The organism is Hafnia alvei, from assembly GCF_964063325.1.
Classification (GTDB): Bacteria; Pseudomonadota; Gammaproteobacteria; order Enterobacterales; family Enterobacteriaceae; genus Hafnia; species Hafnia alvei_B.
The window spans coordinates 1-55,707 of record NZ_OZ061317.1; the positions used below are offsets into that span (position 1 = coordinate 1).

At 48.4% G+C, this 55,707-nt stretch carries 64 protein-coding genes and 2 pseudogenes (1 of these 66 only partly in view); 57 read left to right on the top strand and 9 right to left on the bottom strand.

What is annotated here, in order from left to right; translation table 11 throughout:
- Positions 1-367: hypothetical protein (locus AB3Y96_RS23010; RefSeq protein WP_367300404.1), on the top strand; the 367-nt coding region annotated here is incomplete at its 5' end.
- An 836-nt stretch (positions 368-1,203) separates the two neighbouring features.
- Positions 1,204-1,758 (top strand): NADPH-dependent FMN reductase, encoded by a 555-nt coding sequence (locus AB3Y96_RS23015; RefSeq protein ID WP_367300405.1) that lies wholly within the window; start codon positions 1,204-1,206, stop codon positions 1,756-1,758.
- Positions 1,759-1,846: 88 nt separating this feature from the next.
- On the opposite strand, the gene AB3Y96_RS23020 is transcribed toward AB3Y96_RS23015, so the two are convergent.
- The 5 genes from AB3Y96_RS23020 to AB3Y96_RS23040 all read right to left on the bottom strand — a co-directional run bounded on the left by AB3Y96_RS23020 (position 1,847) and on the right by AB3Y96_RS23040 (position 4,289).
- A complete protein-coding gene (locus AB3Y96_RS23020; RefSeq protein ID WP_166713696.1) occupies positions 1,847-2,185 on the bottom strand; it encodes a hypothetical protein in 339 nt (112 codons plus the stop codon).
- A gap of 35 nt (positions 2,186-2,220) precedes the next feature.
- On the bottom strand, positions 2,221-3,003 hold the full coding sequence (locus AB3Y96_RS23025) for a site-specific integrase (protein WP_367300406.1): 783 nt from the start codon (positions 3,001-3,003) through the stop codon (positions 2,221-2,223).
- A complete protein-coding gene (locus AB3Y96_RS23030; protein WP_367300407.1) occupies positions 3,000-3,431 on the bottom strand; it encodes a hypothetical protein in 432 nt (143 codons plus the stop codon). The genes AB3Y96_RS23025 and AB3Y96_RS23030 overlap by 4 nt, the downstream gene beginning before the upstream one ends.
- 60 nt (positions 3,432-3,491) lie before the next feature.
- On the bottom strand, positions 3,492-3,860 hold the full coding sequence (locus tag AB3Y96_RS23035) for a hypothetical protein (protein WP_367300408.1): 369 nt from the start codon (positions 3,858-3,860) through the stop codon (positions 3,492-3,494).
- Between the two features lie 63 nt (positions 3,861-3,923).
- Positions 3,924-4,289: a hypothetical protein gene (locus AB3Y96_RS23040; RefSeq protein WP_367300409.1), complete on the bottom strand. Its 366-nt coding sequence runs from the start codon at positions 4,287-4,289 to the stop codon at positions 3,924-3,926.
- Positions 4,290-4,756: 467 nt separating this feature from the next.
- Here AB3Y96_RS23040 and AB3Y96_RS23045 point away from each other — a divergent pair, with 467 nt between their 5' ends.
- From AB3Y96_RS23045 to AB3Y96_RS23065, 5 genes and pseudogenes are all read left to right on the top strand, one after another.
- Positions 4,757-5,368 carry a DNA-binding protein gene (locus AB3Y96_RS23045; RefSeq protein ID WP_367300410.1) on the top strand — a complete coding sequence of 204 codons (612 nt, stop codon included), beginning with the start codon at positions 4,757-4,759 and terminating at the stop codon, positions 5,366-5,368.
- Complete coding sequence (locus AB3Y96_RS23050; RefSeq protein ID WP_367300411.1) at positions 5,365-5,985, top strand: hypothetical protein; 621 nt, start codon at positions 5,365-5,367, stop codon at positions 5,983-5,985. Before AB3Y96_RS23045 ends, AB3Y96_RS23050 begins: the two co-directional genes overlap by 4 nt.
- Positions 5,982-6,167, top strand: a pseudogene (locus AB3Y96_RS23055) (hypothetical protein); the annotation flags it as partial. The gene AB3Y96_RS23050 and the pseudogene AB3Y96_RS23055, both read left to right, overlap by 4 nt.
- 21 nt (positions 6,168-6,188) lie before the next feature.
- Positions 6,189-6,770: a DUF2971 domain-containing protein gene (locus AB3Y96_RS23060; RefSeq protein ID WP_367300432.1), complete on the top strand. Its 582-nt coding sequence runs from the start codon at positions 6,189-6,191 to the stop codon at positions 6,768-6,770.
- A 34-nt stretch (positions 6,771-6,804) separates the two neighbouring features.
- Complete coding sequence (locus AB3Y96_RS23065) at positions 6,805-7,545, top strand: abortive infection family protein (protein WP_367300412.1); 741 nt, start codon at positions 6,805-6,807, stop codon at positions 7,543-7,545.
- A 140-nt stretch (positions 7,546-7,685) separates the two neighbouring features.
- On the opposite strand, the gene AB3Y96_RS23070 is transcribed toward AB3Y96_RS23065, so the two are convergent.
- Entirely contained in the window at positions 7,686-8,270 is a 585-nt protein-coding gene (locus AB3Y96_RS23070; RefSeq protein ID WP_367300413.1) for a hypothetical protein, read from the bottom strand.
- Positions 8,271-8,561: 291 nt separating this feature from the next.
- Here AB3Y96_RS23070 and AB3Y96_RS23075 point away from each other — a divergent pair, with 291 nt between their 5' ends.
- The 4 genes from AB3Y96_RS23075 (at position 8,562) to AB3Y96_RS23090 (ending at position 11,806) form a co-directional block, all read left to right on the top strand.
- A complete protein-coding gene (locus AB3Y96_RS23075; protein WP_115349476.1) occupies positions 8,562-8,831 on the top strand; it encodes a hypothetical protein in 270 nt (89 codons plus the stop codon).
- On the top strand, positions 8,819-9,412 hold the full coding sequence (locus tag AB3Y96_RS23080; protein WP_279079652.1) for a hypothetical protein: 594 nt from the start codon (positions 8,819-8,821) through the stop codon (positions 9,410-9,412). The genes AB3Y96_RS23075 and AB3Y96_RS23080 overlap by 13 nt, the downstream gene beginning before the upstream one ends.
- Positions 9,413-9,701: 289 nt before the next feature.
- On the top strand, positions 9,702-10,394 hold the full coding sequence (locus tag AB3Y96_RS23085; RefSeq protein ID WP_115349478.1) for a hypothetical protein: 693 nt from the start codon (positions 9,702-9,704) through the stop codon (positions 10,392-10,394).
- A gap of 482 nt (positions 10,395-10,876) precedes the next feature.
- On the top strand, positions 10,877-11,806 hold the full coding sequence (locus AB3Y96_RS23090; RefSeq protein WP_367300414.1) for a replication initiation protein: 930 nt from the start codon (positions 10,877-10,879) through the stop codon (positions 11,804-11,806).
- A gap of 254 nt (positions 11,807-12,060) precedes the next feature.
- On the opposite strand, the gene tdcA is transcribed toward AB3Y96_RS23090, so the two are convergent.
- Complete coding sequence (gene tdcA / locus AB3Y96_RS23095; protein ID WP_115349480.1) at positions 12,061-12,987, bottom strand: transcriptional regulator TdcA; 927 nt, start codon at positions 12,985-12,987, stop codon at positions 12,061-12,063.
- A gap of 287 nt (positions 12,988-13,274) precedes the next feature.
- Here tdcA and AB3Y96_RS23100 point away from each other — a divergent pair, with 287 nt between their 5' ends.
- The 5 genes and pseudogenes from AB3Y96_RS23100 (at position 13,275) to AB3Y96_RS23120 (ending at position 16,726) form a co-directional block, all read left to right on the top strand.
- A complete protein-coding gene (locus AB3Y96_RS23100) occupies positions 13,275-14,090 on the top strand; it encodes a DUF3100 domain-containing protein (RefSeq protein WP_166713708.1) in 816 nt (271 codons plus the stop codon).
- Positions 14,091-14,110: 20 nt separating this feature from the next.
- Positions 14,111-14,569 (top strand): hypothetical protein, encoded by a 459-nt coding sequence (locus AB3Y96_RS23105; RefSeq protein ID WP_166713709.1) that lies wholly within the window; start codon positions 14,111-14,113, stop codon positions 14,567-14,569.
- A gap of 9 nt (positions 14,570-14,578) precedes the next feature.
- Entirely contained in the window at positions 14,579-15,724 is a 1,146-nt protein-coding gene (locus AB3Y96_RS23110; protein WP_367300415.1) for a M20 family metallopeptidase, read from the top strand.
- Positions 15,725-15,874: 150 nt separating this feature from the next.
- A pseudogene (locus AB3Y96_RS23115) lies at positions 15,875-16,034 on the top strand (helix-turn-helix domain-containing protein); the annotation flags it as partial.
- Between the two features lie 83 nt (positions 16,035-16,117).
- Complete coding sequence (locus AB3Y96_RS23120; RefSeq protein ID WP_367300416.1) at positions 16,118-16,726, top strand: hypothetical protein; 609 nt, start codon at positions 16,118-16,120, stop codon at positions 16,724-16,726.
- An 83-nt stretch (positions 16,727-16,809) separates the two neighbouring features.
- Here AB3Y96_RS23120 and AB3Y96_RS23125 read toward each other — a convergent pair whose 3' ends face one another.
- On the bottom strand, positions 16,810-17,145 hold the full coding sequence (locus tag AB3Y96_RS23125; RefSeq protein ID WP_115349485.1) for a hypothetical protein: 336 nt from the start codon (positions 17,143-17,145) through the stop codon (positions 16,810-16,812).
- 323 nt (positions 17,146-17,468) lie between these two features.
- Here AB3Y96_RS23125 and AB3Y96_RS23130 point away from each other — a divergent pair, with 323 nt between their 5' ends.
- Positions 17,469-17,654: a hypothetical protein gene (locus AB3Y96_RS23130; protein WP_115349486.1), complete on the top strand. Its 186-nt coding sequence runs from the start codon at positions 17,469-17,471 to the stop codon at positions 17,652-17,654.
- A 1,019-nt stretch (positions 17,655-18,673) separates the two neighbouring features.
- Here the strand turns inward: AB3Y96_RS23130 and repA are convergent.
- Positions 18,674-19,603 (bottom strand): plasmid replication initiator RepA, encoded by a 930-nt coding sequence (gene repA, locus AB3Y96_RS23135; RefSeq protein ID WP_309544524.1) that lies wholly within the window; start codon positions 19,601-19,603, stop codon positions 18,674-18,676.
- Positions 19,604-20,550: 947 nt separating this feature from the next.
- On the opposite strand from repA, the gene AB3Y96_RS23140 reads away from it, so the two are divergent.
- From AB3Y96_RS23140 to AB3Y96_RS23335, 40 genes are all read left to right on the top strand, one after another.
- Positions 20,551-21,087 carry a transcription termination factor NusG gene (locus AB3Y96_RS23140; RefSeq protein WP_064575649.1) on the top strand — a complete coding sequence of 179 codons (537 nt, stop codon included), beginning with the start codon at positions 20,551-20,553 and terminating at the stop codon, positions 21,085-21,087.
- Positions 21,088-21,292: 205 nt separating this feature from the next.
- On the top strand, positions 21,293-21,949 hold the full coding sequence (locus AB3Y96_RS23145) for a hypothetical protein (RefSeq protein ID WP_227741815.1): 657 nt from the start codon (positions 21,293-21,295) through the stop codon (positions 21,947-21,949).
- A gap of 58 nt (positions 21,950-22,007) precedes the next feature.
- A complete protein-coding gene (locus AB3Y96_RS23150; RefSeq protein ID WP_064575643.1) occupies positions 22,008-22,211 on the top strand; it encodes a TraR/DksA C4-type zinc finger protein in 204 nt (67 codons plus the stop codon).
- A gap of 13 nt (positions 22,212-22,224) precedes the next feature.
- On the top strand, positions 22,225-22,419 hold the full coding sequence (locus AB3Y96_RS23155) for a hypothetical protein (RefSeq protein ID WP_064575638.1): 195 nt from the start codon (positions 22,225-22,227) through the stop codon (positions 22,417-22,419).
- A 185-nt stretch (positions 22,420-22,604) separates the two neighbouring features.
- Complete coding sequence (locus AB3Y96_RS23160) at positions 22,605-22,916, top strand: hypothetical protein (protein ID WP_115349488.1); 312 nt, start codon at positions 22,605-22,607, stop codon at positions 22,914-22,916.
- 123 nt (positions 22,917-23,039) lie between these two features.
- On the top strand, positions 23,040-24,029 hold the full coding sequence (locus AB3Y96_RS23165; protein ID WP_181881133.1) for a TcpQ domain-containing protein: 990 nt from the start codon (positions 23,040-23,042) through the stop codon (positions 24,027-24,029).
- The gene (gene pilM / locus AB3Y96_RS23170; protein ID WP_115349490.1) at positions 24,029-24,460 is read left to right on the top strand and encodes a type IV pilus biogenesis protein PilM; all 432 of its coding nucleotides are present in this window, start codon (positions 24,029-24,031) and stop codon (positions 24,458-24,460) included. Before AB3Y96_RS23165 ends, pilM begins: the two co-directional genes overlap by 1 nt.
- Positions 24,461-24,474: 14 nt before the next feature.
- Positions 24,475-26,100, top strand: a complete 1,626-nt coding sequence (locus AB3Y96_RS23175; RefSeq protein WP_115349491.1) for a PilN family type IVB pilus formation outer membrane protein — start codon at positions 24,475-24,477, stop codon at positions 26,098-26,100.
- A 4-nt stretch (positions 26,101-26,104) separates the two neighbouring features.
- Positions 26,105-27,385, top strand: a complete 1,281-nt coding sequence (pilO2, locus tag AB3Y96_RS23180; RefSeq protein ID WP_115349492.1) for a type 4b pilus protein PilO2 — start codon at positions 26,105-26,107, stop codon at positions 27,383-27,385.
- Positions 27,372-27,887: a type IV pilus biogenesis protein PilP gene (gene pilP / locus AB3Y96_RS23185; protein ID WP_064575626.1), complete on the top strand. Its 516-nt coding sequence runs from the start codon at positions 27,372-27,374 to the stop codon at positions 27,885-27,887. Before pilO2 ends, pilP begins: the two co-directional genes overlap by 14 nt.
- A gap of 2 nt (positions 27,888-27,889) precedes the next feature.
- On the top strand, positions 27,890-28,075 hold the full coding sequence (locus AB3Y96_RS23190; protein ID WP_115349493.1) for a hypothetical protein: 186 nt from the start codon (positions 27,890-27,892) through the stop codon (positions 28,073-28,075).
- Positions 28,072-29,571 carry a GspE/PulE family protein gene (locus AB3Y96_RS23195; RefSeq protein ID WP_115349494.1) on the top strand — a complete coding sequence of 500 codons (1,500 nt, stop codon included), beginning with the start codon at positions 28,072-28,074 and terminating at the stop codon, positions 29,569-29,571. The genes AB3Y96_RS23190 and AB3Y96_RS23195 overlap by 4 nt, the downstream gene beginning before the upstream one ends.
- Positions 29,564-30,679: a type II secretion system F family protein gene (locus AB3Y96_RS23200; protein WP_367300417.1), complete on the top strand. Its 1,116-nt coding sequence runs from the start codon at positions 29,564-29,566 to the stop codon at positions 30,677-30,679. Before AB3Y96_RS23195 ends, AB3Y96_RS23200 begins: the two co-directional genes overlap by 8 nt.
- A gap of 29 nt (positions 30,680-30,708) precedes the next feature.
- Complete coding sequence (locus AB3Y96_RS23205; RefSeq protein ID WP_046449666.1) at positions 30,709-31,305, top strand: type 4 pilus major pilin; 597 nt, start codon at positions 30,709-30,711, stop codon at positions 31,303-31,305.
- A 15-nt stretch (positions 31,306-31,320) separates the two neighbouring features.
- Positions 31,321-31,794 carry a lytic transglycosylase domain-containing protein gene (locus tag AB3Y96_RS23210; protein ID WP_064575620.1) on the top strand — a complete coding sequence of 158 codons (474 nt, stop codon included), beginning with the start codon at positions 31,321-31,323 and terminating at the stop codon, positions 31,792-31,794.
- On the top strand, positions 31,791-32,402 hold the full coding sequence (locus AB3Y96_RS23215; RefSeq protein WP_082919487.1) for a prepilin peptidase: 612 nt from the start codon (positions 31,791-31,793) through the stop codon (positions 32,400-32,402). Before AB3Y96_RS23210 ends, AB3Y96_RS23215 begins: the two co-directional genes overlap by 4 nt.
- The gene (locus AB3Y96_RS23220; RefSeq protein ID WP_064575616.1) at positions 32,399-32,782 is read left to right on the top strand and encodes a hypothetical protein; all 384 of its coding nucleotides are present in this window, start codon (positions 32,399-32,401) and stop codon (positions 32,780-32,782) included. The genes AB3Y96_RS23215 and AB3Y96_RS23220 overlap by 4 nt, the downstream gene beginning before the upstream one ends.
- A complete protein-coding gene (gene pilV / locus AB3Y96_RS23225) occupies positions 32,779-34,149 on the top strand; it encodes a shufflon system plasmid conjugative transfer pilus tip adhesin PilV (protein ID WP_064575614.1) in 1,371 nt (456 codons plus the stop codon). The genes AB3Y96_RS23220 and pilV overlap by 4 nt, the downstream gene beginning before the upstream one ends.
- A 30-nt stretch (positions 34,150-34,179) precedes the next feature.
- Positions 34,180-34,629 carry a DotD/TraH family lipoprotein gene (locus AB3Y96_RS23230; protein ID WP_064575613.1) on the top strand — a complete coding sequence of 150 codons (450 nt, stop codon included), beginning with the start codon at positions 34,180-34,182 and terminating at the stop codon, positions 34,627-34,629.
- On the top strand, positions 34,626-35,450 hold the full coding sequence (locus tag AB3Y96_RS23235; RefSeq protein WP_367300418.1) for a type IV secretory system conjugative DNA transfer family protein: 825 nt from the start codon (positions 34,626-34,628) through the stop codon (positions 35,448-35,450). The genes AB3Y96_RS23230 and AB3Y96_RS23235 overlap by 4 nt, the downstream gene beginning before the upstream one ends.
- Positions 35,414-36,616, top strand: coding sequence for a plasmid transfer ATPase TraJ (traJ, locus tag AB3Y96_RS23240; RefSeq protein WP_367300419.1), 1,203 nt, complete (start codon positions 35,414-35,416; stop codon positions 36,614-36,616). Before AB3Y96_RS23235 ends, traJ begins: the two co-directional genes overlap by 37 nt.
- The gene (gene icmT, locus AB3Y96_RS23245; RefSeq protein WP_064575607.1) at positions 36,606-36,872 is read left to right on the top strand and encodes an IcmT/TraK family protein; all 267 of its coding nucleotides are present in this window, start codon (positions 36,606-36,608) and stop codon (positions 36,870-36,872) included. Before traJ ends, icmT begins: the two co-directional genes overlap by 11 nt.
- 11 nt (positions 36,873-36,883) lie before the next feature.
- Complete coding sequence (locus AB3Y96_RS23250) at positions 36,884-40,306, top strand: DUF5710 domain-containing protein (protein WP_367300420.1); 3,423 nt, start codon at positions 36,884-36,886, stop codon at positions 40,304-40,306.
- 12 nt (positions 40,307-40,318) lie between these two features.
- On the top strand, positions 40,319-40,783 hold the full coding sequence (locus AB3Y96_RS23255; RefSeq protein WP_185923163.1) for a hypothetical protein: 465 nt from the start codon (positions 40,319-40,321) through the stop codon (positions 40,781-40,783).
- 63 nt (positions 40,784-40,846) lie between these two features.
- The gene (locus AB3Y96_RS23260) at positions 40,847-41,524 is read left to right on the top strand and encodes a DotI/IcmL/TraM family protein (protein WP_115349499.1); all 678 of its coding nucleotides are present in this window, start codon (positions 40,847-40,849) and stop codon (positions 41,522-41,524) included.
- Positions 41,521-42,558: a DotH/IcmK family type IV secretion protein gene (locus AB3Y96_RS23265; protein ID WP_166713677.1), complete on the top strand. Its 1,038-nt coding sequence runs from the start codon at positions 41,521-41,523 to the stop codon at positions 42,556-42,558. Before AB3Y96_RS23260 ends, AB3Y96_RS23265 begins: the two co-directional genes overlap by 4 nt.
- Positions 42,558-43,760 (top strand): conjugal transfer protein TraO, encoded by a 1,203-nt coding sequence (gene traO / locus AB3Y96_RS23270; protein ID WP_367300421.1) that lies wholly within the window; start codon positions 42,558-42,560, stop codon positions 43,758-43,760. Before AB3Y96_RS23265 ends, traO begins: the two co-directional genes overlap by 1 nt.
- Positions 43,757-44,512, top strand: coding sequence for a hypothetical protein (locus tag AB3Y96_RS23275; RefSeq protein WP_064575594.1), 756 nt, complete (start codon positions 43,757-43,759; stop codon positions 44,510-44,512). Before traO ends, AB3Y96_RS23275 begins: the two co-directional genes overlap by 4 nt.
- 9 nt (positions 44,513-44,521) lie before the next feature.
- Entirely contained in the window at positions 44,522-45,052 is a 531-nt protein-coding gene (traQ, locus tag AB3Y96_RS23280) for a conjugal transfer protein TraQ (RefSeq protein ID WP_046449679.1), read from the top strand.
- Between the two features lie 15 nt (positions 45,053-45,067).
- Positions 45,068-45,466: a DUF6750 family protein gene (locus AB3Y96_RS23285; RefSeq protein ID WP_046449680.1), complete on the top strand. Its 399-nt coding sequence runs from the start codon at positions 45,068-45,070 to the stop codon at positions 45,464-45,466.
- Between the two features lie 55 nt (positions 45,467-45,521).
- The gene (locus AB3Y96_RS23290) at positions 45,522-45,980 is read left to right on the top strand and encodes a hypothetical protein (RefSeq protein WP_367300422.1); all 459 of its coding nucleotides are present in this window, start codon (positions 45,522-45,524) and stop codon (positions 45,978-45,980) included.
- A 47-nt stretch (positions 45,981-46,027) separates the two neighbouring features.
- The gene (locus tag AB3Y96_RS23295; protein WP_367300423.1) at positions 46,028-46,423 is read left to right on the top strand and encodes a hypothetical protein; all 396 of its coding nucleotides are present in this window, start codon (positions 46,028-46,030) and stop codon (positions 46,421-46,423) included.
- A gap of 36 nt (positions 46,424-46,459) precedes the next feature.
- On the top strand, positions 46,460-47,068 hold the full coding sequence (locus AB3Y96_RS23300) for a hypothetical protein (protein ID WP_367300424.1): 609 nt from the start codon (positions 46,460-46,462) through the stop codon (positions 47,066-47,068).
- On the top strand, positions 47,065-50,127 hold the full coding sequence (locus AB3Y96_RS23305) for a hypothetical protein (protein ID WP_064575591.1): 3,063 nt from the start codon (positions 47,065-47,067) through the stop codon (positions 50,125-50,127). The genes AB3Y96_RS23300 and AB3Y96_RS23305 overlap by 4 nt, the downstream gene beginning before the upstream one ends.
- 17 nt (positions 50,128-50,144) lie before the next feature.
- Positions 50,145-51,365, top strand: a complete 1,221-nt coding sequence (gene traW / locus AB3Y96_RS23310; protein WP_279078223.1) for a conjugal transfer protein TraW — start codon at positions 50,145-50,147, stop codon at positions 51,363-51,365.
- Entirely contained in the window at positions 51,362-51,880 is a 519-nt protein-coding gene (traX, locus tag AB3Y96_RS23315) for a conjugal transfer protein TraX (protein WP_064575580.1), read from the top strand. Before traW ends, traX begins: the two co-directional genes overlap by 4 nt.
- Positions 51,881-51,930: 50 nt before the next feature.
- Positions 51,931-54,063, top strand: coding sequence for a DotA/TraY family protein (locus AB3Y96_RS23320; RefSeq protein WP_367300425.1), 2,133 nt, complete (start codon positions 51,931-51,933; stop codon positions 54,061-54,063).
- Positions 54,064-54,073: 10 nt separating this feature from the next.
- Positions 54,074-54,631, top strand: a complete 558-nt coding sequence (locus tag AB3Y96_RS23325) for a hypothetical protein (protein WP_130954496.1) — start codon at positions 54,074-54,076, stop codon at positions 54,629-54,631.
- A gap of 279 nt (positions 54,632-54,910) precedes the next feature.
- A complete protein-coding gene (dqlB, locus tag AB3Y96_RS23330; protein ID WP_021542841.1) occupies positions 54,911-55,006 on the top strand; it encodes a DinQ-like type I toxin DqlB in 96 nt (31 codons plus the stop codon).
- A 143-nt stretch (positions 55,007-55,149) separates the two neighbouring features.
- Positions 55,150-55,707, top strand: the start of a protein-coding gene (locus tag AB3Y96_RS23335; protein ID WP_336195549.1) for a conjugal transfer protein TrbA. The gene runs 759 nt beyond the window's last position; only the first 558 of its 1,317 coding nucleotides appear in the window; the start codon lies at positions 55,150-55,152; the stop codon falls past the right edge of the window.

Here is a 55,707-nt window from a genome sequence, read left to right on the forward strand (position 1 = left end):
TGTGGAAGTTTCTGTGATTTCCAACGGCATCCCGCCCAAAGCGAGCTATATGCTGGATGCATCAGCCGATATTAATCGGAAGAGGAAAAACGAAGGGCTTGACAGTCTCCAAGCAGCACTAGAAATGTACGCGATGGACGGTGGATGGGTCGATGGTGAATGGTTTCAATTACGAAATGGCTACACATTAAATCAAACTGGCTACGCATTTCTAGAGCGTCCAATAGAGCGGACAGGCTCGAGGGGGAATTATCCGCACGCCTGGGCTGAACCTACATTCACATTGATCACACAAGGGAGTATGTCAGAAAACTGTTGGTGGTCGAAAATCAGTAACGATACTGGAGTGTTTTGGAAAGGAAATTGACCTGACCACAATGCCGGCGGCAGAACTGGAGAGGGGGTTATTAAGTATAAGCAAAAATAACCCCCTTGCTTTATCCACCAACTGTCGATGATGTAATGATGTAATGATGTAATGATGTAATGATGTAATGATGTAATGATGTAATTAAATCATGATTTAATGAAATAATGAAACAATGAAAGCATCACACATCACCTGTATGTCTATTCATAGGATATGACGCTAGAGTCGCCTTGGGCGCGTAGTTTTACTAAACATCGTAACGGAAGCTTGTAGCGCGGCCTTTTGTGTTTGCACTCGAGCTTCAGGAAGTGGTTGAGCCCGTACCGTTCCGGGTCCTTCGGGGTACCTGACCTTAGCCTCATATTTGTCGCCAGAGAATCGCCGAAATGAAAACTCACTCGTAGGCCGTAGACTTCCGTCCGGCATAATTTCCAGTAAAGTGCGATCAGAATTAGTAACAACATGGCGTCGGGGGGGAAGTATAGGTTCCCACGATTTACGTATTGGTGTTGTCTCTTTTAACCAAAGTTCTGCGGGTTGAAAAATAGCTCGAAAGCTCGTTGTGATTTTATCGAAGAGTTCCTCTTCATCAATACCAATAATAAGTCGCTCATTGAGACTCATCTTAATGGCCTTCCTAGCTTATCTATAGTTAGTTTTTTACGAATTTACGTGTTCAGAACGTTTCAAAAAAGTGTAACAGTTAAATATTCTGGTAATGGCTCTCCTCCAACCATGATGTGGCAACTTATCTGAAACTTTGTCGGTGTTAAAACCTAATATCAATAACATGATATGGGCACAAATCTTCCCATTTCATCCTAGGTGTAGTTATGCGTATTCAAATAGTGATAGGTAGCGTTCGACTCGGACGTGTTGGCCCACAAATAGCAAAGTGGGTTAATGATGTTGTAAGCAGTAGATATCCTTGTGAACTTGTCGATTTAAAGGACTGGAAACTTCCAATGGACGATGAGCCAAACCTACCTGCAGAGGGAGGCTACATCAGTGCGCATACACTTTCTTGGAGTAAGAAGATTTCAGAAGCTGATGCCTATATATTTGTTTTTCCGCAATATAACTGGGGTTACCCAGCAGCCTTAAAAAATGCAATCGACCACTTATACAAGGAATGGAACAACAAACCAGTGGCGATGGTCAGCTATGCAAATAGAGGGGGAGGGAAAGCAGCACTTCAATTGCGGCAAGTCTTACAGGGACTGCACATGAATGTTACAGAGACGAATGTTGAGATTAAACTTTCCGAAGTGGATTTGTCAAAGACGACTGCGGATGAAGTTTACCCAGTTTCACTGAGTCGCTATGAAGGCATCCTGAACGAAGCCCTAAGTCAGATAGCTGAACTCAAAAGCGCCGCTCAAATTTAGAGTGTCTCGATGAGTTAATTGGTGCATTGCTAACGCAAATGGGGCGGTATGCTAATGAATGATAGGCAAACCGCCTTGGCGGCTAAGTTTACTTATCTTTTTTTTTGAAAAGCCAAATACTGGCAAGGCTACCAAGAATTGCGCCAAATAATTTTCCCATAATGATCATTTCCGTAGGGGATAATCCATCATCTCTCCGGTAATGATTATAGTCAGCGGGTATTGTGCCATCAAAGGCTTGAAAAATTTGTGGGGCACAAACGAGGCCGAACAGCAAGATAGCACCTGCTATCATGTAGTTACGGTGGCTAAACCTCCCCGTTTCATTTAACCAGAAATAACAGCCCACACTAAAAACAATAAAGCCAAACGCAAAGCCGGCAAATAAAGTTCGAATGTCGAGAATAGCGTATCCTACTGCTTCCATAGCTTTTCCTATAGTTCGATGAACGAAATGTGATATTAGCCGTTCCCTTTCAGCATGGCTACCGCATCGGCCTCTGGCATCTGAAACTGTACTCGGTGCCTCGCAGCGACATCGAGCGCAAACACCTTGGTATAGACCTCGGTCGAACTGACCGACTTATGCCCCATCAGGCTCTGCAGCACCTTCAGCGGAATGCCGGCGTAGAGCATATGCATCGCATAAGAATGCCGGAACGTATGCGGCGTTACAGGCACAGAGAACCTCACCCCATCGGCCGCGGCGGCGTCAACGGCCTCATTGATCCACGTCCTTACGGTTCGGTCAGTCACACTCCATATCCGCGCCTTTTCCATTCTTCCGGTGCGTTTATTGCGTCGTTCTTGGGGAATTTTTAATGTCGCAATCATCATCTGCAACTGCGAGACATACTGTGTATCAGAGAGAGGGACCAAACGATGTGAAGCAATGCCTGTGGGGGTACGGCCCGATGTTCTAGCCGCTTTTTCTTCTCGCTGCTTTAACGTGGCCAACTGAACAAACGGGTAGGGCGGCACCAGCGAAAAATCGCCCCGCGTCAACGCTAGCGCTTCATTAATACGCGCGCCGGTATTCCACAGCGTGGCCAACAACATCTTACGATGCAAATCGGGCACATAATGAAGCAGGGCGCTCACTTCTGGTGCCAGCAAGTATTTAGGCAGTTCGTCCTGCACAATGGCCATCTGCCGTAATGCCAGAGCTGCGGGGTAATCGATGGCCACGGGTAACAGCTTTTTGTCTGGGGCATAAGGCTGTCCGGGAAGAGAAGGGTAATTCATGATACCTCGGGTGTTTCACAACGTACTGTTGATAACGTCTGGCGCTGCTGGGAGTAAAAAGAGTGGAGCTCATCCAGCATAATCAGCGCGCGGCGACCACTTTTACGAGGAAACATTCTCCGCATCTCAGGGGTAAGTTGATTACGTTCCCACCCGTAAGGAAAAATAATGCTGTAGTCACTTCTCTCAGGGAGAATATCAGGGCCTGCGACGATGCGAGCGACTTCCTGATTCAGACGCTCTCCGCGCCAGCCATAAGCAGCCAGACGCTTGCGGATACGCCCAATAGGAAAACGCTTATCAGAGTGACGGGGGAAAGTCAGCGTCCCGTCTTCGCCTCGAGTAATACCCAGCATATCCAGAGACTGCTCGATCACCACTGTTCGTGTGGGGAAATATTCACGCATAGTTTTCATCATATTTTCCATTACAGACCCCTTGTCAGTTAAATCGAATTTGTACCCTGTTCAAGGCACTGACGGTAACCATCATTGTCTTTCTGCATCACCATCACCGGCCTCAGCATTAACGACTGCATTTATGGCTTTCTCTACTGAAAAAGGACGCAACTCCTGATTACTGAACCGGACCTTATAGCAAAGGTGCTGTGCATACTGTCCGTTCTGACGTAGTTCATAATCGACAACAAAGGCAATAATGTTGCGGCCATTCAGTCCCCAGCCAGGTGAAACACAGCAGTAGCGGCTGTAGAGGTCTTTCAGCTCGTCAAAGAAAGCCCCTTGAGTCACCGGCCCAGAGGCCTTCACCTCATCACGTCGGTTCATGAAGTAGCCCACAGCTGCTTTTTTGGAAGCAAACTCCCTTCCCTTGATAATCACCTTAGTGGAACGTCCCATCCTTAACTCCTCACAGGTTATGCTGCATTATTGAGAAATCTCGTCACTCACCATGAGTGCTTCTTAATTTGCTGGCTGAGCACGTTCTTTCACAATCTCCTCGGCGATAGCACAAAATTGATCATGCTCGCTTTCCAAATAGGCATAGTAGATCCGTGCATCCTGCTCGGTTAGCCCATTTGGGTTCCCTACAAAATACGCCTGCAACGTGGTAATGGCGTGTCGAAAGGTGGCCAGATCATATGCCCAGTCAGCGAGCTCTCCTGCTGCGTCCATTTCTTGCTCAAACAAGACATACTGCTTTTCTAAGATATCCAGTCCAAGACGAGTCGCTGCATGGATATTACCTTCATCGCCATTTGCGATGGCGTTGCGGATTTTTTCAAATGAATACCCAAAGCCATCTTTACCGGTGATCGATTCAAACATCTCATTTTCCTTAAGTTGATAGTAATACGACTAAATATTATTTGCGTGCATATAAATGCATAAACATTTATCACTAAAAGTGAATACAACAACAGTAACAGTCTCACCAAGTAATTACCGAATCCCGATGTCGGCATGATCCGATTTTCTTGGATATTAACATTTCTCGGAAGTCGGTCATGATGCTTAGACGCACACTCTGGATGTACTCTCTCGCCACGAGTATGATAAGACAATATCAATACTACTATATATAGTGGTTAAAAATAAAATCCGACCGCGCATATTGATTTTTTCGACAAAGGACGGCCTAGAGAGGAGCAAGATCCGCTTCCTGGAGTTTTCGGATCTGACCGTGACAGGAGAAGGAGTGTATGTAGGTTCTGTACTGTATGTACGATATGTATAAACTATATTGTATGTATTATTTGTAGTTTGTGTATTGTATATCCCCCCGGAGCCAGATCATGACAACACTCTCCCCGGACACCGTCCGCCGCATTGAAGACGCCGCTGCCGCCCTTATCGCTGCCGGCAACCTGAACCCGACCAACGAGCAGGTCCGTCAGCACCTCGGCGGCGGCTCCCTGTCCCACATTTCCCCAGTGATGCGCGCGTTCCGAGCCCGCCAGCGCGAGCAGGCCGCTGAACAAACCACGCCCCTGCCGGCAGAGCTGGCGCAGCTGCTGACCGGCCAGCTGGTGCTGCTGTGGCAGGCGGCGGTGAAACAGGCTGAAGCCGGGGCTCTGGCGGCGCGCGAGCAGGCCGACGACGACATTGCCCGTTCTGACCAGGAGCGGGATGAGGCGCTGACGAAGGTGGCCGCCCTGGAAAGCGAGCTGGCGGTGCTGCGGGAAGTGGTGGCTGAACGTGACCGCCTGCTGCAGGAGGTGCGCGAGCTGCGCGCGGAGGCGCTACCGCTACGCGAGCAGGTGGCCCGCCTGACCGCCACCGGCGAACACCTGGCGACGCAGCTGCAGGACACGAAAGCGGAGCTGAAGGAATCCCGGGAGGACGACCGTAAACTTCAGGCCGAACTGCTGGCCCTGGCCCGCCATGACGGGAAGGTGAAAAAATGAGACAGGAAAGAACATTACGTATAAAGGCATTTCGACGGGCGCTGGAGCTTGGCGCCGGTGAGCGGGCTGACGAGTGCCGTCATTTTCCTCGCTGGAAAATGGAACTTAGGAATTTCCCGCACGGCAGCTGCGATTTAGCCAGCAACACACTGGCGAAGTACCTGACAGATACTGAGGGATGCCACCCCTGCATCATTTTTATGGAAGGTAACGCTGGCTTTCATGAAGCGGAAAACTCAACGGTTCACGGGCATGTCATCGTATTGCTGGACGGGGAATATATAGATCTGACGCTGGATCAGTTTCCAGAATATCCGGAGTATATCCAGGCTGAAGCTGTCGAGTCAGGTGGCTCACTGGGAAAACTTCTGCGCAATATAATGAAGCATGAAGACCCGGTAAAAACCCGCCGGGTTGATCTCAATGGTGGCGAAGAGCTGTATGCCTGGTTACGCGATACCGCCGACGAAGTGCTGGCTGCGGACCCGGAATGGCAGGTCTGGGAACAGTCTATAGCGGAACAAAGGGAAGCGGCCCTTAAGCTGTTCCCATTTCTGTCTAACATGCAGAAAATTGAGTGCGAACAGGGCCAGGACAGTCAGGAGGCTGCCAGATGAAGATTTATCATTACACTGACCTGAACGGCCTGAAGGGCATCATCGAATCAGGCTCACTGTGGGCGACGCACTTTTCCTTCCTTAATGACAGCAATGAACTGATTCACGGCATGAACTGCCTTGAGAATGCCCTGCAGTACCTGAGGGACGACTTTAACCCGAAAACCCTCAAGTTCATCGAACATGCACTGACGCACTTCAGAATGCACCGGGCTGCTCATGTCTATAACCTTTCTTTCTGTCTCGAACCCGACCTGTTAAGTCAGTGGCGGGGCTATGGCAGCTCTCAGGGCGTGTGTCTGGAATTTGATGATGAAGAACTGATTGCCTCCCTGGAACTCACGCACTACCAGGTGTTTAAAAACCGGGTGATCTATACCAAAGAGGATTCCACGCTTGAAGCCCGGAACGAAATCCTCGCCTTTTTTCGTCAGCCAGAGGTTCAGGCGGCAATAAATGCAGATGTAATGCATGAGATGATTCACGCAACCAAACTAGCACACAGCCTGCCGCCTTTTTTCAAGAATGACGGTTTCAAAGAGGAGCAGGAGTTCCGGATGGTAATTCTCCCGGACAGACCTTTTAAGGGTGTCAATTTTCGTGTCAATGACAGCGGTCTGGTGCCATATCTGATCATTAAAGCTAAAGATAAGCTGCCACTGAAAAACATCAGAATTGGTCCCCGCAGTAACAGAGCAATGATGATGGATGGGATTTCATTCCTGTTACAGAGCAAGGGGTACACCAGTACACGGATTTCGTTTACTGAGACACCGTTCCGGTAAACTCAATTAAGAAGTAAAACTTCAAGGGATCAGTATGTTGAATAAAGTTTCACAAATTAATTTGGCTAAAATCCTGGCTGAAAAATTTAACGAAGGTGACTGGCAGGAGCTGTTTGCTGTTACATCTTGTGAAGATGTTCCGGAAGGGCTGTATAAATTCTACCAGCATGTTCACTGGGACAACCCGGAGCTGAAAGGGGTGGCCATCTCTGCCATAGAAAGCACTCTGGCCAGAGACGCTGATAACCTTTCTAAAATCTGGGCGCTGGATAATGTTCAACGCTTTATCAACAATGCCAATACTGAGTTATTCAATGAAATAAAGGACATTGTTAATCAGAATAGGCAAAGAAATGTTTCCGCAGCTCCAGTGAAAAATGTGAACGAAAACATTTACCAGGCTTTAGAAGATGCGGAAGTGTTGCTTCAGAAATATGGACCACACCGGGCTTATGATCGTGTCCATACAGCTCTTCATGCTTCATTAAGACAAATGTGTGCAAACCATGGAATTGCGACCAATAGTACAAATAATAATGTTCCAGGATTGCTTTCCCTGATAACTGCACATCTCAAGGCCCTGCCGGATGATGGAAGAAACGAAGATGTGTTTAAAATGTTGAAGTCATCTGCCGCAATACTACATGGAATCAATAACCTGCGTAACAATTTCAGTATGGCCCATCCTACTGAAAATTTGCTTAATGAGGCCGACGCACGTTTTGCCATAAATCTGGTTCGTTCCATTATGACTTATATTGATGAATTGCTTTAATTTTAATAAAAATATGAGGCTCACAGCGAACAGATAGAGTATCAACGAAGAAGTGAAATACGGCCAGCATTTCGAACTCTGGCCGTACTCTTATGGTTTAACAATTGATGATCACCTGTGTAAGCGTTTAATAAACTTTTTTACTGACTTAAGGCCTGCTGAATTTCCTGGCACAGTATCGTGAACGCATAAGGATCAAAGCGGTTGGCTATCAGTCGACTGGGGTCAATGGGAACTTCAAAGGTCTCCTCGGACTTTATGTCATTATTATAGGAAAACAGGATGGTACCTGGATTTAATATATTGAAATAGGTAACACCTAACTCAAAAACAGATTCGGAGGAATAAAGCTCAAACTTCTGTGCTTTATTGTTATAGGCAATCATATAAATATTATAATTCTCTTTCTTAAAGAATTCTGCCAGTAACTCAATGGTGTTGCGGGCATTTTGTGCTATCCCATTCGCATTGGGTCCCTGGGCGTTATGTACCTTTAACTCGGCCAAAGCATATTGAGCGCCGCTGAATATGCTTGCTAAAAATTTCTTACGTTCCATCATATTGCCTCTGGCTAAATCCCTTCTGGGACTGTAAAGAGTTCCGTCAACAATGATCCAGTCATCGTTAACCCATTTTGTAACTTGTTGAGGGGTAACACTCATACTTTTAGCAAAAGCAGATTTATTCCCGTCAAAGAAAAGATCGATATGTTCAGAAAGCTTCATAACTAACCTGTTTGACTGTTTCAACACCAACAACATAATCAATATTTGATTATATATCAACAAAAATTGATTATATCTTTCATTCAGCACCGGAACTGCCAGAAATCGGATCTGCGTGATGAGAAAGGCGTAAGAGATATGATTTTACATAAAACACATAAAATCATACTAGATGTGATATTTGTCATAATACATAAATGCATACCTGATATGATATTCACCAAAGTAGAGATAAATTATTCGCTATATGATTTTACCTATTAATGTACATAATCAAACGGAGCATGCAGGATGGATGAAAAAGTATACTTTCGCCTCAGCTATGAAACGATGACCGGCGATACGGAAGACTTCATTAACGCATGTCTTGAACGGGCAAACCGTGCGGACTGCAACGATACCGATGCGGAGATTGCCCGCGCACGCAGCGCCATTGAACTCTGGTACTGTCTGGCGCTGGCGGGGCGTGCCCCAGACGACGTCGCCGACAGGGACCATCTGCGGTTCACCGAAATGCTCCTGCGCGCCCCGACCGCAGAACAACGCGCATGTCAGCAGTAACCTCCCGCGGGCCGTCGCCGCTGCAACGACGGGTGCTGATTGTGCTGGCTGCAATGGAACAACGGGGGACACACCGCGTCCGTACCCGAGATTTAGAGCATCTGCTGGCGCAGGGTGGGGAGGTTCCGGTCTATGGACCCAACCTGCGCGCCTCCTGCCGCCGGATGGAAACCGCAGGCTGGCTGCGTACCCTGCGGGCACCCAATTTGCAGCTGGCCGTGGAATTAACCGAGACGGGACGAGAGCTTGCCGTGCCTCTGCTCATCGAGGAACAAGACCGCTGTGAAGCTGAGCGTCGGGCAAGCGAAGTCAGAATGCTCCCGATGAGGGGATCACGTCCAACACAACTCACAGAGAAAGCACCGATAGACATCCCCGTTGAGCTTGACGGTAACCGGCATACCGCTTGGCGTGGGGTTTATGTCATCCATCTTGATGGCTCAACCTGCCTGCAGCTGTGGAACGCCGCTGGCCAAATGAGCCGCCTCGAGGGTGACCCTTTACAGGTCGCCACGTGGCTACAAGCATGCCATGACGCGGGGTTAGATCTACGCGTACAAATTAATGAAAGTCACACTTAAGCCGATGTCATCGATGCTCAGTGGCCAGCTAACCTAACCCCGACTCGTCCGAGCGAAGACGAAGACGAAGAACAATAACTAAATAAGTTTTATCAAAAGGTACAACGAGTCACTTAAAGAAATGTCTTGGGTCAGCACGCTCATATCAGGATGTAATCTCATTACACCCGCTATCGCCCTGATACTGCCCCCTATATTGAATTCTTGTTATCCAGTTACAGCCTTGTTTTGTTTAGTATTATTATTTCCAATTTAAACGAATTAATATCTTACTCAAAAAGGAGTTGTTATGCCTTGGTCTGTTATTAGAAAGGATTTTACACATAGTGATAGCGTCAAATGTGCTTTTAAGTGCAATCAACCTATAACAAGTGGTGTTGCTTTTGTTGTTCAGGATGAAGATGGTAATTCAGGGTTTTGTGGGAGTACATGTGTTAAGAAAGCACAAAACTATACTGACATTAAATCCATACCTAACTTCACATCGGCAACATTCATACAAAACGTAAACGGTGGTGGCAACGGAAACGGAAACGGTGGGAATATAGGAGGCTATACAGTTGATAATCGCCAGATTGCAATTACGTACTTGCTATTAAGGTTTGAACGTTTAAGTCACTATGGAAAATTGCGTATAACCAATACTGGCAGGTTGGCGCAAATATATGCCAGATACCAAACAGATCCACAAATATCTGAAACTGATGTTGACTATTTACTGAGCTGCGCAAACAACGAAACAACCTACCAGAGATTCAATTTAAGGAATCTTATGGCATTTTATAATTTAGAGAACCTTTGCAAAAAAATTGGCCGGAGTAAACATCAGAATCTGCTAACTCAAGACAAGACTGATGCATCTCGAATTGCCAGAGACTTATATACAAACACCCAAGTTCAACCTGCAGATATACAGCTAATTAATCAAATTCTCGATAAAATTGATTTTAAATATCGTATGTCGATAAACGCATTTCAGTGAAATGATGAAGCGCGAAGAGACAACTTCATGGCGCTACTGGCGTCGCGGTAGGTCGTAGCGTCTGAAGTTCGTATCGCCTTGATTTACGCAGCATCCGCGAAATTCAGTCCAACGAATAATCGTCAGGTCTGCTAAACGACCCAAGTTATCCTCTTTTTCCACAGCATAGATCTAATTATTTAGTCCTATAAGGATCTAATAAAGGATCTATAAATGGATCTACAAGGGATCTTTAAAAGATCTAGGTACGGATTTTACTCTAATTATCAATATCTTATACAACTTAAAGTTCCTTCTTTCATGCTGAAAGTTCCTTCTTTCATGTAAAAGGTTCTTAGTTGCATGCATATAGTTCCTACTATTATGCAAAAGGTTCTTGCTATCATGCATCAAGGTTCCTACTATCATGCATGAAAAGTTCCTACATGCATGCTCAACTAAAAACTGTCAGTTAACATTGACTACTTGTGGATAAAATAAAAATGTCTAAATATGACAGTGAGTTAAATCTACATATAGAGAAAATCAATCAGTCTTCTGGTGAAGTTGAACACATAGTTTCAACATCAACTAAAAGCATCCAGCCTTTATCATTGCTAAGACTAAGTGTCTTTACTCCTATGCAGGCAGCTGAAAAAGGTAAATTAAAAGACGTTGACGCCAGAACGCCCATTGATGCCATAAATGATTTCAGACAGCTCGAAATAGTTGAACGCGAAGGATATTCATCTGCGGTGATCACCGGTCCAAAGCTTGATATTGAAACTGATTTTAGAGTCTGGATAGGGGTTGTTTCCGCATTTACTCATTATCCTTCTCGTAACGGTGTTATAAGCATGAGCTTTGCTGACCTAGCTAGGCTATGTGACATCGACTCGAGGCAAGTTAATAAGCGCCTCAAAGAACGCCTAGCGCGTTCAGTATCGAAACTTAGCTCAACATCAATACGATTTTCAAAAAAGACGCCAGAGGGGGAAGCAATCGCAACAACCCACTTGATTGGTTCTTCTATCGCCGACCCCGAAGCAGACCTGGTTAAACTGGCACATGACACATTGCTTGCAGACTTTTATCAACTTGATATTAAAAGGATTCTAAAGCTAAAAGTACTCAATAATCTCAAGCGCAACGAGGTTGCAAAAGCGATATACACATTCTTAGAGGGGTTACCTAATAAACCTGGCGAGACTCAAATCGTGTCTGCAGCACGCTTGATGGCAAGATTGGACCTTAAATCCGAACCAAAGAAACAGATGTTTATTATTCGTAAGGCACTGAAAACATTGAGTGAAATAGGCTATTTATCCTATGAGGAAGGGTTCAAGCGAGTCAGTGGGAAACGAGCATTCTATTTTTCAATTCTCAAACGAGACCCCGATTTGGGTGAAAAAACTCGACTCACGGCATCGTAAAAGTTCCTACATGCATGAAAAGTTCTTCCATACATGCTTTTAGTCATGAATGGATAGTGATCAGCCTTACTACTCATGCTTAAGGGCTGAGATGTGTACGTGAAGCTAGAAATTTAGCATGTGTGTAGGAACCTTTTAGTCCCTCAAAGACTAACAGGCTCTCACTCAAAAGCTGTTTTTTCTCGTTCTTAGATCTAAATGTAAGCGTTTATGCCTCCTGAGATAGAGCACAGCAGCTGGATAAACATCAATACTTAATTAATGCAATGTGAATTGTCTTCAGTGGTAGATTTAGCCACATTCAAAACAACATTAATCAAATCAGTCACCGCTGGATTATGGTAAGCATTTTTATACCAAACTAATGCATATTTTGCTTTAGGTAATTTATCTTTGATCGGTATGGTAGAAAAATCATTTGCACCGAATGGTGCAGCCATTAATGATGATAGTACGGTGATAAAACCAGAGTAGGCAACGAGATTATAAATAGTCACAACAGAATCTGTTCTGATAACTTTATCTAAATTAAAGCCATTAACACCGAGCCAGCAATAAAGATCATTATAATAGCCCATATCGGTTTCAGGTAATATCCAGCGGGTATCTTTTAGTAATTTAAGATCCTCACAAGTTGAAAAAGGGGTGTTTTTTGATGTGACATACACAAATTCAGACTCGAATAAAGGGATGATGTTTAAGTCTTGTATTGGCATATCTGGGCTTATCGTTCCTATTGCAAAGTCTAATCGTCCCTCTCGAAGCGCTGGTAAAAGCGTAGATAGTTGAGCTTCTTGCATAACTAAATTAGCATCCGGATATTTAATCCTAAACTGATTTACTATTTTTGGTAATGTAGTGAAACTAATAAGTGACGAAAATCCAAATGAAACTTCAACAGACTTGTTGTCAAATATGCGTTTCAACTCGCTCACAGACCGACTGAGTCCTTTAATTATATAACGGGAGTGAGTAAGAAAAAGTTGACCCGCATCTGTTATCTCTATACCGACATTATTCCTAACAAATAACTCAACACCTAGAGTTGACTCTAAATCATTAATTGTTTTAGTAATCGATGGTTGTGTTAATCCTAAAGAGCGTGCTGCTGCCCTAATACCGCCACAACGAACGACTTCTTGGAATATTATTAAATGCTGTGTCTTCGGTAAATAGCTCATAAACACTCCAAGAGTTAGTTATATAACAATCAGTGTTTAATCGAAGTTTTAATGTGATAAACTTCACAGATAAAATATCTTATTATGTGACATCAATCGCATGTGGCTATATTTATCTTTTAATTCAATAATATAGAATTCTTATTTGAAGTAAGTTCATTGATCGCAATCAATTTATATATGGGGTGATAAATAAATAATATCACGAACAAAAAATATCATCTCCCACATCATAAAAAATAGAAATATTATTAAGATCTTCTCTCTGGGATTTTATGGAAGGTCTTATGTTAGCAAGTCAAGATACAATAAACAGACACTCATTCTTGAGAATAATTACCATTACATTACTCATTGTTGTGGTATCCGAATTCATCGGAGTATCGAAACTAACTATTTCTAAAACTACTATCAGTTTCTTACCAATGTTATATGCCGTCATCATAGGCGTCGTCATCACTCCAGATATTTTAGGTAAAAGAGTTAAGTGGCTAGGAGAGTTCATTAGCAAAAAAGAAATCAGTATGACCGGTAATATTGTTATGATTGCACTGCTGCCTCTGGGGGTTAAGTACGGAACATTAGTTGGCCCTAATATTAAAGAAGTTATTAATGCTGGCCCGGCTCTCATTTTACAAGAAATTGGTAACCTTGCTTCTGTCTTCATTGCGATTCCTGTCGCCCTTCTATTAGGAATGAAACGAGAGTGCATTGGTGCATGTTCGAGTATTTCTAGAGAGCCTTCTCTTGGTGTAATTGGCGAAAAATATGGTATAGAAAGCCCAGAAGGTACAGGCGTCTTGGGTACCTATTTGATTGGGAGCGTTATTGGTACAGTTTACTTTGGCATAATAAGCCCTTTAGGTTTGCATCTAGGGCTACATCCACTCTCGCTTGCTGTCGCTTGTGGCTTAGGATCAGGAAGTATGATGGCAGCTGCTTCAGCGTCATTGTCAGCTGCCGTTCCTGATATGTCTGGGCAAATATTAGCATTTGCTGCGACCAGTAATATGTTGGCTGCGTTTACAGGAATGTATGCACTGATTTTCTTGGCTTTACCCCTCAGCAATTTTCTCTATCGAATTTTACCTCATAAAAAATAATAACATTAATAGGTTTCACTATGACATTACAAGAGCATTTAAATAACACTAAAATTATTATCCCTTGTATTTTGTTAACGTTGGTTGCCCAGTGGGTTGGGAAAGGAATGTCTCCTATTTCGGCTCTTCCCGGTGCAATTATTATATTTTTGATTGTTATTCTTTCAATGCAAATTAAGGCATGGCTACCTAAACTTCCCCTTCCTGCATTTGCTTGGGCTACTGTCATTTCGTTGTTATTGAGTATTCCATATTCACCTATACACAATTTGTTTATGGAATATACGAATAAAATTGATTTTCTTGCTACTACAACGCCATTACTTGCCTTTGCTGGACTTTCTGTTGGTAACAGCCTCGAAAAGCTGAAATCAATGAGTTGGAAAATTGTGATTATTTCATTGATTGTCTTTACTTCCGCATTCTTCGGCGCGGCATATGTAGCACAAGTTATTCTTCACTTTCAAGGTATTATCTAAGAGGTTTTTATGAATTCTCACGACTATCGTAATATCGGGATAGAACATCGTCGTTTTCTTCATATGCATCCAGAACTGGGAAGAAAAGAATATGTCACCAGTGAATATTGTAGAAAACAACTTGAACAACTCGGTTATGTGATCACCCCCTGCTTTGAAACGGGGTTTATAGCCGATCTCAATATATCTCCTGATTTTCCAAAGATAGCATTTAGAGCCGATATGGATGCGCTGCCGGCGAATGAAAAGGAAGGGGAAGTTGTGTGTTCTCAAACACCTAACGCAGCTCATTTGTGTGGCCATGACCTACACATGGCTATTGCTCTAACCGCTGCGTTGATGATTGCGAATAATAAACAAAAGCTCCACACCAACATACGTTTTCTTTTTCAACCTTCCGAAGAGATGTTTCGTGGTGGCGCAAAAGGCATGATTGATTCCGGATGTCTTGAGGGTATATCTCAAGTCTTTGGTTTACATAACGATCCGCAAATCGATACAGGGAAAATTGCTATTCGGCCAGGGATCATGTCTTCTAACGGTGACCAATTTAAATTAACCATTGAAGGCAAAAGCGCTCATGCCTCAGCACCACATCTAGGCCTCGATGCGTTATCTGAATCGGTTCGTTTACTCAATGACTTCAAAGCCATTGTCACCGATCACGTTGACCCAAACAAAGCTGCTCTCATATCTACCTGTGTGCTGAATGCTGGGGAAGCACCCAATATTCTCGCTCGTACAGCCACGCTAGAAGGTTCTATACGTTCATTTGATATTCAGGTACAAAAAACACTCAAAGATAACTTTCTTGCTGAGATTGAAGAAACACGCCGACGTGGCTTCACGGTTTCGCTCGATTTGCGTGGATACCCCGCAATTAATAACCACCGGGAAGATACGCAAGAAGTTATTGAAATTGCTAGCCGTGTTTTAGGAAAAAATAACGTTTTAACTGACTACCCACCGATGGTAGGTTCAGAAGATTTCTCATATTTCATAGAAAAAGTTTCTGGCGCATTTTTCTTCTTAGGTAGTGGGAACCATGCAATGGGGATCAATAATCCCTTACACTCGAATCCATTCATCGTTAACGAAGATTGTATCCTTATCGGCGCGAAATTATTTGCCGGTATCGCAGGTATCAACGATTAAACATATAAAAATGAAGCTATAGCCATCACCAGTGGTGTAAACACCTTATTAGTTATACTGATAAGGTGTTTTTAATTTCTAACTGAATACCACGTCCATAGGACGTGGTATTAGGCATTTTGGCTCTGCCAGTAATGCTACTCATGGGAAATATCCCCACAGCCAGCAATCACTCAGATTGAGCAACGCGGCAACGATGTTAAGCTATCAACGCTAAAGCGTTATATAGAAGCGATGGGGGGGTAAACTGAGCTTAACGGTTGAAATGCCAGAAGGTAAAGAGCCAATTTTTCCATATCTAATTTTATAGTGATTAATTATCATTGAAAACCTTATGAATACACCGTCGAGGCAAAAGTGTTTTTCAATACAAAAAATTTCATACTTATATTCATGATTTTCACAATTGTAGGTTGTGCAAATGTTAGATTGAAGCACCCTACGCCCTCCAAAGAAATGGTAATCACCGCGCTAAAGGAATCTCAGGAATTACTAGACATTAATGAAAATAAAATAGATCTCCAAAAAATAAAAAATATTGAAAAACTTCCTGTAAACGAATTACCAGCTGATTTCTTTCTGGCTAAAATTTATCCTGACTTAACCATACATACTATGGGATTTACCAGTAATGAACTTCTTGTAGGATTGCGCTCTGGGCAAGACTTGAAAAATGCAGGAATTATAATAAAACCTATCAAAGGTTTTGTTTATGATTACACAGGAAAGATAGAACGTGTTTTATATGCTACACCACACATGGTTGATTCTGAAAATTCACGTAAAGATATGGTTCTGTACACTAAGCCAATGTCACCGTTTAGTGTTACAGTTTTATATCAGGATGGTACCAAAGGTCAATTCAATATCGAATCTAAACAAACAGCCGCTATATTTGGTGGTATTTACTCAACGAAATTAGATAAATTTGATGGTAAACTTTGGATTAATAACAAACTTTATTCAGACCGTTATTATGTAGGCATGCCATATAGTCAATAAGGGAAAGCAGTTGGTGGTTTACCCCAACTGTTAAAGCTGGCATATCTATGCCAGCTTTAGTTTCGAAGTTCATTAAGCAAGATTTATTCTTCAATTCTTTTATAAAGGTTGTCCGGAATATCAAGATATTGCAACGTATTTTTATCAATCACTTTTATGTAATAAGGGTTTTCTTCATTCTCGATCCAATCACCATGACGTTTAAGATGATTGGTATCTATTGAAAAATCATAATTATTATCTGAGTAGAAATAATTTTTCAGATTGTACTCATCACGGCTTTTATCATAGCTTAGAACCCATACATTCTGTTTCTTAACGCCTACGAACGTCCCAGCCAATGCATCTCCCTTATCTCCACATGCAGCTAACAGGCATGCAGAAATAAAAATATATCCTACTACCCATATTTTTTTCATTTTAATCCCTTTTATCGTAATGATTTGGGTAACTCCCCCCGATAACGCCCGTTAATCAAGGGGGAGTTATTTCCATAGGTATGCAAGCCATGAAAACTATTGAATTATACATCGTCATTAGCAATTTTGGCGCAATATATCTGTTTTCGCTGAAGCGACAACCCTTCTCTGCTATAGATATCGCCATAAAGTTTGCGTAACGACCAATTTTTGTATCTAATAGAGATAGAATTTCATTCTCTACACTAATATAAAAAACTAAAAAATAGCAGTAATCATACTAAAATCACTTAATTTTTATCAAAACCATAAGAGGTTTTATCATGGCTAAATGGGCTGTTAAATTTGATGTAAGAAAAGAAAATAACACTATGCATACTACAGAAACAGTAGAGGCTGAAACTGAGAGCACAGCGATAAGAATTGCTGAAGGGAAATCTAAATCATCTCTTAGCGCTAAGGTTAAGCAAGGTTATACATGGAACTTACTCTCAGTTAAGAGAAAGTAAATCACATGCTTAAACCGTTTGATACTGATCGTTCTGCCTTGCTTGTTGCTTCTTGACTATCAGTATCAATCGTTTTTCTTGGCTGTTTAACGTTATCCTCAATCCTTGCCCGCTCTGCTTTCATCTCTATAAACTCATCGGCTTAAAATTCCTTGTTTACTATTCATATTCACTCATAAAAAATGGGATGTCAGATAGTGAAATATGTTTGATATACAAATCATCCATTAATATGTTTCTTTTGATTATATTTCATAGAGTTACCAATCTATATTTTCGTTTATGTGATGTACAGCATGGGACTGGCGAGCAGTGCGCAGCCAGTCTTTGAATGCCGCTTTGCGGCATGGAGGCGCCAGCCGTTGTTGAATATGACACTAACGTTAAATGGCGCCGGTAACGCGGCGAAGCCGCTCTGTTTTGATAGGTATCCCCAATCCCCATCCCATCCCTGCTAAGTCAAACCCGCTCAAAGCGATGTAGAAGCGTCATTATGCTGTCGGAGTGACCACGACAAGGCTTTGCCGCAGTCGGGGTGTATCTCCGCGTTAGCGGGTCGTAGAGCCGCTTACGTGCATGGATTCAAATCTTCCAGCTACCTAGCCAAAATTTTGTATGCGTTTAGGTTGTCTCTAATGGGGCCCGCCGCTTGCGGTGGGAGGTACTTAATAAACTTCTGAGCGGCACGGCATGGCCGGAGCAAGCGAAGGCATTATTGTGTTTTTACTTTATCCCCGTTATCCACAAATTTTATCCAGCGAATAATAACGTATTTATTAAAGAGAATACGTAAGGGTGAAACCCTGAATAAATTGCAGGTTTCTCTAGGGCGGTTGCAAGTAACCCTCTCTGACTATTTGCAGATAAGTGTGGATAAAATGATAAGACTGGCTTTGACGACACGGTTTGATCACCGATGCCACCTTTTAGTGGCAGAGAGTGTTGTTTTTTTCACCAGAAATAAACAGCAGGTGTAGCGAAGCCTCCGCAGGAAGCGGATGATTGAAAAGTAGGCAGGGTTAATGTGGTGGTGGCGAACCCGGCGGCTGAAGGTTAACTAATTCCAGTTGGTAAAGCTTCGTCCAGACCATTTTCTCAAATTGCTGTGGTGTCAGGTGCTGTGTCTGCCCTTTCATCGAGCGGAATATTTGTTCTGCGACTTGGCGTTTACGTTCGTCAAACGGCAGTTCTTCCAGCTGACGGCGCTGTTTACCCTCAATCGCACGTGTACGGCGGCTGAGAATAGTTTGTTGCCGGCAGCGTTCATACCAGCGCTTTCGCGCTTGCCTAACCGTTAGAAACTCACCAGGCTGTAACACCCCATCGTTTATAGCCCGCAGACGCTCGTCACGTTCGGCACGCAGCTTATCCATGTCAACGCCCGTCAGCTGCCAGCCAATATCGGTAATGATGACATGCTTGGGAAAACGACAACCGTTCACAAAATCCCACTCAGTTTCCGGCGATAGGATGATGTTGAACTTGGCCAGCTCATCGATAAGACGAGAGACGCGGGAGGTGGTCACCGCTTTCTCGGCAATCACATTCCCTTCGTCATCATGTGGGCTCAGTTCTTCGGCCAAGCGCGTGATATTGATGGTGACTATACCGGTGGCCAAGTCAGCTTTATTGACCAAAAGTACAAAAAGTGCATCTAGAAGACGTCGACGGACTTCACGAAACGCCCGCTTCCGGTCGCAGAAAGGACGTAAATAGGTAAAGACGGGATCAGCTGATACACGGCGACGTATAACCCATTCACCGGTGGTTTTATCCCGGCTCATCAGGTTACGCAGAGCGCGACCGTGTTGTTTGCTCAAAGGTTTATAGTGCGCAGGCCGCACATAAAGCGGGGAAGGACATTTGCACACCGTGGAATGTTCTCCCCGATGGCGTCTATCTTCTTTGCGATTTTCGAATGGACTTACATTATTCACGCCCGCCGACACTTATGGCGGTATTCGGGTATTGTTTTCTGATTTGCATGCGTTATAATCTCTTACAGGCCAGCGCCTGCTTTGTGATCCCCTGATATCTGTATCTTCCGCCAAGTTGAACCAGATTTCGGGGGATTTTTGCATTCAAGGCCCGCTGTTTTGAGCCTTTTTCCCTGAGCATTTAAGGATATGCCCTATCCCATCACGAAGTCCGGTCGATGACCGATCCCCGTTTTAATCCATTTTCAGCGCAATTTAAGGGCAAATTAGCCTAAAATTCAGCGCAGAGTGCGTAAATCTTACCGTATTTTCGTTGTCTTGCAACCAATGGATCGTGAAGATCTGATTTGGTATCACTAATTCTTCTTTTGGCCCATTAGGTTCACCCGTCACGGTGACGTCAACGCCCATCTATCCTGCGCTAAAAACCTCTCCATTAAAAGCCATACTTTCTATGTGTGAATATAACTATTGAAAATATATCCATTCACAACAATGTGTTGCATCAGTAACCCCGAGGGTTATGTGACATATATCACGTTTTGTACTCTTTTTTTGAATAGTCGATTTATCCGACAAAATGGCAACTAGCGATCTAAAAGATCGTCTTTTCTTCTATTTCTGGTCAAAGGATCTAATAAATGGATCTGTACTAGTATTTTATGCTACAAAAACAGGCATTGAATAAAATATAAGATCGACATTTTACCTTTTAATAGATGTTTAGATCGTATCTACTATTACAACTAGTTTAAAACACTATTCATATAAGAACATTCCGCCATGTGTTCTTTCGGTGTTTTAGAGACAAGAATAGGTTGAGCTATAACGCTGTCAGAACTGCAGCCAACGTGCTTAGGTGCGCGTCCATAAGCCTGCTTCAGCGTTATCACTGAATGTATTCGTCCCCACATGAATACAGAATGGTCCCTGCGGGGATCGGTTCGTGCGGAGCCTTCATGAATATTGAACAAGTGCAGCACTATCAGTGGTTTTTAGCGCAATACATCACAGGGGGACGTAATAGGGAGTATTTGTTTGACTGGTTGTCTAGTCAGCACATGGTGCCTTGGACACCGTTAACGGTCACGCATATCAAACGCAGCGATAAGATGTACAGCTATCGCAAGCGAGTGACTCCGGTTTTTCCCGGTTACTTTTTCTTGAAAGCCAACTTTGATGTACACAGCATCGCGAACATTCGTTGCCATACCGCTTTCTGCGACTTTGTTCATGTTGGTGGGACCATCAGTCCTGTTAGACCAATGATTGTTGAAGCATTAATGAAAACCTATCCAGACGTCGCGCTTAATATTGCGGCACAACCTGAGTTAGAAGCCGCTTCACGTCTTTGGTTAACACAAAAGCAATATGATTATTTGCTGGCTTTGGATAAAACGTCACAGCCTATATCACGGATCAGTATGTTGTACGAATTGGCGTTTAACACCGCCAACACCGCTTTCTCTCACTTTCCAACACCAGAGAAACTTTGAACCATGTAGCAAGTTCCTTTTGCCCCAATGGCCCCAAATTTTGGGGCATTTTTTTGACTATTTTGGCCTGATGCCTGACCGGCACCTTTCGATGAACATCCCCCGTTCTTTTGCCGTGAACTGTCTCAACCCTCGTTAACCTCAAGACAGCAGGGAAAACAGGCATCAGTCCAAAATAGTTTTCTACTCACCTTTGGTATCGCCTATGTCTCAACTCGAAAACCCGGTATCACATCTATTGTGGTGCATGCTGGTTGCTCTGCGTTGCGCCCATGATGACACACCCTTTCAATCTGAATCTTCACAACGAAAATTTCTGGCTCAGTGGCTCACTCAAGCACGTAGAGTGACGACTTTTTCTGGATTAGCCAGAGAGTTCAGTTCTCTACGAGAGCTTCTGGCCAAAGACAAACACATGCCCATCGAAGGTGTCTTAAGCGCGCTTTGGGAGCAGTCTGTGCTGAGTGACCAATGTGATTTTATTCGCTTACGTGATGCCAAAAATGCGCTGCATAGCAATCACTGGCGCAGCTGCGTGTGCCGTTTTCCAGAAGAAATCACCCTCGAAGTCATGAACAGGGCAAAAACGCGATACAACCACTACTTGCAGCTAACGCGTACAGAAGAGTCGTTTCAGGCCACGGGGCAGATGAACGCGCCGCTGACGTTCCAGCTCGTACTCAATAAGGAAGATCATCATTTTGAGGAGGTTTTTCATCAGTTCGGGTTTGCGGTTATGCGAGGCAATGAAATGGCGTTAGGCCGCACGGTATTACGCACACTGTACATCGGCATGTCGTCGTTATCTGAAAGTGTGTGGGGAGCAAAACCCGATAAGCTTTGGACACCGCAATACCACTGATTTTTCAGCAACACCATCCCACCTTCACATTTCCCAGCTGTTAACGATGGAGAACGCTATGTCTGATATTTGTGATCGCGCCGACGAAGAGATGGAATTTTTAAATCAGTTTCAATTTACCCGCACTTATTCATTACATCGACCATCAGCCACGCATTGTTGTGACTGTCACGACCCCATCCCTGAGCTGCGTCGAAAAACGCTTGTCGGCGTCCAACGTTGTGTGGATTGCCAGTCCATTCTCGAATTAATCTCACAATAATAAGGAACCTCATATGCAGCGTTGTTTTTCACTCAAAAAACACTATGCCCAAACGTTAGAGTTTCAGGCTATTCGTTCAACAAACGCCTGCAATATCCCGGTGAGTGCGCGTCATGTGCTTTGCGCTCTGATCGAGTTACTGCCAACACTTGAACCTGACGAACTCAATAAAGCCATTTCGCAGCTCAATCAGAGAAAAAACCCATGACACACTTATTGCGCCCCCGTCGTTGTCAACACGTTCTCCTCCTTCTTTCTGCACTTGCACTGGCATCGTGCACAACATCACAGCCTAATGAGCAGGTATTACCCACACCACGAACCTGTGATGTAAAAACAGGGATATGTCAATTTTCATGGGAAGTGTGGAGAGAGGTCCCGTCGAGCTCGGATGTGTCTCACAAAGAATTATGGGTTTCAGGAAGCGGTGCATACCCCGTCGATCAGGTGACAGCCGTGCCTTTCGAAGTAAAGGATAAAGACGACAACCAGCTCTCATTACTTTTCAACATTGTATCGTCCAGCCGTTCAAAATTTTCGGTTGTCACTCTCACAGGGAATATACAGCGTGGCAGTATCAACAGCACGTTTGCGCATAAGCTGGCTTTACCTATAAAGGGAACACATGTGCAAGCGGGTTTTGGTGCTGAGTGGTTTGATATTTATATTTATCCACCAACATTTACCGCGCCTCCTTCGTTCTAACCCTTTTTACCAAGCCCTACCGGCCGTTATCTTACTCGTCGTTTTGGCCACATGTATTTATGTACTCTCCTAGTTCTCATCCGAAAGCCACTTAACAAAAAAATCTCGCACCATGGAGCCCCCATGAAACAACACACTGTCACCGCCTTTGGGCTGTTGCTCAGTGGCTGCGCAGCTCAGGGAAGCCATGTACCTGATGTACCAGCCAATGATGTTGTCGACTCGATGATGGCGGTCAATACACAGAAAGTCAGCTTCGTACAACAACAACTGATTGCGGCCCTGACGCCTGTTTTGCCTGCACCTCCCCGAATCTCTCGCACAACGTCTTCGCTCCTGACTCAAAACGCCCACGGATTATCACAACCCAAGACGAACAATGCGCCTTCGCGTACTCCAGTAACAACATCAGCACGCATACCGACATTAACGTATCTCGGAAAGACGCCGACTATCCCCGCATTGGCGGCAGCTGGTAAAGCGCCAACGCTCCGGCAAGCCCTCGTTAACATTGTACCGAGCGATTGGACCATCCACTATGATATTGGGCTCAAACCCGAGGTAAGGCGGCCGCTGGCATGGTCCGGCAATGACCAATGGCCTTATGTTCTCAATCGCGTTTTGGCACAAGAAAAACTCCGCGCCGAGATAAACTGGCCTGAACAAAAAGTATCAATTTTTGATGCAGCCCAAACGACCGTGAACACCTCAAAGACAGCTGTAGTTAAATCAGCAACAGACAAACCTACGGGAAAAAATCCCTTCACGGGAAGTCGCGCAAAAACATCAGCCGTCGCATTAACAAATGGCCACGCCGTGGTGAAACCTCCCGTTATCAAGCCCCTTATCTGGCAGGCGAATACCGGTGCCACCCTCAAAGATACCCTGCTGGATTGGACGATACGTGAGAAATGCGCAGTCGGAGGCAGTTGGAAACTCGCATGGAATACCAGCGTCAATTACCGCATTGATGCGCCATTGGTGTTCACAGGAACATTCCAAAAAGCCATCAACGACATTTTTATTCTCTACGGCACCGCTTCGACCCCGCTCTATGCGGCTACGCAGTCAGCGCAATGCGTGCTCTTGGTTGATGATAAGGAGCCACGCTGATGCCTTGGCTATTCTATTGTCTGGGGCTGTTTGCCGTGGTGATTTATGGCGGATCTTTTTCACCTTTAGGGCAGGCACGGGAAGAGCAGAACATTCACAATCAGCTACCCCAGCAGGCCAGACAAACCTTCACCTATCTCACCGCCCTCAATGACTGGCGATACAGCCATCCTTTAGAGAATGGCACCATCGATGCCCGTCAATTGGGCATCCCTCTCTCAAACCATCTGAAAAATCAGGTCGTCAACAGCCGTCTGTGGGTATGGCAACCGACGAAGCCCGGATTGTTTAACGCCTTGTTGGCCCAAAGCGATCGCACGGCATTAGTGGGTCAGGTACGCAGTCGGCGACTGTTTGATGCCACTAACACCGATATGCAGGTCGCAGTCCCTAGCACCGTGCCTGACGGCAGTCTGGTCTGTCTTAATTAAATAAGAGAACTCCAATGATGAAAAAAACGCTCACTGCGTTGGCGATGGCGTGCCTGCTCGCCGGCTGTAGCACGTTAGACAGAATTGACTCACTGGGTAAACAAGTCAGTGAGACCGAGAACACCACGACAAAGCATCTGCAGACCTTAAAAAGCGGCAATGTCGTTCGTGAACTCCCGAGTCAGTGGATAAACCCGGTTCCTCTTAACGCCAAAGGACGCGATAGAGAACGCCTGCCCGCCTGCCTTATTCCAATTAATCGTCCCGGTGCCATATCTCTTAATGACATCAGCGCTTTTATTACCCGTACCTGTAATATCTCTGTGGTACTCACACCGGATGCACGTCAGATAACACAGGAAGGCGGCGCAACAGAACAAATCAAGGGCAGTTTGCCCGCCCCCGATGCCAACGGTATGATGCCGCTGGCACAGATGGGAGGCAGTTCGCCTGCACCGTCCCTATCCCGGCCAAGTGCCGGACTATCTCTACGTGGCGTTTACTGGAAAGGGTCACTCGACGGTTTTCTGGACAATATCACGGCGCGGCTTGGTCTTTCTTGGCGTTATGAGGACGGTCGGATAGTGATTTACTATCTCGACACGCAAAACTTTCCTGTTTTGTTTATGGACTCACAGGCAGGGTTCAGTTCAAAAACTGTCAGTGGCACAACATCCTCAACGGGCAGCAGCGGCGGAGGTAGCGGCGGCGGGATTAGCGGCGACTCCAACACCTCGCAGTCCACCGACATGTCCATCAAGTCAAACCTGTACGGTGATGTCTCTGCGACGGTGAAGTCGATGCTTACACCGGGTGTCGGCCGCATGAATCTCGCAGCGGGTGTTCTGACGGTTACCGATACCTCTCGCGTCCTGTCACAAATAGGCCAGTATATTGACGGCCGCAACCGTGAGTTGAACCGTCAGGTTGTACTCAACGTTCAAATCTACAGCGTCGAAAACAAACGCACTGACCAGCTCGGCATCGACTGGGACGCCGTTTTAAGCCTTGGTAGTGTCAAAGCGACCTTCTCAAACGCGTTCACCAACGCTAACGACGCGATTTCGAGCGGCGGTGCGATGATCGTCGATGGGAAAGGCGCAGGAACAAAAGCGCTGGTCAAAGCTTTATCAGAACAAGGCAAAGTCAGCGTTGCGACGCAATCATCCAGTCTCACCACGAACCTGAGTGCCGTTCCTATTCAGGTTGCCCTGCAGCAAGACTATATCTCTGATATTAGCAGTGACCAGACGGCCAACGTCGGCACGAGCGTTTCTGCCACACGTTCAACGATAACCACCGGCTTTAATATGACGGTGCTGCCGTATTTGATGCCTGACAGCAGCCAGATGCAGCTGCAATTCAGCGTCAATATGTCTGATGACCCGACCATGCGTACAGTCAAAGAAGGGGAGAACAGTTCTGTTGAACTGATGAAAACCCGTCTCAAAACCTTCACGCAGCGCGTCAATATGAAATCAGGTCAAACGCTGATTTTAAGCGGCTATGAGCAGCTTAACACCACGGCAGATCATCAGGGTGTCGGCTCACCACGCTTCTTTGGTCTGGGTGGCGGAGCAAGCGGTGAGCAGAACCGGACTCAATTGGTCATGTTCGTTACACCAATCATAATGGGATAATTTCATGGAAAAACTGCCGAATATTTACGTCGTTGACCATGAAAAGTGTCACTACGTGGCGGGGCTCAACTGGGAGGTCACTTCACCCCAGTCGACTCGCCGTTCCCGCAAGAAAGCCCAAACAGAAGGTGCTGACCATTTCCTGGTGTGGCGCGGTGAAAAATGGCTTCTGGGCACGACGGTCCTGTCGGCCTTTCGTGAATCCCGTGACCGTCAGCCGTACCGCTCACTGGCGTTGCATCTCTTGCCTCATTTGCCACAAAACGGCTACGCCGTTATTCCTTTATCGGAGGAGCAATGGTGGTTTGTGGCCACGCTTGGCGGCCAGCTTTCCCCACTGAGCGATATCGTCGGCACAGCCGAGCAGATAAAGAACGCCATCAATGTCTTTATCATGATGAATCCCCTGCCCCCCGCAGGCTGGCAGGTCGTCGCGCCTGACAGTTTTGGGCTTGAAAATACGCAGCCTTCACCGAGTTTGGATGACTTATTGGCTCGTGTGAAAGGACGTAAAACACCGCGTCTGGTGCCGACCAATGTCAAAGCCGCTGCGATGCTATGGCTTGTCCTTTTGGCGCTCATTATTGCCGGTCACTTTAGCTGGCAATACTGGGAGCAATACAAGGAACAGGAAGAAATTGCGGCGGCGCAGGCCGAACTGGCAGCAAAGCGAGCGGCAATGAAAAGTGAAAACGGGCATCGTCCGTGGGCCGACCTACCGCGTTTTAATACCGTATTACAAACGTGCCACAATCACTGGAAAACGCTGCCACTGTCTATCGCGGGCTGGACGTTTGCACAGGCGCAATGTACACCGATCGGAAGCCTGTCAGTTAACTACTCGCTGCCTGAAGGGGGTACCGTGGCCGATTTTGCCAATCGACTTCCTCATTGGTATCCGGGGGTGGCGGCGGAATTTAATATTCCTGGTGCGGCCAATATGGGTAGTTTTACGCTCAGCTTCACCGCCCCGCCAACCACAGGGGCTGAAAACGTACCGAGCAATGCCATACAAACACAGCGCTTCACCAGTTTTGCTCAACGCATCAATGCAGCGCTGCAAATCGTCAAACAAGACAATTCGCTACGTGATGACGCCGGAAACCTTATCGACGTCCCGTGGAATACCTATGCGTTTACCTTTGTCACCGACATTCCCCCTGACCGCCTGTTTTTAACTCAACACTTTGATGATACCGGACTGCGTTTGTCGCAGGTTTCGTTGACTCAGCGTGACGGTCAACTGACTTATACCCTAGAGGGATATCTCTATGCTGCGAAATAGCCTACTGGTTTCACTGGCACTGTTTCCTGTGCTGGTTTTGGCTGCATCTGAACCCACACCGCCCCCGCCTGAAGCCATGATGGTTTCAACACCGCCATCGGGCGGTAATGTTGTCAATATGGAAGATATACAGGCGCAAACCATGCTCTATCAGGCTCAACTCCTGCGCGATAAAGCGCTCGTTGAGCTTCAAAAGCTCGGCAGTGATGGCGACAGTCGCACACTCGCCAGCGCGCCATTGCCTTATGATACTTCGGCCTCTCAGTCAGCTGCGCCGGCAGCACAGGCAAAAGATGATACCCCGCCTCTGGTAATCCAAATCACGGGGGCCGGAAAAACAGTCTCCGCGTTAATCAGAACCAGCGGGGGTAACCAACTGATGGTTCAAGCCGGCAACGCTATCCCCGGTACGAACCTAAAAGTCGAGAAAATCTCCTTCGATGCCGTCACCGTCAGCAGACCAGGCAAGCAGCCTTGGATACTGGCTTTTGCAGAGGATTAACGATGAAAAATACAGTTGACGATAGTACTTATCAGAACACGCACACCCCTCCCAAACTCGATCCATCTGATTTTTCAGCTGAAGAGATAGATCGACTCATTGAAAAGATGCTCAAGCCCGAAGGGGCAACCATCATTTTGGGTTCAACCGGTAAAGGATGCTCATCGTTAAGCGGAGTTAAATCATGAGTGGGTCAGCTGAACGCTATCTGTGGCAGACACACGATAAACTTTACGTGTCGGCAGACCATGCAGCCTTGCCCGAAGTGCAGAGCGTTGTCGCGCGAACGCTGCGCGAAGGCTCCGGACTCATCCTCGAGACCTGCTCTCTGCAGCAACTTCGCGAGTATCAAAGTGGACCGCAAGCGCAGGCTGCTATGGCCAAAGGTGCCGTTGATAACTCTCAGGAACAAAACCGTGTACTGGCGTATTACCGTGACGCGCTAAAACAACACGCCTCTGATATTCATTATCGCATCGGTGAAAACGGACTGACCCGAATCCTGTTTCGCATTCACGGTGAACTCGGGGAGATCGGGCATCTTGAACCGGACGAAGGTTACACGCTGGCTTCAACCATCATTCAGTCGATGTGCGACGAGGCGGAACCGAGTTTTCACGCAAACCGCCCTCAAAGTGCGCGCCTGCGTAAAGAGTTTTTGCGTCAGGTGGGGCTGTTTGGGGCGCGCTATGAGCACTATCCCACGGAGTTTGGCCTGTTAGCCGTGATGCGCCTTATACCCGATGACGGTGACAATCCACCCTCACTGCCCGAGCTGGGTTTTCTTCCTGCGCAGATTGCCCTACTTGAACAGATGCTGATGACGCCCGAAGGGATGCTGTTAATCTCCGGTCCCACCGGTTCAGGGAAATCCACGACGCTGCGCACGATGTGCCGTATGTATATGGAACTCACCAACGGCACCCGACATCTCTTAACCTTTGAGGACCCCGTTGAAGGCGGAATACCCGGCGCTGTTCAGTGCGGGATCAAAGCGGACCGCAGTAAGCCTGACGCGGTGAGTCAAGCATGGAGCAGTGCGTTATCCAGCGGAATGCGACTCGATCCGGATGCGATTTTGGTCGGCGAGCAACGTGACCGTAACTCGGCGATGGCCAGTATTATCGCCGCACTCACGGGACATATCGTTCTAAGTACCGTCCATACTCCTGATGCTATCCGTATTATCGACCGTTTGATTGAAACCTTTGGTGTCAGCGCCTCATTGGTCATTGATCCACAGGTCATGATGGGGCTGATGTCACAGCGATTGGTGCAGGCGCTCTGTCCACGTTGCAAACTGACTTATGCAGAGCGACTGAAAACCCAAGCGCTGCCCGCCTTGCATCCGAGTCAAAAAGATCTGCTGGATGAACACACCGATACCCAGCACATTGCATTCCGTCATCCTGACGGTTGCCCTGATTGCTGGAAAGGCGTGATTGGACGCCGCGCTATTGCCGAAGTCATCCGACCCGATGCCATGTTTATGGACATGTACCAGCGTCACGGCAAACTGCAAACCCGCAGTTACTGGGTACATTACATGCAGGGCATCACTCGCCGCGCGCACCTGCAGCATTATCTAAACGCCGGTCAGGTCGATCCCCTCAGTGCGCACTTCACCTGCCCACTGGATGAAGACAAACGCCTGCTATTACCGAAAGAGGCCGTCAATGTTTGATATCGATGCGATCCAGAAACAGCTCGCGCAGCTGCTGTCTCCATTACAAAAAGGATGGGAAAAGGCTGAGATTTGGCTGGGACGAAAGACCTTTAATGCCAGCGATCGCTTAATGATTTATGAGGATTTAGCCTTTTTACTCGATAACAGCGTCAAGCTCGAAGATGCCGTCAAGGGCATGGCTGCCAATCGACGACAAGGAACATTTCGCCCCGGTGCCAGTGTCTACTGCCTTGAGGATATCGCCCAATCGCTCACGCAGGGCAAGTCACTGGATCAGGGACTTCGCCACTGGATACCCCGCAACGAAGCAGCCATCATTCAATCCGGCGTACAGGAAAAGCAATTAGCGGACGCCCTCAGACGTGCTAAGCAGCTGGTGTTATCTGTCCGTGATATTCGCTCAACGGTCATCGAACGGCTGACCCAGCCGCTGCTGCTGTTTTTTAGCCTGTTAGCACTGGCCTGTATGATGTCATGGAACTTTGTTCCGCAACTGGAAACCTTACAGCCGCGAGACCAATGGCAGGGAAGCCTGATGTGGATGGCCAGCATTTCTGATTTATTTGGTCAACACCTCAGCGTGTGGCTCATTGGGGTCCTCTTTATCGCCGCATGGACTTACTGGTCTTTGGGTAACCTGACAGGCCCTGCCCGACGCTTCATGGATAAATGCCCGCCTTGGTCAATTTATCGTGAAATTCAGGGGGCAACATTTCTCCTCAATTTCGCCGCGTTATCCCGCGCGCAGGTAAAAGAGGAAGACGCCTTACTGCAATTGAGCCTACACGCCTCCCTCTGGCTACGACAGCGACTCAACGCGACAACCCGACTGATGAAAAGCGGTCGTTCACTGGGGCACGCGTTGTATGAAACTGGCTATCAGTTTCCTTCCAAGGATGCGATCAACCGCCTCAAACTCCTCACGCAAGGGGACGGGGGGGAAACCATCATCGACAGTTTTGCCCACGACCAGCTAGTCCGAACGCTGGCCAACATCAAGAGTCTGGCCGGGTGGTTAAACCTGATTATTTACGCTTTGTCAGGCCTGTATATGGCGCTCGTCGCCGTTTCAACGCAAAACCTCAGCGCTGTCACCGGCGCATAACTTAATCCAATCAAAAACAAGGAACCTTTATGGACAACATCACGTTATCCCGATGCCCTGCGTCTGTTCACCGTGGCGAGGCCAACTTATTGGCACTGGTCATCACACTCGCTGTTGTCGCAGTTATGGTCATCAGCGTCATCAAATTTGGGTCGGGTATCTCTGATTCCAATAACGTCCAAGCCGAGTACAGCAACGGGACGAGCATTATCACTAACGCCCGAGCGCGACTGAAAACTGACGGGATTTATGATTTCAGCGGCGCAGCGGATATGACCGGTACGCTTATCCAGTTTGGCGGCGCACCCGGGGGAATGAAGATTGATGGCAACAAAACGTCAGGCACTGCCACATTAAGAAATTCCTTTGGCGGTACCGTCACGCTGGCTCCTGCGACCAGCAGCGGTTCAGCAAAATCAGCCTTTACGCTGACTTACAACGGTATTCCGTATGAAGCCTGTACACAGCTCGCCACATCCATGAGCAGCGCCCCAAGCATTATCACCACGTCGATTAACGGCACCGCAAACAACGGCACCGTATCTGCCGCTAACGCAGGTAAACAGTGCACCGCTAACAGCGGGAGTACCGGGCAAAACACGCTGGCATTCACCACCAACAACTAAGGGATAGGAGGAGGCATGGCTGTCTTACGCAATACGCTCCTCCTGCTGGTATTGAGTCTGGGTCTAACGGCTCAGGCTCATGCCTGGTGTTTTACTGAGGCGGGACAGCGTTATCACATCGATCCCCTATTGCTGAGGGCCATTGCGATTCAAGAAAGCTCACTGAATCCCAAAGCTGTCGGCGTTAACCGAGACAAACAAGGAAAAGCAACCAGTCGCGACTATGGGCTGATGCAAATCAATGATGCGAACGCGAACCGACTCATATCGATGGGGATCATTAGCAGCCATCAAGAGCTACTCAGCAATGCTTGCCTAAATGTTCAGGCGGGCGCTTGGGTGCTGGCGAGGCATTTTCAGGTCTGTGGTATTACGTGGGATTGTTTGGGCTCGTATAACGCAGGATTCAGGGACAAAAATTCGCCCATCAGACAGCGCTATGCGCGGCAAGTATACACAATCTACCAGCGGTTACGGGGGGTTGGATGAGCCTGCTGTCAGGAATAGTCACTCTCTCGTTATTGTGTTTTTGTCTCTATTTGCAAAGGAGGCAAGTTAACGCATTTTTGCGTGAACATGACGCGCCCCCATTGCCCGACCGGCTGTCCGACGCTGTATCGCTGGTCTTTTTGATGCTCGGCCTATTTCTCACCTATCAGGAGAAATTCTCCGCGCTGCTCATGTTCACCGCCCTACTTCCACTGCTGTGGCTCGATACCTTTCGACACTGGCTGCCGTTACGTTTCACCAACGCCTTCTGGTGTATTGGTCTGCTCACGCAGTTACTGTCCATTGAGCACGACTTATCGCTGCTATCGGCTGTCCTTGGTAGCACCCTCATGTTCTGTCTGATGGGAACACTATGGTGGGGCCTCAAACGCTACCACCGACGTGAAGTTTTAGGCTTGGGGGATGTTCATCTTATTGCAGGCCTTTTTGCGTGGCTCTCTCCCGCGACCGCACTGTACAGCTGTGGCGGCGCATTTTTGCTCATGCTTTTGCCGATGAGTCTCAATAAAAGCCCACAGCCGCTCGCCCCCTATTTGTGCCTGTCATTACTGACCGGCCTCTTTATTGTGGAGTTCACCCCAAAATGAAGCACTTACCGCCGCCTCTCTTTGTGTTGTTGGTCGGCTTCACGCTGGGTCTTGGCGTGGGCTCTATCGCTAATTATTACCTACTCAATCTTCAAAAAGATGAGCTACTCAGTAATTTGAACAACCTACATGTAGAAAGCATCTACAACCTCAACACCAATGAATCGATATTAACGTTCAAAAGTGTTCATCAACGTCTGTGTGGCGAATATATCGGCCAGCTAGCCAGCTCACCTTTGAAAGAGATAAACGTCATCATCAATGGTGTACGTTTCGCGCGTTCAAAAACACACAGTAAAGCCGAAAATGCATGCTTACCTGATGATGGGTTTTTGGGTCAGAACGAACTTGTACTCTATTCAGCAGGGAGGTCGAAATGAAAAGAATCAACCAAGGTAATGCGCAACTGATAGCGCTCGCACTGGTTTTAGGGCTCGGGATGATGGCGGCTCCCCGAGGGGTTAAGATGATTGCACAGCAGCTATCAGAGCGAACATGGGACGTCACTGCCAGCCAATTTAATGCTGTTCAGCTGGCTGCCCGCCGCTACATCAGCGACCATATCGATACGCTCGCCACTCAGGTTAAGCCCAAACAACCTGTTTATATCAACATCACTACGCTCAAAAACGGCGGCTATCTTCCCGCAGGATTGGGGGCTAACGATCACCACCAAAACTATCTTATTGCGGTGGTCAGCAACCCAAAAATAGCCAGCCAGCTGCAGGCCTTTGTGATGACCACCGGCGGAACGCCGTGGGATTTTGGCGCGCTGCGCCATATTTCCAGCAATATCTCCGGACTGGGGGGCTATGTCTGGCCTGACAATCAGGCGATAGGGGCAGGCGGTGGGTGGAAAATGAGTCTCGCGGACTATGGCATGAGCAGTAAGCAAGGCGCGCTGGTCACCTTCATTCCGTCAGACCTGCTGGGCACATCCGGTCAGGGTAATGACAGGCTTTATCGCTACGCGGTAAACGGCCATCCCGACTTTAACCGTATGCATACGGCTATCGACATGGATGGTAATAACTTAAATAAAGCAGGAACGGTATCGGGTCAAAACGCGACCTTTAGCGGTGATATCAAAAGCACTGGGGGTTGGATAACCACACAAGGTAGCAAAGGTTGGATGAATGAAACTCACGGCGGTGGGTTTTATATGTCCGATAGCAGTTGGGTTCGCAGCCTGAACAACAAGGGTATTTACACCGGCGGGGAACTCAGAGGCGGCCAAGTTCGCTCAGAGGGAGACTTATCGGCAGGCGGCATTTTAAAACTCGATAAAGTCAGCCTGATAGGTTCGACATGTCCTGCCACGGGCGCAATAAGCCATGATGCGGCGGGCGCACCGCTTATCTGTAAGGATCGCGTGTGGAGCTCAATCGGCGACAGTTATCCTATTGGCAGCCCTATCCCGTGGCCGTCGACTACGCCGCCGACAGGCTATTTCCTTATGGCAGGCCAAAGCTTCGCCTGTGGTTCTAACCCTCAACTCGCGCGCGTCTATCCGAGCTGTGTACTACCTGACTTACGCGGTGTGTTCATTCGCGGTTGGGATAACGGACGTGGCTTCGATGCCAGACGTGCTCTGCTGAGTTATCAAGCAGATCAAAGTGACATGTTCTTGAATACGGGCGGGAGACTGAAGGGGCATCACAGCGGAATGGAGCACTATTATCGCTCGAAGGGACAGGAAGTCCGGCCTAAAAACGTCGCGTTCAATTATATCGTCAAAGCGGGTTAACCCCTCTTCTACTTCATTTAAGGCAAGCTCATGAAAAGACCTATCCTTATCGGGATACTGGTGCCATTCCTGCTGTCTGGCTGCCAGTACGCCCCAGCTTCAACCTCGACGTCTTCCATCCTGACACCCACGCCCGCTCAAATCGCTTTCAAACAAGAGCAACAGCGTCTTGCATTGACACTGACTGAAGAGGGTTGGTTGCTCCCCGGTCGTATTACGGCCAATTCACAACGCGTTTCGGTAGATTGGGATGGTGATGCCCTTGAGCTGCTGTCTCAGTTAGCCCATCAACGCGGCATTACCCTGCGCTATTCCGGCGTGCGCTTACCGCTCCCCGTCACTATCCATGAGCGAGACGTCAGTTTTGAAACGCTTCTGCGCCTTATCCGAACCCAAATCAGCTGGCGCGCGACCGTCACGCAACAGGCCGACGCGTTCGAAGTCGGATTTATGCCGCCGCTTAAGGGGAAACTGTCATGACAAAGTCCCGTATTCGTGCGGTGGGCGTCATCCTTTTGACGCTCATTTACCCGCTCAATAAGGTCATGGCGGCCACGGCGACGCCACCTACCGATATGCCTGCGCCGCCCTCGATGTCGGCTTATCTCAGTCCTGAAGCCGATGACCATGATGGTGTCAACGACACGGTCTACCAGATGCTGACTGAGGCGGGGAAAACCGAAGGCTTTCGCGGCGGCAAAGCTCAGCGGGCATGGGAGCTACGTCAGTCATTAGAACAACGTGCGAGCCAGCTCGATACAACGTATCTGTTTTCACCCTTGATTAATCGTCAAGGCTGGCTACCTCCCGTGATTGCCGAGGCGACGTCGCTGGCCACCATTACCGACAAGCAGATGCGTACTGCCAATCACGTTTACAACATTCTGGTGCCTGAGCGCTTTGTCAGTAATCCGCCGAGCTGGCGCCAATATCTCTTTGCTGGTTTATCCGTCAAATCATCGCCTACCGACACGGTGATCCCTCGCAACCGTGCAGAGCGCAATGTCTGGCAAAACGCCATTAAGAAGGGCTGGGAGGAAGGCAGACAAAGCGCTGATGACACGCTGGCGGCTAACTTCAACCGTCTGACACGTGATTACACCGGCATGATGCGCTATTCGCTGTTAGTCAAACAAAAGATGGTGACTCCGCCTGTGGTAACCGAACAGCAACAGACTGTCAGCGGTACGCGTGAAGAGTTGATGCTCGGCGACAAAGTGCGTGACCTAAAACAACGTGCCGGCTTTGAACTGGATAAAAAGCAGTGGAAACCGGTTATCCAAACAAGGGCGACACCATGATAGACGTGGATAAATTTGATTTTTCCAAGGGATTAACGCCGGATATCTTTCGAGCCTTCTTTGTCCATTGCTATCGGAACGGCGTATCCGATATTCATTTGCAGTCCAATGGACCGCTCATCATCGGCTTACATGGACGACTGATCCGAGCCTCATCCTTCTTGCTCGATCACTCGTCGCTACTCATGCTCATTGATTTTCTCTTTAACCCAACCATTAAAGCGCGCATTCAAAGCGGTAAAGGCGATGATGCTGCATTGCAACTCGAAGGGGACAGCCAGCAACGGTTCGGACTTGAGCGCGGCGAGCGCATTCGATTTCGCGCCAACTTCGTTCAATCCACCATACGCGGTATTAACACCGCCGTGGCAGTTACCCTACGTATTATCAATAACGACCATCTAAGATTAAACACACTAGGGCTTCCCGCCCCACTGTATCAGGCGCTCGCTAATCTTCCGGTGGAAGGTGTTGGCCTCGTTGTCGGTCCAACCGGTTCGGGAAAAACCACGGTACTGACCTCCGTTTACCAACACCACGGTGAAACCAACCCCAATTGTAAAGTCACCACCTATGAAGATCCGGTCGAGGGTCTATTGGGGGGACCTAACTGGTTGCTTCAGCCACAGCAGTGTGAAGTCGGTCGTGATGTGCCGAGTTTTGCTGAGGGACTCAGGCTATCAATGCGACAGGCACCGACCGTTATCGGTATTGGCGAAGTTCGCGACGGTGAAACGGTTGAAGGCATGGTGAGTGCGGCGCTGTCTGGCCATCTTTGTTTAGGCACCGAACATGCGTTTTCGCCGGGTCATGCGTTCTCACGTAGCGTGCGTATGCTTCCCGCAGAGAATCGCGAACCCTTGGCCCACGACATGCTGGAGTTGATGAGGTTTATCGTGATGCAGCGTTTAGTGCCAACGACCGATGGCAAGCGCCGCGCCGTACAAGAATACGTGCTGTTTGATGATGAACTGCGTGAGTCATTGCGCAAGCACGACTACACCCAATGGCCAACGTTGCTCAATCGCGACCTAACCCATCGGGAGGCGCGCATTAGCGATCATGTTTGGAAAATGTATCAGGAAGAGGCGGTAACCGAAGAGACGGCGCGCAGCTATATCGGAACTCATGAATTCAATCAACGGAGTCAACAACATGGCCAATGATTATCACCCCGGCCGTGATGCTTCACCGCCGGTATGTATTTTTGGTATTCCGGCGCTGGCATGGCTGGTGTTTGCTCTCTGGTTTAAGTGGCCCTCCACAAAGATGTTCATCTTCTGCGTCGGGCTCATCGTCTTTTACGCCGTTCTGGCACATTTTGGCTTCACGATAACCGTGCTTAGCCAACGTATCTTCCACCTGCTTCGCGGTCATCGACTTAATGGCCGACCTTGGTGGTATCGGAAATTCTTTGATTAAAGGAGATAACGATGAATACGCCCTATTCGCGTACTTATCTGGCGGTACCCCACAGCGAGAAAGATGAGGCTCGTGTGGCTGCAGGCAAACTGGAGGATAACAAACCGGCACTGCGCTTTGATGACGAACGTAAGCTTTGGTACGCCATCCCCGGTGCAGATATGAAAGCACTCCAGCCGTGGAAACCCGATCCGTTGATTGTCGGCGTGAGCGCGGGGGACGCGCAGACTCAGTTTGCCGATTTCTTACGGGCAAACGGAGCTGATCTGTCTAAACCGCTCGTCATGGACGGTACTAGGCAACGTATTCGTATGAACGACGACAAGCCCGGTAAAAAATCCTGTACCTATGTGGGACATCTGGATGGTCTACCCAATGGCTGGTTTAACGATTTTAGGGATGGCGGTACCGAGAACCAAAGCACCTGGTACTTTAGCGGTGAGGAGCCCGATCCTACGGCGGCGCTGCATATCAAAGCGGTGACGGCACAAAGCCAGTGGGACCGTGCCGAAGCCAAACGGGTATTGCAGAATAAAAAAGCCAGCAATGTGCGCTACGTCTATAGCAAGAATAAGCAAGCTGACAAAAAGCATCCCTATTTGGTGAAAAAAGGGGTTGATGTGGCAAAGGGCGTACACATCGACGAAAAGCAAAAATTGCTTATCCCCCTGCAAAACATCGACGGCGTCATTCGCTCGATGCAGACCATAGACGCAGACGGTAATAAGCGGCTGACCAAAGACGCAGAGAAAAGTGGCAATTTTTTTGTCGTCGGTGGCTCGCTAAAAAATGGCAAACCCATTGTCTGTGCTGAGGGATATGCCACCGCCGCCAGTGGCGCAATGGCGCTAAAAATGCCCGTTGTGATGACCATCGATTCCGGAAACCTGGTCAAAGTTGCTGAGCAGCTCCATCAAAAATACCCCGACAGCCCAATGCTGTTTCTTGGGGATGATGACCCACCAAAGCCTAAACGTCCCGGTAATCCCGGCAAAGAGGCGGCAGAGAAAGCCGCCGAGCTTACTGGCGGGATTGCCGTGCTGCCTGCATTGACCCCCGCCGAAAAGGCACAGGGCTTCACTGACTTTAACGATCTCCATCAATCACGCGGACTCACAGCGCTCATTGATGAGCTCGCCCCATACCGTCAACGCTTGCTCCCCGAGTCCACACCGGACTCGCCGCCATCCCGACAACCGATTGAGACTGTTACCATGAATGAACCAGAGAGCGTCAATAATGAACCTGTAGGTCAGCATGAAGTTGAAAACCTAGAGGTAAATGGCGTCGAAAACGAACAGATATATGATGCAGAAAATCAGCAGGCCTATGAAGACTGGATGGCCAGAGGTCAGGCGACGCCTGAGCCGCCAATAGCACCAGAGCTGACGGTTTCGCCTCCTGAAACGCCTACGGTCACACCACCGAAAAAAACACGCAGAGCCAAGAAAATAGATCAGCCTGCCACCGGCGACGACAAAGGTAACGCCAGCACAGTTAAAACACCTGAAAGCCCACAGCAACAGACAACGGCAACCGCTGTTTCGCAGGAGAGTGCAAGCGCTGAGCCGCTTATTCCAACCGAGAGTGATGTTTTACCAGCAGCACCTGAAACCGCTGAGGCAGTTGAACAAGAGAACCACGTATCAATTGCGTCGTTATTAACTCAGGAATCTCCCCCCGTGGTGTCGGCACCGACTACCGAGGAGCAGGAAATATCGACGGTCACGCCGCACCAAGATGAACAGAAACAGCCAGTAAGTAAGAAAGCACAGACACCGACAGGCGAAAATGACACACCGGTAGATGAGGCGGCACCGGAGATCGAACCTGACGGCATTAAGTTTGAAAGAAGTCAGCAGGCACGAGAACGTATTGATCTCGTCGCATTGGAAGGGGCTTTATTGCACAAAGCGGGCAGTGAGCGCGGTACTCAGCACTATTTACTTGACGGCGAGCGTGCCTTTACACGCTATATGCAGCAAGGTCGTATCATTATGGCCACGCCGCAGGCGAGTCAAAACGACCGCATGATCCTCGGCGCGTTATTGGTGGCCAAACAGGATATGGTCCTGCAGGGAAACATCGAACTCACCGGCAGTCCCGCGTTTAAACAGCGCGCGATAAACCTGATTGCTGAATACGATTTACCGATCAAGCTCACCAACGATGAGCAAATAAAAATGCTCGAGGCAGCGCGAGAAAAATTACGCTCAGAGCCCCCATTACCTGATGAGCCAACGCCACTGGGCAGTGAGGCAGCTGAAATTCTGGTTCATCCGAGCCAGAGCAACGCAACATCTGCCCCTGCCTCATCGACGGTGCCAACGTCTGCACCACCAAACACGCCGGCAGATAACCTTCCTGCGGATATTCTGCCGCAGAAAGCACCTTCATCAGGCCCGATGAATGCCAGTCATGATGAGGCGTCTTCAGGACTCACGGGGACGTTGCTTAAACATGGGCCTGCGCCCTACAACTTTAAGAAGGGAGAAAGCAACAGCTATTACGCCCGTCTGCGTACCGCTGAAGGGGAGCGTGTCGTCTGGGGGACAGAATTGCGCGCCGCCATTGCTGATGCTGGACTAAAAAACAATGACTTGGTCACGCTGCAGATGACCGGAAAAACCACGGTAATGGTGGAGGTCAAACAGAAAGATAAGGACGGGAAGCCGATGCTGGATGATAACGGTAACGACGTCACACGCAAGGAAGAACGCAACCGCAATAACTGGATAGCCAAACAGGCCATTGACCCTTCCATTGTCAACACGAATACCCGTGAGATGACGCCGCCAAGCGAGATGCTGGCGTACTCACTGAAAACCTATCAAGACCTGCAGGCCGAAGTGACTGAGTTGGCGAAAAAGGCCGAAGTCGCCTTACCTGACTGGCCCAATCTTCCCGATGCATTGTGGATGGAACCCAATGGCAAAGGCGTCCCAACCCCCGACAGGCAACCTGATAGCCCAACGCTTCCCTCTCCGTCACGTGATGCAGGCAAAGCGTTGTTTCAATCGATGGATGCCGAAGGGCAGCTCAAATTATTACTGGTTAAAGCCCACGGCGATTTTGTTCAGGGGGTTGTGCTGCATGAGGATCGTTATAAACCCGTGCTGGGACGCCTGTGTAAAAACGCCAACGGAAGCCCGCATATGACGCTGAATGAAATCACCCCTGACGGACTGCAACCGTTGGGTTACGGCAACCCCATTAACAATGAAACCGGTAGTTTTAACGACTACGTTTTTCGCCTCAATAATGAGCCACAGCGTTTATATGCACAGGGCACCGAGCCGGAAAAGCGCTCGGCGGCACTACAGCAGCAGCTGGGGTTTGACAGTGCACCGGTGGCACCTGACCAGTTAGTAGTCCGCCGTGAACCTGAATCCACCCACCGACACGCCCCGACCATGCCACGTCCGGGTCACTAATGGAGCTTCCCCATGAAACAGATGGCCCTCACCGGCTTGTTGCTGTTTACCGTGCTTACTGCGCCCGCAGTACATGCCGCCAGCTGTGCGGCGGCAAACGCGGCACTTTCGGGTGCTCAGGCGGGGTACGAGCAAGACCGCAAAGCGGCAGAGTCTTGGGCTCAGCGAGAAAAGCAGGCCAACAGCGGCTTTTCCCAATGCCTCGGGGATATCAGCACCAGTATTACAGTGCCCACGTTCCCCGATTTCAGTCAGATATTTGACCAGATCAAAGATAAAATCTGTTCAGCGGCACGGGATAAGGTGTCATCGCTGTTGCCCGGAAATATCGATCCGTGGGGGGATTTAGGGCAAGGATATATCCCAACCACGAACGTTCCCGTCGGTACACGGAGCACACCACGGACCGAGTACAAACAGTCAGCCCCCACGTCCGTCACACCGCCTGCGGGCACGGCTTACCCCTTCTCGCTGTAACTTCTCTTGCCAACGTCTGTCCGTCTGAGTGTTCAGGCGGACACCGCTCTATGGAAATGTGTTATGAATAAAAAAACTGTCGCACCGAAGGTGACGGCTGAACAACCGTACTCGGCTGCGGTGGCACAGCATCAAAGTGCGCAACTGAATGTGGCCTTCACGCGAAAAAGTCTGTCAGTCAACGTATGGCAATCCATCGCTATCGTTATTTTGTTACTCAGTAATTTCTATCTCGCTTGGAAAGCGGCAAATCCACCACAAAGCGTTATCGCCAGTGACCACGGTCGTATCATTCCTATTCCGACTATCAACGAACCGGTGTACAGCGACGCCGATATTATCGATTACGGTGCTAGCCATATTCGCAAGGATTTCACCCTCGACTTTGTCCATTACCGCGAACAAATCAACGCCCGTCAGGACGGTTTCAATACGGCGGGCTTTACCAGTTACTACAACGCACTGGTCAACTCGAACGTTCTGGCCAACGTCCGTGATAAAAAAATGAACCTGTCAGTGCTGACCTCAACCGGTGTCGTTAACAGCAAAGGTGTGCTGGATAACGGTGCCTACGCATGGCGGTTGCAGTATCCCGTCACATTCCGACTCACCGGACAGACATCATCACTGCCACCACAAAACTTCACCCTCGTCATGCTCGTGACGCGCGCCGATCCTCGGTTGAAAAAAGACGGATTGGAAGTGATACAAGTGGTCACCAGGGAGGCATCGGCACAATGAAACAAACCCTATTCATTATCGCGGGTCTATTAAGCAGTGCGTCGGTCATCGCCGCAGACACACCGCCGCCGCAATGGCAACCGGCACAGTCATTATCAACCACGCCGACCGTATCGGTTCCGCCTGCGCCGGCAGCACTGCCCGTTGCACCGACACCGCCAGTCGCGCCTACAACGGCACCGACGACGCCCCCCGCAGCGGCGGTGGCAGACACGACCGCCACGAGTATTCCGACGCCGATGCCGCCCGATGCAGCTCTGCAGTATGCTGAGAACGTCACCACGCCGTTATCGGCTGAGGCCATTAAACAGCTGCGCTCGGGTCTTGATGGCGTGCAACGGAGTACCGGAATGGCGCCAGTCACCGCCGTTCCACGCATACGTTCATTGACCGTGAATCTCGAGCCGGGATCATCGCTACCGATGGTGCAAGTGCTCCCCAACTATCCGGGGGTCGTGAATTTTACCGATCAGACAGGTGCGCCTTGGCCTATTGCCGCCCCGCCGGTCAATGGCAATCCCGCAGGATTTCAGGTGAATTACCTGCCCGACACCCCCTCGATGGCCATTCAGGCACGCCGTGCCTATGACACCGGGAGTGTGACGGTCTATCTCAAAGGGTTAGCGGTGCCCATCTCTATCAGTATGACCAGCGGTGAGCCCAGCAATACCCAAGCCTCTCAGCCCACCGACAGTCGTCTAGATCTGCGAATACCCCAGTCTGGCCCTTCGGCACGCCCAATGGCGGCACCTCGCCAGAAAGTGGGCCTATACGACAACACGCTGCAGGCATTTCTTGACGGTGTTCCCCCGAAAGAAGCCCAGCGCATCAAAACGCAGGGCGGCGTGCCCGATGTTCAGGCATGGCAGCTGGGCGATGATGTTTATCTACGCTCTCGCGCTGAGTTGCGCGATGCGTTTGATAGTACGTTGTCCTCCGCTGACGGCACGCACGTCTGGAAAATGCCGGTGACCCCCTATGTCACCTTCTCAGTTCAGGGACACAACGTCCCACTGACTCTGGAGCTGCAATAATGGCGATCGAAAAGGACGCAGCCAGCGACGGCAAAAAAACGCTCGGCTTGGTGGTGATAGGCATTATGGTTGTTGCCGCCGGTGGCTATCTGGGATGGGGGTGGATGCATCAGTCAGCCACTCCTGAGTCACAGTACAACTTAAACCGTGTGGCCAACAATGCATCAGTCACCTCACAGGAAAGCCGTCAATATCGCGACTTATTAAAACTGTCCAACCAACAAGGCGCTCAGGAGGCCGAAAGCGACGGTAATAGCTTTGTGGCCTCACTCAGTGAAAGCCAACGACTAGACGAGACGCCGCTGGTTCCTCACGTTCCCGCAACACCCGTTGCGCTCAATACCCAAAGTGATACCTCACCATCCCAAAACGGACAGCAAGGCGGTTTAAACGACGAGCAGAAGCAGCAAATCAACAACCTGCTGACTCAGCTTAGCGCGCGCTGGCACACCAGTGATATGCAGTTGGCCACCGCGTTTGGCAGTGAGGGCCGAGACGGGCAATCGCCCTTCAGCCAGTGGGCTCAGAGCGTACCTGGGCTGGCATCTCATGATGCTGCGTCATCCGTGCAAACCACCGCGACATCAACAACAACGCCCGCAGTATCGCGCATCAGCATCCCCGGACTGGTACGTTATCCGGGCACAATTGACACCGCGATTGACTCAGATAACCCCGAGTCAAAAGTGTTGGCCACCATACCTGCGGGGCAGTTAGCGGGGGCGGTACTGGCGGCACAGAACGTTCAGTTGGCAGGGGATGGCGTCATCGTGAACTTTAAAACGCTCGATTTTAAAGGGATGACCTGCACCATCGATGCCTATGCATTGGATGATGAAACTCAGCGTTCGTCGGTGGCCAGTGATGTTAATCATCGCTATTTCACTCGTATCGTTTTACCCGCCATTGCAAGCGGCATCGGCAAAGTGGGACAGCTGTATGAGGACAGCAACACACAAATTCTGACGACCAACAGCGGCACCGTGACTGGTCGAACTGGATCACCCGATGGAAAGGCCGTCGCTGGCGTGATTGCTGGCGGTATCGGGCAACAGACGGCTCAAGTCATGTCGCAGGACGCTTCTCGTCTGCCCGTCACTCAGGTCAATGTTAATCGTCGTCAGGTCGTCTCTATCTTGTTTATGAAACCCGTCACTGACAAAGACTGCATACCCGCGCCCGTAGGAGAAAACGCGAAATGAAACCACACTTTGATCCCGAGTTAACCGCGCCCGAACCCTTGGACGACGATGAGCTCACGGCAGACTCGCCCATTATCTCATCGGATAAGCCTAAAAAGCGTCCGTTATATGACCAGCCCAAAGTTCAAATCGCCGCACTGGCGATTTTTGCTATTTTGGGGTTAACCTGGAAAATGAGTGGGAGCAGCACACAAGCGCCAGCTCAACCCCAATTCACGGCAGCGCAGCCCGTGGAAACCACGAGTCCGGTAGCAGTAACACCACCTCCCATACCTGAATCTTCACCGTCCCCTTCTCAACCGACAGCATTAGACCAAGACACGCCAACAATAGCCCCGCCCGAGACGCCCACGGACTCTCTCGCAGAGGAAGTCTCGAGGGCGTTAAATTCCCAACAGGTCTACAGCGAGAAAACGCGTGAAGGATTAACGGCATTAGCGCGCCGCCTTGACCACGTTGAGCAACAGCTCTCAGAGATACAAAAGACGCGTCAGGCCCCCACGGTCATTGCGGCACCGACCCAAACGGCATCGATGGCCAAAACCCCAGTAACGTCGACTAAAACGTCAGCGAAAACACGCTGGTCAGGAAATAAGGCGAAGATTAACAGCCTGTATCCCGGACTGGCATGGGTGACGTGGCAAGGCAGCAGCTGGGCATTAAGACCCGGTGACCACTTTGCCGGCGCGACGGTTTTACGCATCGATGAAAGCAAACGTGAAGTGGTGACCTCATCGGGCGTCATTCGTTAAGGAGAGGATATGGACTTTGTCCAGATGTTGGCCAATGCGGCAAACAGTTTATCCGCTATCACAACGCAACTGGTTCTGGCCATCGCAGGCGTCGGTGGCATCGCCCTTATCATTCTTTATCTGTCTGGTCAGGCGGGACGAACTCGGCGCGGTCAGCGAGCTGACTCCGCTGGCACCTTTCTCGCTGTCCTACTACTCGGGTGTTGCATCATCAGCATTGAGAGCGTTGTTAATGCTGGCGCCAATCAGTTTGCGTTAGGTGCCGTGACATACGATGCCATCTCGTATGTACCGGAGGCCCGTTATGGTCCCGCAGCCCAAGCGGTCAATGCGGGCCTAACCGTCTTGCAGACGGTGGGATGGTTTTTTGTTCTCAATGGACTGTTGCGCCTGCGACGGTCTCAAAAAGACGGTCACACCGGGCTATCACGCGGTGATGACATCACATCAGGTATCAAGCGCTTCGTTTGCGGCGTGCTTTTAATCTGCAATCCGGCGGTGCTTAACGCCATTCAAAACACAATCAATATTCACTGGTAATAATTAAGGAATACTATGAAAACGTTGAAAAATATCATGCTGTGGTCTGCAGTAGAACTTTCCCTGCGCGTTTATCAACTTCGCCGCCGCACTTCACTGTGGTTAAGCGGGCTGTTATTAAGCGCACTGGCCAGTCAACCTGCCCACGCCGCTGGCGATGACCTGAGTGGCATGGTGAATAGCGGACTGGGATTTTTCACGGACATTAAACAGCCGCTACTCGATGCGGCTCCCGTGATTGGGATCATCTTCATCATTTTGGCACTGCTGATGATGCGCTGGAAAAAGAACAACCCACAAATCAAACCGTGGGAGATTGCCGTGATGTTTGGCATTGGCCTGTTCTTATTAGCGCTGAGCCAGATTGTCAGTCGTGGTCAGAAACAGATGGGGCTAAACCCAGTAGGAATTTAATGAACAGAACTCCCCGACATTGTCGGGGAGTTTCATCAGTAATAAAGGAATAGAAATGGATAACTTCATAAAATCCTATTCTTCAATCTGGCGTAAAACTATTGATTACACCTATCTATTTGATCACAGGAAGATGTCGAACAGTGAGGTTGTGCTATGCATGATATGGATTGTGCTATACGCATTACCGCTACTCGCTTATGTGATTTTTCTACTAAATCCATTCCCGACAAACAATCAGTTTGGAGAACACCCCCTTGTAACTGTGTGGGGCGCAATGCTTGTTATGTCAATCAGTGGGGTGTTATTTAGTACAGTGGTGATTAAATTGCTTTCAGCGAAACTGCCCTGCATACCTCATGATGCCTACAAAAAACACCCGTTTATAGCAACCCTTGTTTTTTATACATTGGGGGTTTTGTTTATATATGTATTCACAGAATGCTTTGTACCTTTATTAATGGAATCAATACTAAGAGCTCGCGAGATAATCCCCATGCCAATAGCATCTTAATCACACAAAAATGAAGTTTCGTTAAATATTTTAAATAAGGAGTTATCGTGCGCCACCTACCCAATAGATATTCAATATTTTGGAAATGGTTTATTGGCGATACCGACCCAAGGGTGAAAATACCGCTTATAAAATCAGTCATTTTAGTCGGCGTTTTATTTTTAATTTACATTCCATTATTTATTCTTACCTACCTGTTTTTTTACCAAGAGGCAATACCGTATGAATTAAGTTTTAAAGAAGTGTGTGTTTTTGGCTTATTGATATTACTCATATCTACCCAATGCGCAAACATTGGCCTTAAATCACTGGCGCTATTATCGACAAAAATAAAATTCATTCCATATTATGATCGCCCTATCCGAGCAACAATAATTTTCTACCTTTTAACAATGCTATTCATCACCCTCATCTCCTTAGCTTTAAAAGCCATCGTTTCTTAAGCATTCATTTTCCATTCACTACGCCAAAGAGGCTATATGCTTGAACTCGATCTTAAACACACCATTGCCGGTGACTCGCCTGAAGAAAAAGGTGCGCTTAAAAATGCCCATGCGCAATCATTGGGCTGCGAATGCGAATATTGTGGCTATCCTTCTGGCCACAATACGGCAATACACCGTGATGGAAACCCGCTCAATCGCGATGACAGTAATCTCACGGTAGTCGATCCGTTTTGTCGCGCATGGAAAGAACTCAATACGCTCAACGCAGACAGCGCAGTCATGGCAATCCTACCCGGCCTGTCACCTGAAGATATCAGCCACTTCCAGCGCACGTTGTATGTCGCACTTCGTTGTGACGATGAGCAGACGCGAAAGGATGCCCAACAGCTGTTGGAATGGCTTACTGAGCACAAAACGCTGGCTGAAAAGCGCTTTGATACCTCACATCCCGGTGCTTTTGCGCAGGCGTTACACAGGACGGCACCCTTACAACGCAACGGGACACGGGCTGCATGGCACAGCCTATCACCGGTGCTAAATCCCGCTCGTCTGCCAGACCCTGCTGATTTAACCCCACTCGAATCCACCCCTGATTGGTGGCCATTGATGTATCAACATTACCGCAAGCAAGGTGGAGCATGATCCTCGATAAAATTGAAGACGCACTGGCGTGGCTGTCACGCTACACGCTGGGCCAAAACTTCGCAGACTATTGTGACCTGCGCACCGTTATCGGCTTAACAGACGATGACAAAATCCGCCATCCGTCTATGGATGCGGCCTACATTCAGACGACCAAGAATAATGACTTTGTCAGCTGTCTGGAAATTAAGGGCGCATTTCGAGATTTCAGCTTTGAAGAATCCCCCGAAGGACAACCCCCTAAGTCAGGCACATTTCAGTTCTTTTATACCCATCTGGCCGACAAGCTGACAGGTGATTTTAAAGCATTAGGTTATAAGCTCAGTGTTGTGTTTGAACACGATCCCGATCGTGGAAAAGAAGAAATGACCGAGCTCATGAAGCCGCTGCGCCGCGGATGGAAGCACCTGCATCTGGATATGGACGACGTGGCACAAGAGCGTATCGAAAAGATGTCGCCCTATATGGCGCGTGAGCGGGTTTTTCTAGTGGTGTATACCGCCATCGGTGCCCTGCCTGCCGATGAACACAAAAACGAAATCCGCAGACAAAACGCGCTGGGTGAATTACCTGAAGCGCGATTCTCACAAAACCCGATCTACTCTGAATTTGAAGGTTTAAAACTTCGTCATGATGCATTTCTAGACAAGCTTATCTTCGACATGAACGCAGGAAACAACGGTGTGTCTGTCCGTCTTATGGATGCGCACGAAACAGGCCGCATCATTCGTGATGAAATCGAAAAAAGCAGCACGTCACCGTACTGGCAACCTTTACTTCCCGGTGATCGCGTCATGCCACATGGCAAAATACGAGGTGATGGCAAAGATATCAGTGCATGTCTTGCCCCTCACCTGAACTATCAATACTGCGATACCCAAGTCTCCACAGAAGGGGCCATTGTGGAAGTAGACGGGTTCTTCCACGGTCAACTGGCCATGACGTTATTCCCGCAGCGGCCGCAAATCTTCCCCGAACTCTTTGCCAACGTCCCCCGTCAGGTGCCGTGGCGTTTACGGTTCGATATTATGCCGGGCGGTGCCTCACAGCTCGGTTATAAAAATTTCCTATTAACCTTTCTGGCGATTATCCCTGCCCTGCGTCAACAGTATGAATCCGTACAGTGGTTGCTGGAGCAGGATAAAAAGGACCCGATTGTCGTATTAAGCATTACCGCCAGTACGTGGCACCGCGACAATAAAGCGCTGCAGCGTAATCTCACCCTGCTCAAGAAATCACTGCAGGGGTGGGGGATCACTGATGTCACGGGAACCTTTGGTGATCCGGTGCGTGCATGGATATCAACACTACCCGCAGTTTCCAGCTATAGCGGCCCTAACCTGATGTTCTCTACCCTGTCTGACGCATTACGCCTGTTACCGCTGCAGCAGCCGTGCAGTCCCTGGTCTGAAGGCAACGTTGTCTATCTGACTCCGGGGCGCAAACCGTTCGTCATAAAGTTAGCCAGTCCTTTGCAGGAGAAACACACCGAGATCATTATGGGGCCACCCGGCTCAGGTAAGTCGGTGATCGCTAACAGTAGCCATCTCTCGTTTCTGGCCAACAGCAATATTGATATTCCCTTTATGTTACTCATCGATAAGGGATACACCACGCAAGGGTTCTACGACATCGTCCATGATGCGCTGCCAGACGACGCGAAACATAAAATTGTCAGTATTGTTCTGAAAAATACCGCTGAGCACTGCCGTAATCCGATGGATATCCAGCTGGGATTAAAAGCCCCGCTAAGTACAGAGCGTGATTACATTTTGAGCTTACTCAAAAGCTTATGCGCAGACCCAGCGACCGGATTGCCGCCTGACCCTACCAGCTGCGCCGATATTCTTGGGAGGATTGTCGATAGTGCTTTCAAAGAAAAGGGAGAAATTAACCCGACGCGCTATGGGGCAGGGCTTGTTCCTGAAGTTGATCGTGCACTCGAAGAAAGCGAAATTCTTCATGCTTACTCGCCAGAATGGTGGGTGTCGGCAACATGGTATGAAGTCCGCGATATGTTGTTTGATAAAGGCTATGTCTCGGAAGCGACACTGGCACAGTCACAGGCGGTGCCGCTACTAAACGACCTGCAGAATGAACTTAGCAAAAAAGAGCTAGCCGATAATTTTGTTGGCGTGACACGACCAGGAACTCAAGAATCCTTACTGCAGTATGTTTCACGGTGTCTGGCCAAAGCCCTGACCGACTATCCCCTGCTGTCAGGTAGAACTCGGCTTATATTCAGTCCAGAAACCCGTATTGCGATTGTCGATGTCAATAACGTCGCTGGAAAACCCACACCGGAAGGCAAATTAAAGACCGGCATCATGTATCAATTTGCGCGTCAGATTGGCGGAGGAAATGACTTTTACCTGCCGCAAATTCAGGATGAACTTTATGCCAATCTTGATCCTCGCTACATCCCGTTGCACCGCAAACGTATTGAACAGTTGGATCAGGAAACCAAACTGATATTCATCGATGAAATGCACAATATCAAAGGAGTACAGGTGTTGTGGGATGCGCTGCAGACCGAAGACCGTGAGCAACGTAAGTTCGGTGTACGCACGGTTTTTGCTTCTCAATATCCTGATGACTACCCGCCTGATCTGCTTGAGTCAGCGAACTCCGTCTACATGATGCGCGTCCGTGAGAAAGATTTTTCACTACTCACCAAAGCCTATCAAATTCCGGAGATAACCCTGCGGCGTCTGCTGACAACCCCACCGGGCGCAGCGCCTGATGGTTCGGGAACCACCTTTTTGGGCATCTTCAAAACCTCACGCGGCAATGTTGCGCAATTGCTCAAACACGCCGTTGGACCTCGCGAACTGTGGGCGCTGAACTCAACGCCCGCTGACCGTGCCTTGAGGAAACGACTCACTGAAAAACTAGGGTCGCATGTCGCCCGTGAACTGCTGGCCACAAAATTTCCTCGCGGAAGCGCCAGCGCGCAACTTAACCACATGAAAGATAAGGCAAGTAATGAGGATGACACCAGCGTGGTCAATCTCCTTGCCAATCAACTCCTCAGCGATTACGGCTACCTGCAAGGGTGACAAACAGAGAGCGTAAAATGGACAAAAAAACTCACCGATATACCCGCCCCGCTATTTTCACGATATCCCTGATTTCATTACTCGTTACCACGCCAACGTGGGCCGCTACGGTTAACGTAAACAGTAGCGTGCCTATTTCGCGCGATGTTATGCCTCAACTTCGCGCGGCTAATGGCACATTAACCGAGATATCGACGACGCAGCATCAGGTGGGCGCGGCCATCAATGCCAACGGCGACAAAATATCTTCTATGATCGAGCAGGCAGAGCAATCAAGAGCAACACAGGATAGCTTCGCGCGCCAGTCTGAACGGCTTGAACAAGCACGACGAAGCTTTGCCGTTCCTGAAACGATTTGTACAGAATCTACCTCGGGAGCAGCGGCCCGCGTCAATAGTCAAGCCCGTGCCACGCAGAGCGGCTATTCGCGGGGCGGCGGCGTCAGTAATAGTCAGTTGAAGACGGCCTTAACCGAAGCCACACCGGCACCAGAACAGGTGCAATATCAGAGCGCAGCCCTACACGGGCAGTGGTGCGATGCCACAGATTATGCGGCTTACGGCGGTACCGATTTGTGTCCAAGCGTATCGCAGTATCCGGGCGGTGATAAGCAGTTAGCGTCTTTACTCGACGGTGCCGGAAAGGTGGGCAAAACGCCTGATTTGACGTTCACGCAGACTCAGATTGACGCTGCCGTCGCCTACACCCTCAATACCACCGCACCTTCAGCGGGGCGTCAATTAGGTAAAGGAGAGGTCAAAACGGCCTCGGGTAAGCAGTATGCAGGTCTAATGACACAGTACGAGGGCATCATGGATGCGGCCCGCGAACCGCAAATGGCCATGATTGCTGCAAGTTCTCCGAATGCGGCCACTAAAGATGCCTTGAAAGACGCGCTTAAGGTGCCATCGGCACAAAGTTACTTTAATGACACCGCATCGCAACAGGCGCAATCATCCGGTCAAATGTCTCAGCGTGAATTTGAATCATTCGAAGTGGGAAGGCGCTATGCCAATACTGCCTACTTAGCTGACCTGCAGCAGATGGAAGGTGACAACCTTGTTCGCGAGCAAATTCGTGTGCAAAACCTGGGTAACTGGCTGGCGTTAGGCATTAAGCACGAACAGGAAAAAAGCAACATTCTGGTCGGTCAGCAGCTGGCGCTGATGGCCACAGAACATTACCGACCGCAGTTGGCTGGCAAGATGGAACAAGTTAAAGCGGGGGCTGCGCGATGAAGATAAAAACCGGCCTGTATTTTCTGGCCAACCTCTTTGTTCCGCTATCTGAAGCACGCTACACCAAAAACCGTATTATTCCTTCACTGGGTAAGCAACTGCAGCGCATGCGTGTGGCCAGAAAACTTATTGCGCGGCGTCGCCGGCAGCCCGAGTTAAGTTGGCAGGAAGCTGTAACAGCCAGCGGCATGGATATCGAGGCTATCGAACGCCAGCAGATCCGACGTAAACGGCTTTATCTGGTGATGAGCGCTATCCCCGCCCTATTGGCCTTCGGTTTACTGTTAGCCGTACTCGCCAGCGGGATATCGACTTTCTCATTACTGTTGCGAGCGAGTGTGATTATGGTGGTCTTGTTGGGACTGAGCAGTATTCCTTTTCTGCAGGCCATTGTCTGTACGTGGCGGCTCTGGCAGCTGCGTGAGCAACGGGTAAATACAGGTGAAAAAGGCACCTTCACTGATTTTCGTCATGAAACTCCGTGGATACGCATGACCTTATTTCCTTGGCGTTAGCGCCTCCCTCCCTGTCTTGCATCAACGGTCGTTCAGGCCGAGGTCAAAATATGAAATGGTTACGAACCCTTTATGCCAGTGTACTGGTCAATTTGCTTTGGGCGTCATACGCCTGCGCTGATACAGCGGTGAGTTTTGACAGCATTGAAGCGGCGGCAAAACGCTCAACTGACTTGTCTCGTCAACTCTTGGTTATGATATTCGGTGACGTTGTCACAGACCCGCTATCCACTAACGCGACAATGGTCGGTCAACTCTTCTTCATTTTTAACGGTATCGTCTTTGCCCTCGCTGTTATCTGGTTCTTGATGATAAGCCTCAAGCACATCACCAAAGCGGGACACACTGGGAAAGTGTTTGGCAGTGGTGCTACGCCAATGGCGGTCGTCACAACGGTCGCGGGTTTTCTATTTCTGGTACCCACGGTATCAGGCTGGTCACTAGCACAACTGGTCTTTCTGTGGGCCGTATCAGTGATGGGTATCGGCAGCGCTAACCTGATGACAGACAAAATTGCTGACCTGATGCAAAGCGGCTATTCACTGGTGATGCAACCCGTCGCGCCGCAAACCGTGAGTTCTGCGCGCGCTATTTATGAAATGAATTTGTGCATGTACGCGACCAACGCTGAACTCAGCAGCATGTATGGCCAATATGGGAAAAGCGATACGCCGCTCATGGCCATCAAAAGTGTCACAGACGGATTTGAAATCACCAACGGCAGTGCTAGCTGTGGTTCGGCGCGATTACCGGCGTCGAGTAAGAACAGCATGACGGGCTGGTTGTTCTCACCTGATGTGAACACGGATGCTATCGAGTCTGCGCAGCGTAATGCCATGAATCAGATGCAGAACACATTAAGTCAAAATGCCTCGGCGTTCGTTACTGCCCTGCTGAATAAGCAAAAGAATGGGAGTGGCGCTATCCCTGATGCAGAAACGGCTATCCAGCAAGCGGCACACACCTATGAAGATACCATCAATAAAGTGGTAAATGCTCAGGGGAATGGCAACGAGCTCGTGGCTGCCATGACAGCACAACTCAAAAAGAGTGGTTGGCTTTCACTGGGGGCGTGGTATCAGACATTTGCGACAGCTAACCAAAAAGTCAGTGACGCTGTGACATTAAAACCCGTGATCGGTGGACAATCATCTTTGGGAGATATTGGTGTCAGTGGAACGTTGAGTGATGTCATGACGGCATATCGAGCTCAACTTCAAAACTCAACCTACACACCACCTTTAGGAACTCAAACAGCTAAAGATACTCAGCCGACTAATTCCGAAGATCCACTTTCATATTTAATTTCATTTACTCATAAACCCATGCTGTACATAACCAATGCGATAGCAACAGAAAACATTGGCTCTGACCAGGTTAATAGCGATCAAATGAACCCGCTTTTAAAAATGAAAGCAATCGGGGATTATACACTGGTAGCAACTGAAGTCATTTATACATCCTTTACTGCAGCAAGAATTGTCGCGGAAACGGCCTCCGATAACCTTGTGCTTAAAGTCGTATCTTTGGGTGTCGGGAGTGCATTTAAAAACGTGGTACTAGCTATTTCAGGATTAGTATATTTTTTACTGCTTATTCTATTAAGTGTCGGCTTTAGTCTTTCAATATATTTACCTCTTATACCAATGATTTTCTGGTTAGCGGCAGCTGCTAACTGGATTGTTAGTGTATTAGTGGGTGCAACAGGTGGATCTCTCTGGGCAGCCACACATATTGGTACGGAGGAAGAAAAAGGAAGTAGGTCAGCATATGGATATATATTCCTTATTGATGCTCAAATTCGCCCCATGTTAATGGTTTTAGGTTTTGCCTTTGCGAGCTTGGTTATTGTAGCTATTGGAACATTACTGAATATGTTATTTGGCCCTGCAATTGCCAACGTACAAGCAAATTCAATAACGGGAATAATTTCTTTGGTGGGGCTTCTGATGATTTATTCTCGTATTTGCACCACAACCGTTTCCCGCGTCTTTGCTTTACAGGTCACCATGCCAGACTATGTAATATCTTGGCTTGGTGGACGTGAAGCAGCAAGTATTCTTGGTGGAATGGCTGAGTCTGCAAAAAGCATGTTTGCTGGTTTTTCACGTGGACTTCAACATGCTCCAGGTGTAAAATTAAATAGTAAAACCCCCTCAAGTGGAGAGGATGGAATAAAATGAGGAAAGTGAAATGACTTTAAAATCGCTATTTATTTCAATAATGCATTTATTAGCTGCATTATGTACTATTTTGACAGCAATGGTTATATACAATGCGTTTGACACGCATCGAGGCGGAGAATTTGCAACGTTTTCTTTTCTATTTACAGCAGCACTATGGATGATAATTTTTTATTTTCACATTAGTGGAAAACGAAAAATACAAAGAATTTCAAACTCAGTATTTAAAGACAACACCTCGGTAATATCACATTGCTCACCTTATTCTCTGAGATACGTTGGTATTGATACAAGCACCGGCAATATACTACTTATCGCTCTTGATAAATCGGGCCAACAAGTTTATGGATTCAACTTTAATGATTGGGCTGGATACGAACAGAAAGACTGTGCTTTGACTCTAAAGTTTAATGACATCAACACACCTAGCTTTAAAGTTAATAGCAACGCAAAAATCATCCCATTCATTGATAAGCTGGACTTCTTGTTATCACCTTCATACTCACCATCTAAAGGTAGCAATAAACAGTTCAGCCAAATAGTTGCCGAAAGAATGCAAGCAGCTTAACTCATCGTTTTCCATCCACTCCATTAAGGGCACCTTTTCAGGTGCTCTTTTTTCTGTCTGGTGCAAACAACCAGAAGGTTCTATCTCATTGAAGAGTCAGAGATTGGTTTTCTTCAGGCGTAAAAAAACCGACTGGTGAGGTCGGCTTTTTACTGTTCCAGCACTGAGTTGGTAGCTCTGGCCGGAGTGAGGCAAACTTTATCTAACAAATGAGCAAATACTGCGACAGGCAGTGTATGAGTAAGCAGTATGGTTCTCACTCCCTTCAAGGGGAAACGGATGGTTAACCTGTTAATCATCGTTCTGAGAGCAGTAGCAGCGCTAGCAAATGCGCTGATTGCCATTCTCGAACTGATCCGCCAATTCATCGACTGATGACGGCTGAAACGTAGCTAAGGGTGGGGAGTTAACCGCTTCCCGCCCTTTAATAAACATCCCCTTCGTCAATACCCAGCTCGTCGTTCCGAACTCACCACATCCCGACTTCGCAACCTGAAACCTTAACTGGAGACCTTGTCATGTCTGCCGCTCACCCGACTCCATCCTCAAATAATGATCAGGGGACCATGACGCTAATGGCGCTGGCGCTGATACTGATTGCCATCGTCATTTTTCATTCGATTTTCTACTATGCCTGCTGTGCCTTGCTTTATTACCTGTGGGCTCTGGCAGACTTTGCATCGATACATACCTACGTTGCCGAGAAAATGAATCTTCTCGCTTGGGCAAGTAAACGGGTGGAAGAACTGAGTCTTGGCCAGTTTCTTGAGGTCATGAACCAGACTGCAGGAATTTTATATGTCTTTATGCTTCCCATCACGGTGTACGGCCTCATCACGACTCGAAACCATCCACTGAGTCTGACTCGCCGCAAAATTGATATCTATACGCTGCCAAAAATCATGTCCAAATTCTCCCCCGCCATTATTCCCGCATTGCAGTATGGCGATCCTAAAACGCAGCTACTCAATGTCGATCCTCCAGAGCATCGAAGCGCCCAGCGCCCCGATGAATTTGCCATCGAGCATAAACTGGTGATCGGACAACGTCTCGACCATGAGCGCGCTAAGCGGGCT

What these genes read in the sequence shown, in the direction of transcription:
- AB3Y96_RS23015 (WP_367300405.1), top strand. Translation starts at nt 1,204, where the DNA reads ATGCGTATTCAAATAGTGATAGGTAGCGTTCGACTCGGACGTGTTGGC.
- AB3Y96_RS23020 (WP_166713696.1), bottom strand. Translation starts at nt 2,185, where the DNA reads ATGGAAGCAGTAGGATACGCTATTCTCGACATTCGAACTTTATTTGCC.
- AB3Y96_RS23025 (WP_367300406.1), bottom strand. Translation starts at nt 3,003, where the DNA reads ATGAATTACCCTTCTCTTCCCGGACAGCCTTATGCCCCAGACAAAAAG.
- AB3Y96_RS23030 (WP_367300407.1), bottom strand. Translation starts at nt 3,431, where the DNA reads ATGGAAAATATGATGAAAACTATGCGTGAATATTTCCCCACACGAACA.
- AB3Y96_RS23035 (WP_367300408.1), bottom strand. Translation starts at nt 3,860, where the DNA reads ATGGGACGTTCCACTAAGGTGATTATCAAGGGAAGGGAGTTTGCTTCC.
- AB3Y96_RS23040 (WP_367300409.1), bottom strand. Translation starts at nt 4,289, where the DNA reads ATGTTTGAATCGATCACCGGTAAAGATGGCTTTGGGTATTCATTTGAA.
- AB3Y96_RS23045 (WP_367300410.1), top strand. Translation starts at nt 4,757, where the DNA reads ATGACAACACTCTCCCCGGACACCGTCCGCCGCATTGAAGACGCCGCT.
- AB3Y96_RS23050 (WP_367300411.1), top strand. Translation starts at nt 5,365, where the DNA reads ATGAGACAGGAAAGAACATTACGTATAAAGGCATTTCGACGGGCGCTG.
- AB3Y96_RS23060 (WP_367300432.1), top strand. Translation starts at nt 6,189, where the DNA reads ATGCACCGGGCTGCTCATGTCTATAACCTTTCTTTCTGTCTCGAACCC.
- AB3Y96_RS23065 (WP_367300412.1), top strand. Translation starts at nt 6,805, where the DNA reads ATGTTGAATAAAGTTTCACAAATTAATTTGGCTAAAATCCTGGCTGAA.
- AB3Y96_RS23070 (WP_367300413.1), bottom strand. Translation starts at nt 8,270, where the DNA reads ATGAAGCTTTCTGAACATATCGATCTTTTCTTTGACGGGAATAAATCT.
- AB3Y96_RS23075 (WP_115349476.1), top strand. Translation starts at nt 8,562, where the DNA reads ATGGATGAAAAAGTATACTTTCGCCTCAGCTATGAAACGATGACCGGC.
- AB3Y96_RS23080 (WP_279079652.1), top strand. Translation starts at nt 8,819, where the DNA reads ATGTCAGCAGTAACCTCCCGCGGGCCGTCGCCGCTGCAACGACGGGTG.
- AB3Y96_RS23085 (WP_115349478.1), top strand. Translation starts at nt 9,702, where the DNA reads ATGCCTTGGTCTGTTATTAGAAAGGATTTTACACATAGTGATAGCGTC.
- AB3Y96_RS23090 (WP_367300414.1), top strand. Translation starts at nt 10,877, where the DNA reads ATGTCTAAATATGACAGTGAGTTAAATCTACATATAGAGAAAATCAAT.
- tdcA (WP_115349480.1), bottom strand. Translation starts at nt 12,987, where the DNA reads ATGAGCTATTTACCGAAGACACAGCATTTAATAATATTCCAAGAAGTC.
- AB3Y96_RS23100 (WP_166713708.1), top strand. Translation starts at nt 13,275, where the DNA reads ATGTTAGCAAGTCAAGATACAATAAACAGACACTCATTCTTGAGAATA.
- AB3Y96_RS23105 (WP_166713709.1), top strand. Translation starts at nt 14,111, where the DNA reads ATGACATTACAAGAGCATTTAAATAACACTAAAATTATTATCCCTTGT.
- AB3Y96_RS23110 (WP_367300415.1), top strand. Translation starts at nt 14,579, where the DNA reads ATGAATTCTCACGACTATCGTAATATCGGGATAGAACATCGTCGTTTT.
- AB3Y96_RS23120 (WP_367300416.1), top strand. Translation starts at nt 16,118, where the DNA reads ATGATTTTCACAATTGTAGGTTGTGCAAATGTTAGATTGAAGCACCCT.
- AB3Y96_RS23125 (WP_115349485.1), bottom strand. Translation starts at nt 17,145, where the DNA reads ATGAAAAAAATATGGGTAGTAGGATATATTTTTATTTCTGCATGCCTG.
- AB3Y96_RS23130 (WP_115349486.1), top strand. Translation starts at nt 17,469, where the DNA reads ATGGCTAAATGGGCTGTTAAATTTGATGTAAGAAAAGAAAATAACACT.
- AB3Y96_RS23140 (WP_064575649.1), top strand. Translation starts at nt 20,551, where the DNA reads ATGAATATTGAACAAGTGCAGCACTATCAGTGGTTTTTAGCGCAATAC.
- AB3Y96_RS23145 (WP_227741815.1), top strand. Translation starts at nt 21,293, where the DNA reads ATGTCTCAACTCGAAAACCCGGTATCACATCTATTGTGGTGCATGCTG.
- AB3Y96_RS23150 (WP_064575643.1), top strand. Translation starts at nt 22,008, where the DNA reads ATGTCTGATATTTGTGATCGCGCCGACGAAGAGATGGAATTTTTAAAT.
- AB3Y96_RS23155 (WP_064575638.1), top strand. Translation starts at nt 22,225, where the DNA reads ATGCAGCGTTGTTTTTCACTCAAAAAACACTATGCCCAAACGTTAGAG.
- AB3Y96_RS23165 (WP_181881133.1), top strand. Translation starts at nt 23,040, where the DNA reads ATGAAACAACACACTGTCACCGCCTTTGGGCTGTTGCTCAGTGGCTGC.
- pilM (WP_115349490.1), top strand. Translation starts at nt 24,029, where the DNA reads ATGCCTTGGCTATTCTATTGTCTGGGGCTGTTTGCCGTGGTGATTTAT.
- AB3Y96_RS23175 (WP_115349491.1), top strand. Translation starts at nt 24,475, where the DNA reads ATGATGAAAAAAACGCTCACTGCGTTGGCGATGGCGTGCCTGCTCGCC.
- pilO2 (WP_115349492.1), top strand. Translation starts at nt 26,105, where the DNA reads ATGGAAAAACTGCCGAATATTTACGTCGTTGACCATGAAAAGTGTCAC.
- pilP (WP_064575626.1), top strand. Translation starts at nt 27,372, where the DNA reads ATGCTGCGAAATAGCCTACTGGTTTCACTGGCACTGTTTCCTGTGCTG.
- AB3Y96_RS23190 (WP_115349493.1), top strand. Translation starts at nt 27,890, where the DNA reads ATGAAAAATACAGTTGACGATAGTACTTATCAGAACACGCACACCCCT.
- AB3Y96_RS23195 (WP_115349494.1), top strand. Translation starts at nt 28,072, where the DNA reads ATGAGTGGGTCAGCTGAACGCTATCTGTGGCAGACACACGATAAACTT.
- AB3Y96_RS23200 (WP_367300417.1), top strand. Translation starts at nt 29,564, where the DNA reads ATGTTTGATATCGATGCGATCCAGAAACAGCTCGCGCAGCTGCTGTCT.
- AB3Y96_RS23205 (WP_046449666.1), top strand. Translation starts at nt 30,709, where the DNA reads ATGGACAACATCACGTTATCCCGATGCCCTGCGTCTGTTCACCGTGGC.
- AB3Y96_RS23210 (WP_064575620.1), top strand. Translation starts at nt 31,321, where the DNA reads ATGGCTGTCTTACGCAATACGCTCCTCCTGCTGGTATTGAGTCTGGGT.
- AB3Y96_RS23215 (WP_082919487.1), top strand. Translation starts at nt 31,791, where the DNA reads ATGAGCCTGCTGTCAGGAATAGTCACTCTCTCGTTATTGTGTTTTTGT.
- AB3Y96_RS23220 (WP_064575616.1), top strand. Translation starts at nt 32,399, where the DNA reads ATGAAGCACTTACCGCCGCCTCTCTTTGTGTTGTTGGTCGGCTTCACG.
- pilV (WP_064575614.1), top strand. Translation starts at nt 32,779, where the DNA reads ATGAAAAGAATCAACCAAGGTAATGCGCAACTGATAGCGCTCGCACTG.
- AB3Y96_RS23230 (WP_064575613.1), top strand. Translation starts at nt 34,180, where the DNA reads ATGAAAAGACCTATCCTTATCGGGATACTGGTGCCATTCCTGCTGTCT.
- AB3Y96_RS23235 (WP_367300418.1), top strand. Translation starts at nt 34,626, where the DNA reads ATGACAAAGTCCCGTATTCGTGCGGTGGGCGTCATCCTTTTGACGCTC.
- icmT (WP_064575607.1), top strand. Translation starts at nt 36,606, where the DNA reads ATGGCCAATGATTATCACCCCGGCCGTGATGCTTCACCGCCGGTATGT.
- AB3Y96_RS23250 (WP_367300420.1), top strand. Translation starts at nt 36,884, where the DNA reads ATGAATACGCCCTATTCGCGTACTTATCTGGCGGTACCCCACAGCGAG.
- AB3Y96_RS23255 (WP_185923163.1), top strand. Translation starts at nt 40,319, where the DNA reads ATGAAACAGATGGCCCTCACCGGCTTGTTGCTGTTTACCGTGCTTACT.
- AB3Y96_RS23260 (WP_115349499.1), top strand. Translation starts at nt 40,847, where the DNA reads ATGAATAAAAAAACTGTCGCACCGAAGGTGACGGCTGAACAACCGTAC.
- AB3Y96_RS23265 (WP_166713677.1), top strand. Translation starts at nt 41,521, where the DNA reads ATGAAACAAACCCTATTCATTATCGCGGGTCTATTAAGCAGTGCGTCG.
- traO (WP_367300421.1), top strand. Translation starts at nt 42,558, where the DNA reads ATGGCGATCGAAAAGGACGCAGCCAGCGACGGCAAAAAAACGCTCGGC.
- AB3Y96_RS23275 (WP_064575594.1), top strand. Translation starts at nt 43,757, where the DNA reads ATGAAACCACACTTTGATCCCGAGTTAACCGCGCCCGAACCCTTGGAC.
- traQ (WP_046449679.1), top strand. Translation starts at nt 44,522, where the DNA reads ATGGACTTTGTCCAGATGTTGGCCAATGCGGCAAACAGTTTATCCGCT.
- AB3Y96_RS23285 (WP_046449680.1), top strand. Translation starts at nt 45,068, where the DNA reads ATGAAAACGTTGAAAAATATCATGCTGTGGTCTGCAGTAGAACTTTCC.
- AB3Y96_RS23290 (WP_367300422.1), top strand. Translation starts at nt 45,522, where the DNA reads ATGGATAACTTCATAAAATCCTATTCTTCAATCTGGCGTAAAACTATT.
- AB3Y96_RS23300 (WP_367300424.1), top strand. Translation starts at nt 46,460, where the DNA reads ATGCTTGAACTCGATCTTAAACACACCATTGCCGGTGACTCGCCTGAA.
- AB3Y96_RS23305 (WP_064575591.1), top strand. Translation starts at nt 47,065, where the DNA reads ATGATCCTCGATAAAATTGAAGACGCACTGGCGTGGCTGTCACGCTAC.
- traW (WP_279078223.1), top strand. Translation starts at nt 50,145, where the DNA reads ATGGACAAAAAAACTCACCGATATACCCGCCCCGCTATTTTCACGATA.
- traX (WP_064575580.1), top strand. Translation starts at nt 51,362, where the DNA reads ATGAAGATAAAAACCGGCCTGTATTTTCTGGCCAACCTCTTTGTTCCG.
- AB3Y96_RS23320 (WP_367300425.1), top strand. Translation starts at nt 51,931, where the DNA reads ATGAAATGGTTACGAACCCTTTATGCCAGTGTACTGGTCAATTTGCTT.
- AB3Y96_RS23325 (WP_130954496.1), top strand. Translation starts at nt 54,074, where the DNA reads ATGACTTTAAAATCGCTATTTATTTCAATAATGCATTTATTAGCTGCA.
- dqlB (WP_021542841.1), top strand. Translation starts at nt 54,911, where the DNA reads ATGGTTAACCTGTTAATCATCGTTCTGAGAGCAGTAGCAGCGCTAGCA.